Below are 46,523 nucleotides of genomic sequence, written 5' to 3'. Positions count from 1 at the left end.
CGATGAACTGAAGCAACTTGCTGCCGAAAACTGCGTAACTCATTGTTTACCAAGGAGTTTTCCGTTTCGACTGCGCCGGAAGTGGGGCGAATTATAGGCTTCCAGAATCTGCGGTCAAGCGTTAATTACGTTTTTTCTGCAGAAGGTGCTTTTTTCGTAATAAGCCTAGGGATTCGGCGCATTACCGCAGGTATACGCAATGCCAGCAGCAGCGCACCTATAGATGCATAGATTGCCCACTCCTTCAGGTCAGCCCGCACGATCCACAACATATGCAGCAGCCCAAGCCCAAGAATCACGTAGACCAAGCGATGCAGCTTCTTCCAACGATTTCCCAGTCGACGCTGGCTATAGCGATTAGACGTCACCGCCAACATCAACAATGACAAGAAACCCAACGTACCCACAATAATGTAAGGCCGCTTACGTAGCTCAACTCCAAGCTGCGACCAATCAAGGCCCAGAACAAATACACAATAGGCCGCCAGATGCAGCACCACATAAGCAAAGCACCACAACCCAAGCTGCCGGCGCACCGCTATCCACCCCGCCCAGCCGCTCAACTTTTGCAGCGGCGTCATCCCCAGCGTGATCAGCAGCAGGATCAACGTGCCCAACCCCAGCCGATCAACCAGCACCTTTCCCGGATCTGGACCCAAGGCAAAACTCCACGCTTCATATAGCCATATCAACGGCCACACTGCCGCCGCTATAAAAACGCCGATACGCCAGACGGGATAACGCATCAGTAGTTCTTCCGCAGATCGAGGCCAGCATATAAAGAAGCAACCTCTTCCGAGTAGCCATTGAACATCTGCGTCTCACGCACATTCGGACTGAATAGACCACTTGGCAGACGACGCTCCCGTGCCTGGGTCCAACGTGGATGATCCACGGTAGGGTTCACATTCGCATAAAACCCATACTCGTCCGCGGCAATGCTCTGCCAAGTGGTTTTCGGCTGCTCACTCACAAGGCTGATCCGCACGATGGACTTCACACTCTTGAAACCGTACTTCCAAGGCACGACCAGACGTAACGGTGCACCATTCTGATTGGGCAACTCGCGCCCATACATGCCAACGGCAAGAATCGCCAAAGGATTCATCGCCTCATCCAGGCGCAACCCCTCTACATAAGGCCAGTCGATCAAGCCAAAACTCGAACGCTGACCAGGCATACTCTTGGGGTCCTGGAGGGTTTCAAAACGAATGTACTTAGCCTTGGAGGTCGGCTCAACTTGCTTGAGCAAGGCAGAGATCGGAAAGCCCATCCACGGTATGACCATCGACCACGCCTCGACACAGCGCAGCCGGTAGATCCGCTCTTCCAACTGATAGGGCTTCATGAAGTCTTCCAGGGCATAACGCCCCGGCTTGGCAACCTCACCATCAATCACAACACTCCAGGGTTCGGTCTTGAGCGAACCCGCATTCTTCGCAGGATCGCCCTTGTCAGTGCCAAACTCATAAAAGTTGTTGTAGTGGGTTGCGTCCTTGAACGGGGTGATAGCTTCACCTGCGACCGTCACCGCCTGCCATTTCGTGCCTGGCAGCTTGTCAGCAAACCAGCCCGGCGCCTTCCCCGGCTCAACATCGGCATAACGCGCAGCCTCATCCGCACTGGCCCAGCGTGGCAAGCTACTGGCGGCGATACCGGCAAGCGCACCACCGAGCAAGCTGCGGCGAGAGAGGTAGAAAGATTCAGGGGTGACGTCCGACTCGTGGCAATCGGACGCTTTAGGCAATTTGATTAACATGGCAACTCCGCAGCATTGGAGGACTGATGCACCAATAGACTGCGGAGTATGGGGGAAATTACATTAAGGCAATGTTTTGTCCCGACGCATATGCAGCAAGTACTGAACCGGCCCGGAAGCAGCGTAGACCAGGAAGGCCAACAGCAGAATCCGCGGCGGATCGCTGAAGACCACGGCAAATACCAGCACCACTGCCAGGATCGCCACAAAAGGTACGCGCCCCTTGAGGTCAAGCTCCTTGAAGCTGTTGTACTTGATATTGCTGACCATCAGCATACCGGCCGCTGCCACCATCAACGCCACCAGGAACGACATCTTCGAACCCTGGATGCCGTAGTCACTGAATGCCCAGACGATACCCGCCACGACACCCGCTGCTGCCGGACTGGCCAGCCCGATGAAGTAGCGCTTGTCGGCAGTACCTACCTGGGTATTGAAGCGCGCCAGACGCAACGCGGCGCCCGCAACATAGATGAAGGCCACCATCCAGCCAACCTTGCCCATGTCACCCAGCGCCCAGGCAAATGCCAACAATGCCGGAGCCACCCCAAACGCGACCATGTCCGACAGCGAGTCGTACTCGGCACCGAAGGCACTTTGGGTGTTGGTCATACGTGCAACACGACCATCCAGACCGTCGAGCACCATGGCCACGAAAATGGCGATCGCCGCAAAACCGAAGTACTTGCTGGCATTCGCGGCATCACCTGCCGCCAGCGCACTCTGGGCGCTCATGGAATTGATGATGGAATAGAAACCGGCAAACAGGTTCGCCGTGGTAAACAGATTGGGCAGCAGATAGATGCCACGGTGCCGGACCTTACGGCCTTCCGCGTCATGCCCCTCTTCGACATGCTCATCGATCGGTAGCAGGCTTTCGGCGTCAGGAGCCTGGTTAGGCTCGTCGGGACGTTCGCTCATGGACTTTACCTTGCAACGGTGTGAAAAAAATTCGACCAATACTTGCGGCGAGTGTTCGCCCGCAAACGATGCAGCTTTATACCAGAACCCGCCCCCAAACGAAAAAACGCGGCCTAAGCCGCGTTTTCTCTTGATGCGTACGACTTAGTTTTTGGCTTTGTCGACGATCTTGTTGGCACCGATCCACGGCATCATGGAGCGCAGTTGCTCGCCGATGACTTCGATACCGTGAGCGGCGTTGTTACGACGCTTGGCGGTCATCGAAGGGTAGCCGGTAGCGCCTTCGGTGATGAACATTTTGGCGTATTCGCCGTCCTGAATACGTTTCAGGGCGTTGCGCATAGCCTGACGGGACTCGGCGTTGATAACTTCCGGGCCTGTCACGTACTCGCCGTACTCAGCGTTGTTGGAGATCGAGTAGTTCATGTTGGCGATACCGCCTTCGTACATGAGGTCAACGATCAGCTTCAGTTCGTGCAGGCATTCGAAGTAGGCCATTTCCGGCGCATAGCCAGCTTCAACCAGGGTTTCGAAACCGGCTTTCACCAGCTCAACGGTACCGCCGCACAGAACGGCTTGTTCGCCGAACAGGTCGGTTTCGGTCTCGTCCTTGAAGGTGGTTTCGATGATGCCGGTGCGACCGCCACCCACGCCAGCAGCGTAGGACAGTGCAACGTTCTTGGCATTGCCCGAGGCGTCCTGGTAGATCGCGATCAGGTCAGGGATACCGCCGCCTTTGACGAACTCGGAACGCACGGTGTGGCCCGGTGCTTTCGGCGCGATCATGATCACGTCCAGGTCAGCGCGTGGCACAACCTGGTTGTAGTGAATCGCGAAACCGTGGGAGAAGGCCAGGGTGGCGCCCTTCTTGATGTTCGGTTCGATTTCGTTCTTGTACAGCGCGGACTGGAACTCGTCCGGGGTCAGGATCATGACCAGGTCGGCAGCAGCAACAGCGGAAGCAACATCAGTCACTTTCAGGCCGTGGGCTTCTGCCTTGGCAACAGTGGCCGAGCCTTTACGCAGGCCGACAGTCACGTCAACGCCGGAGTCTTTCAGGTTGCAAGCTTGCGCGTGCCCCTGGGAGCCGTAGCCGATGATGGCGACTTTCTTGCCCTGGATGATCGACAGGTCACAATCTTTTTCGTAATAAACTTTCATGAGGTTCCTCTATATATCCAGGCCGTAAGGCCATTCACTAATTTGGGTTAGATGCTGAGTACTTTGTCGCCACGGGCAATCCCGGTGACACCACTGCGTACCGTTTCCAGAATCGAGGCCGTCCCGATCGACTGGATGAAGCTGTCCAGCTTGTCGCTTGTACCGGTCAGTTGCACGGTATAAACGCTGGCGCTTACATCCACGATCTGCCCGCGATAGATGTCGGTGGTGCGTTTGATCTCGGCACGTTGGGCACCGGTGGCCTTGACCTTGACCAGCATCAGCTCGCGCTCGATGTGGGCACTTTCCGACAGGTCGACCAGCTTGACCACTTCGATCAGCTTGTTGAGGTTCTTGGTGATCTGCTCGATCACCTCATCGTGGCCCACGGTAGTCAACGTCAGGCGCGACAGTGTCGGGTCTTCGGTCGGGGCCACGGTCAGGCTTTCGATGTTGTAGTTGCGTTGCGAAAACAGGCCGACAACACGAGACAGAGCGCCGGGTTCGTTCTCCAGAAGCAGGGAGATAATGTGCCGCATGATTAAGTACGCTCCGTCTTGTTCAGCCACATGTCGCGCATCGAGCCGTCTTTGATCTGCATCGGGTAGACGTGCTCGCTGGTATCCACCTTGATATCGATGAACACCAGACGGTCCTTCATGGCGAACGCCTCTTCCATCTTCGGCTTGAGATCTTTCAGATCGGTGATGCGAATGCCGACATGGCCATAGGCTTCAACCAACTTGATGAAATCCGGCAACGATTCCATGTAGGAATGGGAGTGACGGCTACCGTAGCTCATGTCCTGCCACTGACGAACCATGCCCAGTACGCCGTTGTTCAAGCAGACGATCTTCACCGGAAGACCGTACTGCAGGCACGTCGACAGCTCCTGGATGTTCATCTGAATGCTGCCTTCACCGGTGACGCACGCCACGTCGGTGTCCGGGAAGCTCAGTTTCACCCCCATGGCCGCCGGGAAGCCGAAGCCCATCGTGCCCAGGCCACCGGAGTTGATCCAGCGGTTAGGCTTGTCGAACTTGTAGTACTGCGCCGCGAACATCTGGTGCTGGCCCACGTCGGAGGTCACAAAGGCATCGCCCTTGGTCACTTCGCACAGGGTTTCAATCACGGTTTGTGGCTTGATGATGCTGCCGTCGCCCTTGTCATAAGGGAACAGGCCGCGATCGCCACGCCATTCATCGATCTGCTTCCACCAACTGGCAACCGAGTCTTTGTTTGGCGTCTCGCCGATGTCCTTGAGCGCAGCGACCATTTCGGTCAATACGCTTTCCACAGGCCCCACAATCGGCACGTCGGCCTTGATGGTCTTGGAGATGGATGCCGGATCGATGTCGATGTGGATGATCTTGGCATTCGGGCAAAACTTGCTCGCACCGTTGATCACGCGGTCATCAAAACGTGCACCCACAGCCAGAATCACGTCAGCATGGTGCATGGCCAGGTTGGCGGTGTAGCTGCCGTGCATGCCGAGCATGCCGACGAACTGACGGTCCGTACCCGGGAAGGCGCCGAGGCCCATCAGGGTATTGGTGACCGGCAGGTTGAGCAGCTTGGCCAATTCGGTCAACGGTGCGGAACCGCCACCCAGGATCACGCCGCCACCCGAGTACAGCACTGGACGCTTGGCCGCCAGGAGCATTTCTGCCGCCTTGCGGATTTGCCCCGAGTGCCCACGAACGGCAGGGCTGTAGGAGCGCAGCTTGGCTTTTTTCGGGAAGACGTATTCGAATTTTTCAGCCGGGTTGGTCATGTCTTTCGGGATATCGACCACGACAGGCCCTGGGCGACCGGACTGCGCGAGGTAGAAGGCCTTTTTCATGACTTCCGGAATTTCCGAGGCGTGCTTGATCATGAAGCTGTGTTTCACGATCGGCCGGGAGATACCGATCATGTCGGTTTCCTGGAACGCGTCGGTGCCGACCATGGTGCTAGGCACCTGGCCAGAGATGATCACCATCGGGATGGAGTCCATATAGGCAGTCGCAATGCCAGTAATGGCATTCGTTGCGCCTGGGCCGGACGTTACCAGTACCACGCCGGCTTTACCGGTGGCACGGGCATAACCGTCAGCCATATGGGTCGCGGCCTGTTCGTGGCGAACCAGGATGTGGGTAACAGCCGGTTCCTTGAACAGTGCGTCGTAAACATGCAGCAGAGCACCACCTGGGTACCCGTAGATATAGTCGACGCCTTCGTCACGCAAAAAGCGGACGAGCATCTCACCGCCAGATAAAAGCTCCACGTTGTTCACCTCTAAAACGCCAGAATACCGTCCGTTGAAAACCGACGGGTCTTAATAGGTTTACTTCTCAACAGAGCATGAGCGACGGTGGTCGCCGACTACGTCAGCACTGACTGAGCAAGTATTGGGATCGTCCCAAGTGTTGCGGGCTTTTCCCACCCAGCGCGAGGTAACGCGTTGCGGGTGTAACAGGTCGGCGCGGATGTGCGCCTCATGATCTGCTGAGCGGGCCTGCTTCTGGCAGTCCCGATACAGCGGACTTTGGATTCTTCTGTTTCAGGCCGTTCAAGTCAAGCAATAATTGCGCTTTTTTCCAACTAAGCGCATGAGAACGCAGAAGAAAGGGCTTTGAGGAGGGATAAAACTCGCCTGAATGTCGTCAAGCGGTAGAAATATGCGCAAGACTGCCGGAAAACCCGGCAGTCAGGCAATTAACGAGCGTCGACGATCAATTGATCGAACTTTTTCAGCGCATTACGCAAGCCAACGCTTTCTCGCGGCCGATCGGCATAGACCATCTCGGCCATTTCCAGGATCCCCGATGCGCTGGGCAACGGCAGGTCCTGTTCGAGGATCTGCTTCATGCGCACCAGGAAGATCCATTGCAGCCACTGGTGAAAGTCCAGGGTATCCACCGAAAACGGCTCAACGCTGCTAAGCGCCTCGACGCCGGGGGAGACCTCATCCCACCAGCCCTGAATGCGCAATTCGCGCTCGATCAGCAATAACTGCTCGGCAATCGCAGGAAACCGTACATCCATCAGAGGCTGACCTTGGCTTTTTGACGGGCCTGGGCGGCACCCGCGGCATCACCTTGTGCGGCACGCGCATCTCCGATCAACGCCCACAGGCTGGCTTGCAGATCAGGACGACCGCTGGCCATCGTGAGGCCACGGCGGGCGAACTGCTCGGCTTGCGGCGCATCGCCCTGGGCCATTCGCACCTGCGCCAGGCGATACAGCACTTGTGGTTCACGCGGTGCAACGCGTTGCGCACGCTCAAGGCTCGATGACGCACCGTTCAGGTCGCCACCGGCCTGTTGTTGCTGAGCCGTCGTCAGCAAGGCCAACACCGGGCCATCCAACTGTTCGTCAGCCGACAAGCCGCCCGAGTTGGAGGAGGATGGAATGCCACTTGGCGTCGACGGCATGTTGTAGGTGCCCTGGTTGATCGGCGCAGCCTGAATCGGCGTGGAGTCGATCGGCCCAGAGGTGCTTGGACCAGGCGTCCATGGCTCAGCGCTGATCGGGGCCGACGTAGCCGCGCCGCCGCCCGGCACCATCACCACCACGCCCGAATCCTGCGGCACGGCCTGAGGCTTGGCCTGCGCGGGACGATTGGTCACGGTCTGGCGGAAACCGCCATTGGCCGAGATCCGGTCGTTATTGGAGACGGCTGTGCTCGAATCCACCACGGGGATGGAGCCGCGCTGCACGCTGGAGCAACCGCTGAGCAAAGCCAATGTTGTAATAGCTGGAATCAACCACTTGTTCACTTGAAACCCTCTTTGCTTAATTCATCCAGCCCTTGACCCAATCCATCACCGATTCCGCGTCCGCAGGGGCACCGCCACCGCACGCAGCACCGGGTGGTGGTTCGCTGCCGCGAATATACGGCATCTGGACTGCGCCCGGACAATTGGCATCGGAGCCCTGGCCGGTATGTGGATCAATCCAGGCCTGCACGATGTTATCCGGCTGCGGCATGTTCAATGGCAACGGATCGGCCTTGCGCATAAAACTGGTCCAGACCTGCAACGCACCGGTAGCACCGGTGAACGGCGTCTTGCCATTGTCGTCACGACCCAACCACACCACGGCCAGTACATCCTGACCGAAACCTGCAAACCAACTGTCGCGCGAATCGTTACTGGTACCGGTCTTGCCCGCCAGCGTCAGATTGGACGGCAGCACCTTGTAGACCGAGCTACCGGTACCTTCACGCATCACGCGCTGCATGGCGTTCTGGATCAGGTAGATCGAGCCCGCATCGAAACGCTGCTGGATCTGGAACGGGTAGCGCTTGAGCGGCTCGCCCTCGGCCGTCAGCACACTGCGGATCCCGCGCATCGGGGTGTTGAAGCCACCGTTGGCGAGGGTCTGGTACATGGTCGCGACTTCCATCGGCGTCATGGCACCAGCACCCAGCAGGATCGATGGGAACGCGGGGAATTCGCGGGTTATACCCAGTCGCGCCAGCGTCTTGAGCACATTCGGCACGCCCACTTCCAGGCCAAGCCGAGAGGTGGAGATGTTGTAGGAATGCGCCAAGCCCTGATACAGGAACACCGTGCCGTGAGAGCGGCGATCGAAGTTCTGTGGTGTCCACACCTGGCCGTCGCCGCCTTTGACGGATAGCGGATCGTCCGACAGCCAACTGGTCAGGGTGTACTTGCTCGGTTTTTCCAACGCGGTAAGGTAGACCGCAGGCTTGACCAGCGAACCGATCGGCCGCACAGCATCCAGCGCGCGATTGAATCCGGCAAAACTCGCCTGACGACTGCCGATCATGGCTTGAACTTCACCGGTTTCCGGGTTCGTGACCACCATGGCGGCTTCTACTTCATCGGAACCTTTACGCCCCGTCAGACGCTTGAAAGTGTCGCTGACAGACGCTTCGGCCTTCATCTGCAGAATCGGATCAAAACTGGTGAAGATTCGCAGGCCTTCTTCGGTCAAGTCTTCGTCGCGGTAGTCTTCACGCAGTTGGCGTTTAACCAGATCGATAAAGCCGGGGAATGAACTGTCCGCCAACTTGCCGCGGGTTGTCACACCCAGTGGCATTTTCTTCGCTGCGGCTACTTGTTCAGCCGTGGCCACGCCTTGCTGTTCAAGCACATCCAGCACCAGGTTACGGCGCTCCAGCGCACGCTCCGGATTGCGACGCGGGTTGTAGTAGGAAGGCCCTTTGACCATGCCCACCAACAACGCCACTTGATGCAGCTTCAACTCGGACAGCGGCTGACCGAAGAAGAACTGGCTGGCCAGACCGAAGCCGTGCACCGCGCGCTGGCCGTCCTGGCCGACGAAGACTTCGTTGAGGTACGCCTCAAGGATTTCCTGCTTGCTGTAGTGCAGCTCAAGCAGCATCGCCATCATCGCTTCGGTGAGCTTACGGGTCAGGCTGCGCTCGTTGGTGAGGTAGAAGTTCTTCACCAACTGCTGGGTCAGCGTACTGCCGCCCTGGGTCATCCTGCCGCCGGACGTATTTACCCAAACCGCACGGGCAATCGACTTCGGCGACACACCCCAGTGGCTATAAAAGTCGCGATCCTCTACCGCAACCAGGGTTTCCAGCAGGTAAGGCGGCACCTGATCAAGCTTGATCAGGATGCGATCTTCAAGGTTCTTCGGGTAAATCCCGCCGATCATCAACGGTTCAAGGCGGACCACCGGCAATTTCGAGCCGTTGAGGGAGGACAGCTCGGCCACGTAGTCACCGGAGAAGCGCACGCGCACCGGCTGGGCTTTTTCCAGGCCTTCATAGAACTGGAAGCCACGGGTATTCAGGTCGACCGTGTTACCGCTGACGGCGGCCGCACCCGGGCCATTGCTCACGGGTTCGCGGCGGTAGCCGAGGGCGTCAAGTTCGGTGAGGAAGTCATCCTTGCTCAGCTTCTGTCCGCTGAACAGTTCCAGCGGGCGTGCATACACCTTGGCCGGGATGGTCCAGCGCTTGCCGGAGAACTTCTCCTGGACCACTGCGTCGAGGTACACCGCGAAGCCGGCGAGCACCACAAGGCCTACAAGGCCGAGCTTGAGCGCCCAGCCAAGCCACGGACGCAGGCCGCGGGAAGGAGGTTTTTTACGGGAACGGGGAGATCGGGATCGAGTCATGGCGGCGGATTATACGCACTTTATTGATGATCAACATGAGCCGGACAGCGGTTTGCACGACCGTCCGTAGCAGCCATAATGCGCGCCATGATTTCCCCCAGACTCTGAAGGATCGCCCGTGAGCCAGTCACTGATCGCCGCCCTGCAAAACCCGGCTTTGTACCCTCATCCGGTCGAAGCGTTCCAAGTCATCGAGACCCATATTTCGTGGGTCGTATTGACCGGCCCTTTCGCTTACAAATTGAAGAAACCGATGAACTTCGGCTTTCTGGACTTCACCGACCTGGAAAAGCGCGGGCACTTCTGCAATGAAGAGCTGCGCCTGAACCAGCGCCTGACGGACGATTTGTATCTGGATGTGCTGCCGATTACCGGCACCGCCGAAGCCCCCCAATTGGGCGGCGACGGCCCGGTGATCGAATATGCACTGAAGATGCGCCAGTTCCCGCAAAGCCAACTGCTCAGCACCCTGCAGGCCAATGGCGAATTGACTGCCGCGCACATCGATGAAATGGCCAAGCAGATCGCACACTTCCATCTCACCGCGCCGAAAGTGCCACAAACCCACCCAGCCGGCACTCCCGACGAAGTGATGGCACCGGTACGGCAGAACTTCGACCAGATCCGTCCGTTTTTGAGCGACAAGGCCGACCTGATTCAACTGGAAGCCCTGCAAGCCTGGGCCGAAAGCAGTTTCGACCGCCTCAAGCCGCTGCTGGCACAGCGCAAGCTCGATGGCTTCACCCGCGAGTGCCACGGTGACATCCACCTCGGTAATGCCACCTTGATTGATGGTCAGGTGGTGATTTTCGACTGCATCGAGTTCAACGAGCCGTTTCGCTTCACCGACGTGTACGCCGACACCGGCTTCCTGGCCATGGACCTGGAAGACCGAGGCCTCAAGTCCCTGGCCCGCCGTTTCATCAGCCAGTACCTGGAGCTGACCGGCGACTATCAGGGCCTTGAAGTGCTGAACTTCTATAAAGCCTACCGCGCCCTGGTGCGTGCCAAGGTGTCGTTATTCAGCATGCCGAGCGAAGCAAGCCCGGTACAACGTGCCACAACACTGCGCCAGTACCGCAACTACGCCAACCTGGCAGAAAGCTACAGCACCATTCCGTCACGTTTTCTGGCGATTACCCACGGTGTCTCGGCTGTGGGCAAAAGCCACGTATCCATGCGTCTGGTAGAGGCGCTCGGTGCCGTACGCGTGCGCTCGGATGTGGAGCGCAAGCGCCTGTTCGGCGAGCAGCACGTGGAGAACACGCCACAGGCCGGCATTTATGCGTCCGATGCCAGTGCCAAAACCTACGCTCGCTTGAACGACATCGCCGATACCGTGCTGCGCGCCGGCTTCCCGGTGGTGCTGGATGCCACCTTCCTGAAACGCGAACAACGTGAAACCGCCGCCAAGGTTGCCGAAGCTACCGGTGCGCCCTTCCTGATTCTGGATTGCAACGCACCCCAGGCCGTTATCAGCAGCTGGCTGGCGCAACGTCAGACAGACAAAAACGATCCATCCGACGCGACCCTGGCCGTTATCGAAGCCCAGCAGGCAAACCGTGACCCACTTACAGCTGAAGAGCTGTTGCTGAGCAAACGCGTGGAGACCAATCAAAGCGGGACCCTCGACGCGGTAGTTGCACAGATTCGCCAGCGCTTGCCAGGCCTGTAAGAAAAATTTCTTGGTCGTGTCGCCTACTTGGGCGCACGACCGAGCAATAGTGGCACTATAATGGCGTCATAAATTCAACAGGAGTTCGCCGTCATGACTCAGCCCAAGCTTCTTGATACCCCGCTCTACTCGCTCCTGCATAAAGACGATATTCGCGGCTTCAACCAGGAGCGTCCGAAAGACGGCGCTATCGACATGCGCGGTGGTGACTTCCGTGGGCTGGACTTGCGTGAATTGAACGCCACTGGCGTCGACTTTACCGACGCATACTTCCGCTCCGCCGACTTGCGCGGCCTGGATTTACGCGACTGCTCGCTGGAAGGCGCCAGCCTGGCCCATGCGCAGATTTCGGGCACCTACTTCCCACCTGAATTGACCGCTGACGAGATCCTCATGTCGGTCAATTTCGGCACGCGCCTGCGCTACCGCACTAAGTAACACGCGCCCCAAGCCCAGCTACGCGCAACGCGTAGCGGGCTGCTCATGCCTGCCCGCTGTCAAAATCCCCGCGCCATTCTTATAAGCGTTTGGGCCGTTTCGGACCAAAGAACCACGCTTTTCCTACTGAACGCTACACTCCTGTTCAGGCTTGCCTGGTCACGAATACCCACCGCACCCTTCGGCCGTCGCAAGGAGGCTTGATGAACGATGAGCTGCAACACCTGAAAAACCTTGGCAAGACGTCAGCGCAGTGGCTGCATGCGGTGGGCATCCACAGCGCGTCCGACTTGCGGCGCCTGGGCGCAGTCGATGCGTATCGCGCAGTAAGAACTCGTGGGTTCCGCGCATCGAAGGTTTTGCTGTATGCGATCGAGGGGGCGCTGATGGACGTGCACTGGAACGATATTCCCGTTGAGCGCAAGGAAGCGTTGAACCGCCAACTGGATGCCATTTCAACGCGGCAAAAGAATTAGATCGACCAGAAGACCCAATGTTTACGGAGGTTTCGAACGACCGTTTGAGAAAAACGGAAGATCGACCCAAAACTAGTATTGACTCTCAAATGAGAATCGTTATGATTATCACAACTGGTCGCGAGATCAGCCGATAACTGAAAGACCATTGGTTCGGACTCTCAGATTATCTCCTCATCAGGCTAATCACGGTTATTTGACCCGGCTCTTGCCGGGTCTTTTTTTGCGTGCAAGAAAGCAGACTTCAGCGCGCAATGATCAGCGGATGCCCACGCTCCGGGTGTGGCTGTACCAACACATCCAGACCAAATACAGCCTTGAGCGGCTCAGGCCGCAGCACCTTCACCGGCGTGTCCAAAGCGTGGGGGCGCCCCTCCTCCAGCAGCAGAATACGATCACAGTAACGCGCCGCCAAGTTCAGGTCGTGGAGGATCACCAACACGGCCGCGCCCCGATCGGCAAAGGTACGGATGGCCTGCAATGTCGTGTGCTGATGCAGGGGATCAAGCATCGACGTCGGCTCATCCAGCAGCAACGTCTGCCCCGCTTCACCCGGCCATAGCTGCGCCAGCACCCGGGCCAGGTGCACGCGCTGGCGCTCGCCACCGGACAATGCCAGGTAACTGCGGCCACTCAAGTGTGCGACGTCCGCGGCCTGCAAGGCTGCGCTGATGATTTCGTCATCGCGCACACGTCCAGTCTGGTGGGGCAGACGGCCCATGCCGACGACCTCTTCGACGCGAAAGGCGAAATCCAGGGTCGAGCTCTGTGGCAACACCGCCAGACGCTGGGCGCGCTGCGACCCGGTCCAGTCTTTCAACGCCTGCTGGCCCAGCCATACCCTGCCTTGATCGGGGTGTAACTCACCGCACAATGCCCCCAGCAAAGTACTCTTGCCGGCGCCATTGGGACCCAGCACGCCGAGCACTTCGCCTGGCAGCAGGTCCAGAGTGACATCCGCCAGCACGGTTTTGCGACCGCGGCGGACCTGCAGGTCTTCAACACGCAGCATCAGGCACGCCCCCGCAGCAACAGGTAAAGAAAAAATGGCGCACCAATGAACGCAGTCACTATGCCAATCGGCAACTCTGCTGGCGCCAAGGCCAGCCGTGCAACCAAGTCGGCAAACAGCAGCAGACTCGCGCCCGCCAAGATTGAAGCCGGCAGTAACACGCGGTGATCAGGCCCTGCCAGCAATCTGACCAGATGCGGCACCACCAGCCCCACAAAACCAATCATGCCCGCTGCAGCCACCGCAGCACCGACACCCAATGCGGTACAGAACACCAACTCGCGTTTGAGCGCTTCAACATCGATACCCAAGTGGCTGGCCTCAGACTCACCCAGCAGCAGCGCATTCAACGCCTTGGCCCGGCGCGGCAACCACAGCGCCACCCCCGCACTCACCAGCAACAACGGCCACAGCCGCGAATAGCTCGCACCGTTGAGGCTGCCCAGGTTCCAGAACGCCAGCGTGCGCAACGTTGCGTCGTCCGCCAAATAAGTGAACAGGCCAACAGCCGAGCCAGCCAGCGCAGTGAGAGCAATGCCGGCGAGCAGCATCGTCGCCACATTCGTCTGGCCGTTGCGCCGCCCCAGTCTATAGACCAGCGCAGTCACTCCCAACCCACCAAGGAATGCACACAGCGACAGCAGGTACGGCCCGAACGCATCCGGCAAGCCACCAAAAAACGAACCTCCGACGATGGCGACGGCCGCTCCGAGCGCCGCACCACTGGACACCCCCACCAACCCAGGATCGGCCAGCGGGTTGCGAAACAACCCTTGCATGGCCACGCCCGACAATGCCAACACGCCACCCACCGCCAAGCCCAGCAAGGTACGCGGCAACCGAATCTGCCCCAGGATAAGCTCGGCCTGCTCCAGCCCCTGCGCCTCAATCGGCACGCCCACCAAACGCAAGGCGGCCTTGAGCGTATCCAGCAATGGCAGACTCACCGGCCCCAGCGCCAAAGAGAGCCAGATCGCCAATACGCACAACAGCGTCAGCCCGATAAACAGGGTTTTGGGCTTGACCAGTGCGGTCATGGGGCCGGTTTAGCCTGGGACGGATAAAACCCGGCGGACAACTTCGCCAGGCTTTGCGGCAGACGCGGCCCGAGCCCGCCCACCAGCAGTGTTGGGTCCAGCTCAAACACCCGCCCGCTCTTGGCCGCCGGCGTCGAAGCGAGGATCGGATTTTCTTTGAAGAGGGCCGCACGGGCTGCATCCCCCGTGAGGGCACGATCAGCGAACACCAGTACATCCGGGCTCAGCCCTGCCAGCGACTCCACCGAAAACGGTTTGTAACCCGTATGGGTGGCCAGGTTGTGGCCGCCCGCCTGCTGCACCATCCAATCCCCCGCCGTGCCCTTGCCGGCAATCAGCGGCTTGCCGCCGGCGTGACCAACCAACAGCAAAACGCCAGGGGCCTTTTGCGAGGCCTGGGCCTTGGCGAGCGAGCTTTTCTGCTGATCAAGCGCCTGCTCATATCCGGTAAATAATTCGTTGGCCTTGGCCTCTTCGCCCAGCAATTTTCCCAGGTGCTGAAGGTTGCCTTTCAAAGTCGCCAGATCCGGCTGCGCCGAAAACATTTCAACCTGAACGCCCGCGCTGCGAATCTGCGCAAGTACCGGCGGCGGCCCCATCTCTTCTGTGCCCACCAGCACTTGAGGGCGCAGGCTGAGAATGCCCTCGGCCGACAATTGCCGCTGATAGCCAATACTGGGTAACGACTTGAGCGACTCAGGATGCTGGCTGGTGGTATCCACGCCAACCAACTTCGGTTCACCGCCCAGAGCCGTCACCCATTCCGACAGCGCCCCACCGGCACTCACCCAGCGTTGTGGCTGTTCCGAGGCGTGCGCCCCAGGGTTGACCAGCAGTCCGACAACAAGCGCAATAGCGCTGGTACTCAGGCGCATAACAGGGTTTCCTTCCGAGGGCGGGGCCTTTCGAGCACTCGTTGATGTGACAGGTAATCCCTGCCGGGCATCGAACTGAGCACCCAGTCAGCTAATGGGCGAAGCCGGCATTTGATAATTGTTTGCATTTGAACGTCAAGGCACTTAAGGATTGAAATGAAGTTTCTCTGCCCCTCCAAGACCCTCGCGCCAGACAGCAGCCTCGGTTTTGAAATCGATGGTTGCAAATTGTTGGCCGTACGCCGGGACGGCATTGCCTACTTCTATATCAACCGCTGCCCCCATCGCGGCATCCCGCTCGAATGGCGGCCCGACCAGTTCCTCGATGACAGTGCCAGCCTGATCCAATGCGCCACCCACGGCGCCCTGTTCCTGATCGAGAGCGGTGAGTGCATTGCCGGCCCCTGCGCCGGTAAAAGCCTCGAAGCCCTGCGCGGTCGCGAAGACGAACAGGGCCTGTGGGTGGACCTCTAGTCGAGCAGCACGTCCAACCGGCGATCCACGCATACCTCCTCGGCCGTCACGCGCACGCCATATGCCAATACTTCCACTCCGGCCGCTTTAGCTTCGCGCAAGGCGGCACCATAGGCGGCATCGATTTCCAGGGCTGGGCGCACGGCGTCAATTCCCGAGAGGTTAACGCAGTACAACTGCACCGCTCGCACACCTTCACGCGCCAGGTAGGCCAACTCCCGCAGATGCTTGGCGCCACGCTGGGTCACCGCGTCAGGGAAAGCAGCAACACGGGTGTCATCGAAACCCAGGGTGACACTTTTGACTTCGACGTAGGCGGCGCCATCGGGGTACTCCAGGCGAAAGTCGATACGGCTTTTCTCCTGCCCGTAAGGCACTTCGCGCTTGAGTGCGGTAAAGCCATTGAGCTCCGTGATCACGCCAGCGCGTAACGCCTCCTCGACCAACTGATTGGCGCGCGCCGTGTTAACGCACGCCAGACGGCCCTGGGGCGTTTCGGCGATTTCCCAAGTGCCGGGCAGCTTACGCTTGGGGTCGGTGGAACGGCTGAACCAGACCTGGCCACCTTCAACCATGCAATTGAGCATCGAACCGGTGTTCGGGCAGTGAATGGTCAACAACTCGCCGGTAACGGTCTCGATATCGGTGAGAAAACGCTTGTAGCGGCGAATCAGTCGGCCTTCTTCGAGGGGAGGATGAAAACGCATCAGCCTTGCCAGCTCCGCAAGCCACGGGCGATGCGCTCCACCGCCTCCTGTAGTCGATCAAGATTTTGCGTGTAGGCAAAGCGCACATGATGGCCGGCTTGATAACGACCAAAATCCAGACCCGGTGTGAATGCGACATGCTCGGTTTCGAGGAAATGCCGGCAAAACGCGAAGGCATCCCCGCCGAACGCACTGATATTGGCGTACAAATAGAACGCCCCCTCCGGCTCGACGGCGATGCCAAAACCCAACTCGCGCAGGGCGGGCAGCAAGAAGTCGCGGCGACGGCCGAATTCGGCGCGGCGCTCTTCGAGGATGCTCAAGGTTTGCGGGGTAAAGCACTCCAGCGCCGCATACTGGGCCATGCTTGGCGCGCTGATATAAAGGTTTTGCGCCAACTTCTCCAACTCACTCACCGCAGCGGGCGGGGCCACCAGCCAACCCAGGCGCCAGCCGGTCATGCCGAAATACTTCGAAAAACTATTCAGCACGAAGGCGTCGTCGTCGACCTCCAGCACGCTGGCCGCGTCGGTGCCGTAGGTAAGGCCGTGATAGATCTCATCGACTACCAGATGGCCGTCGCGCGCCTTGATTGCGCCGGAAAGCCCGGCCAACTCTTCGCGAGTGAGGATCGTGCCGGTGGGATTCGCCGGGGAGGCAACCAATGCACCTACGCTGTCCTGATCCCAGTGCTTGGCCACCAGGTCGGCGGTCAGTTGATAGCGCACTTCAGGCCCTACCGGCACTAGTTGCGCGGCGCCCTCAACCAGTCGCAGGAAATGCCGGTTACACGGATAGCCCGGATCTGCCAACAACCAATGCTTGCCCGGATCCACCAGCAGGCTGCTGGCCAGCAACAACGCGCCGGAGCCTCCGGGAGTGATCAGAATACGCTCGGGATCTACACTCAAGCCGTACCGCTGCTGGTAGAAACCGCTGATGGCTTCACGCAATTGCGGCAGGCCACGGGCTGCGGTGTAGCGCGTCTTGCCATTGGCGAGCGCCGCCTGACCGGCCTGGATGATCGGTTCCGCCGTGGTGAAATCCGGCTCGCCAATCTCCAGATGGATGACATCGTGGCCGGCGGCCTGCAGCTCATTGGCCCGCGCCAGCAACGCCATGACATGAAAAGGTTCGATGGCGCGACTGCGCGCACTGTAGGGCTGGGCCATTAGCCTTCCTTAACGGTGAGGACAAAATCAGGATTCTACCGAACCCGCGCGGTAAAACATGTTCTATTGCCTGCCTGGCCACCCAAGCGGCCACGGCAAGCGCGCACAAAACGACTAAAATCAACATTCGAGCCAAAACATACCCAGTCACGACGGGCCGCTACAGTTTGCAACCCCGACGCGACAGGCTCGACAACCGGGAGTGGCGCACCCCGAATCTATCTGGTAAGTTCGCCCGCTTGCAGCCGCAGGGCCGGCAGGTGTCGGTGACGTTGCAATCCTGCGCAATGGATTAGAAGAGTGAGAGGCGGTCTAGTCATGTCCACCCAAGCAAAGCAACAGCAGACTCAAGGCCTCGGCGGCTTCGAACCCTATGTAGAAAAAAAGGGCGAGGAGTACATGGGCGAGCCCATGCGCGAGCACTTCACCAAGATCCTGAACAAGTGGAAACAGGACTTGATGCAGGAGGTCGACCGTACCGTTGACCACATGAAGGACGAAGCAGCCAATTTCCCTGACCCGGCCGACCGTGCCAGCCAGGAAGAAGAGTTCGCCCTCGAACTGCGCGCACGCGATCGCGAGCGCAAGCTGATCAAGAAGATCGACAAGACGCTGCAGCTGATCAAGGACGAAGAATACGGCTGGTGTGATTCCTGCGGCATCGAAATCGGTATCCGCCGACTCGAAGCCCGTCCTACCGCTGATATGTGCGTGGACTGCAAGAACCTGGCAGAGATCAAGGAAAAACAGGTCGGCAAATAATTCAGCCGGTCTGAACGGATGGGGCGTGCGAACGCCCCATTTTTGTTTCTGGCGTTTACCGAATTTCCAGTAGTATCCGGCCCATGACAGCCTCTACCTATATCGGGCGTTTCGCCCCCACGCCCAGCGGCCATTTACACTTTGGCTCCCTGGTCGCCGCCCTCGCCTCCTATCTTGATGCCCGCGCCAACCAAGGCCGCTGGCTGATGCGCATGGAGGACCTCGACCCACCCCGCGAAGAACCCGGTGCCCAGGCGGCGATCCTGCATGCCCTGGAAAGCTATGGTTTTGAATGGGACGGTGAACTGGTCCGACAAAGCGAGCGGCATGAGGCCTACGCCAAAGTGCTGAACGACATGTTCAACCACGGCCTTGCCTACGCCTGCACCTGCTCGCGCAAACAACTGGAACCCTACAACGGGATCTACCCTGGCCTGTGCCGCAACGCCGGCCACGAGCAGCAAGATGCCGCCATCCGCTTACGTGTTCCTGAGCTTTCATATCACTTTACTGACCGTGTACAGGGCGAATTCCGACAACACCTGGGGCGCGAAGCGGGCGACTTTGTCATCCGTCGCCGCGACGGCCTCTATGCCTACCAACTGGCCGTGGTCCTGGATGACGCCTGGCAAGGTGTTACCGATATCGTGCGGGGTGCCGATTTACTCGACTCCACGCCGCGCCAACTGTATCTGCAAGAACTGCTGGGCCTGCGCCAACCGCGCTACCTGCATGTGCCGTTGATCGTTCAGCCGGACGGTAACAAACTGGGCAAATCCTACCGCTCGCCGCCGTTGACGCCCGACCAGGCCACGCCCTTGCTAGTAAGAGCGCTGCGCGCCCTCGGCCAGCAACCCGGCAGCGAACTGCTTCACGCCAGCCCGCGGGAACTGGTGGATTGGGGCATACGGCACTGGGATCCCACGCGGATCCCGCGCACACTCACCCTGGCCGAAGCGCAATTGAGCTGAAGGCGCTTGCAGCTTGCCGGGCATCCGTTACCATCGCCGCAGTTTTTTAATCAGAGGCCAACATGTACATCTATCGATTGGTCCTGCTGCTGGTCGTCGGGATCTACCTGTTTTCTCCCGCCATCATGGATTGGTGGATCGACGCCACGGGCGCCTGGTATCGCCCTTATCTGCTGTGGCTGATCCTGATCGTCGTGACCTTCATCCTGCAGAGCCAAAAAGATGCCGATGAGCTTTAGCCTCACCCAGATGCTGCTGATCAGCGCCGCCTACCTGGCCGCACTGTTCGGCGTTGCCTGGATCAGTGAGCGCGGAATGATTCCGCGGGCGATCATTCGCCATCCGTTGACCTACACCTTGTCCCTCGGCGTGTACGCCAGTGCCTGGGCCTTCTATGGCACCGTGGGCCTGGCCTATCAGTACGGCTACGGCTTTCTCTCCAGCTACCTTGGCGTGTCCGGCGCGTTTTTGCTGGCGCCGGTATTGCTGTACCCGATCCTGAAAATCACCCGCACCTATCAGCTGTCGTCCCTGGCCGACCTGTTTGCCTTCCGCTTTCGCAGCACCTGGGCCGGGGCCCTGACCACGGTGTTCATGCTGATCGGTGTGCTGCCCTTGCTGGCCCTGCAAATACAAGCGGTGGCTGACTCCATCAGCATCCTCACCCGTGAGCCGGTGCAGCATCGGGTGGCCCTGGCGTTCTGCGCGCTGATTTCACTGTTCACGATCTTCTTCGGCTCACGCCATATCGCCACCCGCGAAAAACATGAAGGCCTGGTGTTTGCGATTGCCTTCGAGTCAGTGATCAAGCTGATCGCCATCGGCGGCGTCGGCCTCTATGCGCTGTATGGCGTGTTCGACGGCCCGCAACAGCTGGAACTGTGGCTGCTGCAAAACCAGACCGCCCTCGCCGCCCTCCACACTCCGCTGCAGGAAGGTCCATGGCGAACGCTGCTGCTGGTGTTTTTCGCCTCGGCGATCGTGATGCCGCACATGTACCACATGACCTTTACCGAAAACCTCAACCCGCGCTCGCTGGTCAGCGCCAGTTGGGGGTTGCCGCTGTTCCTGCTGCTGATGAGCCTGGCAGTGCCGTTGATCCTGTGGGCCGGCCTCAAGTTGGGCGCCACCACCAACCCCGAATATTTCACCCTTGGCATCGGCATTGCCGCCAATAGCCCGGCATTGGCGCTGCTCGCTTATGTCGGCGGCTTGTCGGCGGCCAGCGGGTTGATCATCGTCACGACCCTGGCCCTGTCCGGCATGGCACTCAATCACTTGGTGCTGCCGCTTTATCAGCCACCGGCCGAAGGTAATATCTACCGCTGGCTGAAGTGGACGCGCCGCGCGCTGATCGTCGCGATCATCATGGCCGGTTACTGTTTTTACCTGTTACTCGGCGCCGGGCAAGACCTGGCCAACCTGGGTATCGTCGCGTTTGTCGCCACCTTGCAGTTCCTGCCGGGCGTGCTGTCGGTGCTGTATTGGCCGACGGCCAATCGCCGAGGTTTTATCGCGGGCCTGCTCGCCGGGATCCTGGTGTGGATCGTCACCATGCTGTTGCCGCTGGTCGGCAACCTGCAGGGTTTCTACATCCCGCTGCTGAACATGATTTACGTGCTGGACGACACCAGTTGGCACATGGCCGCGATTGCTTCATTGGCCGCCAACGTCCTGATGTTCACCCTGATCTCGCTGTTCACCAACGCCAGCCCCGAAGAAACCAGCGCCGCCGAAGCATGCGCGGTGGATAACGTACGTCGCCCGCAACGGCGCGAACTGCATGCGGCCTCGCCCCAGGAGTTCGCCACTCAACTGGCCAAGCCCCTGGGCGCCAAAGCCGCGCAAAAAGAAGTTGAACAGGCGCTGCGCGATCTCTACCTGCCATTCGACGAGCGGCGCCCGTATGCGCTACGCCGGTTACGCGACCGCATCGAAGCCAACCTGTCCGGCCTGATGGGCCCCAGCGTGTCCCAGGACATGGTAGAGACCTTTTTGCCCTACAAGGCCGGCGGCGAAAACTACGTTACCGAAGACATCCATTTCATCGAGAGCCGGCTGGAGGATTACCACTCACGCCTCACGGGCCTTGCCGCCGAGCTCGATGCCTTGCGCCGCTACCATCGCCAGACGCTGCAAGAGTTGCCCATGGGCGTGTGCTCCCTGGCCAAGGATCAGGAGATCCTGATGTGGAACAAAGCCATGGAAGAACTCACCGGTATCGCCGCCCAGCGCGTCGTCGGCTCGCGCCTGAATACACTCGGCGATCCATGGAAAGAGTTGCTCCAGGGTTTTATCAACCTGCCCGACGAACACTTGCACAAGCAACATCTGGCCCTGGATGGCCAGACCCGCTGGCTCAACCTGCACAAAGCCGCCATCGACGAACCCCTCGCCCCCGGTAACAGCGGCCTGGTGCTGTTGGTGGAAGACCTGACCGAAACCCAGATGCTCGAAGACAAACTGGTGCACTCCGAGCGCCTGGCCAGTATTGGGCGCCTGGCGGCGGGTGTGGCCCACGAGATTGGCAACCCGATCACCGGTATTGCCTGCCTCGCGCAAAACCTGCGCGAAGAGCGCGAAGAAGACGGCGAAATTACCGAGATCAGCGGGCAAATCCTCGAACAGACCAAACGCGTTTCACGCATCGTGCAGTCGCTGATGAGCTTTGCCCATGCCGGCGCCCATCAGAATCAGGACGAAGCCGTCTGTCTGGCCGAAGTGGCGCAGGATGCCATTGGGCTGCTCGCCTTGAACCGACGCAATTTCGAAGTACAGTTTTTCAACCTGTGCGACCCCGATCATTGGGTCGATGGCGACTCACAACGCCTGGCCCAAGTACTGATCAACCTGCTGTCCAACTCCCGCGACGCAACGCCGGCTGGTGGTGCAGTACGCGTCAAGACCGAGGCTTTCGAACACACGGTCGATCTGATCGTCGAAGATGAAGGTAGCGGCATTCCACAGAACATCATGGACCGATTGTTCGAACCCTTCTTCACCACCAAGGATCCAGGTGAAGGTACCGGTCTGGGCCTTGCACTGGTCTATTCCATCGTTGAAGAGCATTATGGACAAATCACCATCGACAGCCCGGCTGACACCGAAAGCCAACGCGGTACCCGTATTCGGGTGACCTTGCCGCGTCATGTCGAAGCGACGTCCGCTGTGAACTGAGACCGTCGAGAGAATTGAATCAATGCCGCACATTTTGATCGTCGAAGACGAAACCATTATCCGCTCTGCCTTGCGTCGCCTGCTTGAACGTAACCAGTACCAAGTCAGCGAAGCCGGCTCGGTGCAGGAAGCCCAAGAGCGTTTCAGCATTCCCACGTTCGACCTGATTGTCAGTGACCTGCGCCTGCCTGGCGCGCCGGGCACCGAACTGATCAAGCTTGGCCAGGGCACGCCGGTGCTGATCATGACCAGCTACGCCAGCCTGCGCTCGGCAGTGGACTCCATGAAGATGGGCGCGGTGGATTACATCGCCAAACCCTTCGACCACGATGAAATGCTCCAGGCCGTGGCGCGCATCCTGCGTGACCGTCAGTCGGCCAGCAGCGCGCCGGCCGAACAACGGCCCGCCGGCAAGGCTGCCGAAAAACCGGGTGTCGACAACAGCAACGGCGAGATTGGCATCATCGGCTCCTGCCCACCGATGCAGGACCTGTACAGCAAGATCCGCAAGGTGGCGCCTACCGACTCCAATGTATTGATCCAGGGCGAGTCAGGCACCGGTAAGGAATTGGTGGCCCGCGCCCTGCACAACCTGTCCAAGCGCGCCAAGGCGCCGATGATCTCGGTGAACTGCGCGGCGATCCCCGAATCCCTGATCGAATCCGAACTGTTTGGCCACGAAAAAGGCGCGTTCACTGGCGCCAGCGCCGGACGTGCGGGCCTGGTGGAAGCGGCGGACGGCGGCACGCTGTTCCTTGATGAAATCGGCGAGCTGCCACTGGAAGCACAAGCGCGCTTGCTGCGCGTGCTGCAGGAAGGTGAAATTCGTCGGGTGGGTTCGGTGCAATCCCAGAAGGTCGATGTGCGCCTGATCGCGGCGACCCACCGGGACCTCAAGAGCCTCGCCAAGATCGGCCAGTTCCGTGAAGACTTGTACTACCGCCTGCACGTGATCGCACTCAAGCTGCCGGCTCTGCGTGAACGCGGCGCCGACGTCAACGAGATCGCCAGCGCGTTCCTGCTGCGCCAGAGTGCGCGCATCAACCGTACCGACCTGAAGTTTGCACCGGACGCCGAGCAGGCCATTCGACATTACTCGTGGCCGGGTAACGTACGTGAGTTGGAGAATGCGGTAGAACGCGCGGTGATTCTGTCGGAGAGCCCGGAAATTTCCGCCGAGCTGCTGGGTATCGATATCGAGCTCAGTGACTTGGAAGACGACGACTTCATGGGTCTGGCCCCGCAACAGGGCGCCAGCAATACCAGCCATGAGCCGACAGAGGATTTGTCACTGGAGGATTACTTCCAGCACTTCGTCCTTGAGCATCAGGACCACATGACCGAGACCGAATTGGCACGCAAACTGGGCGTGAGCCGCAAATGCCTGTGGGAACGGCGCCAGCGCCTGGGTATTCCACGCCGCAAGACCGGTGTGGCCAGCGAAAGCTGAGGGGTTCGCCCCTACAGGTAACACCCACTAATGTGAAAAAACTGTTACCGCTGATTTTTTGCGTAACAAAAGCCGGGGCTTACGGTAACGGAGCCCCGGCTTTTTTTGGTCCGTCAAAAACCCGAAAACCCCTCAACCCCCTGCTTTTATTGGGCCTCGCAAAAGTTGGCACGCACCCTGCTATATGCTTAGTACAAAAACAATAACAAGCTTTGTACAAGAAAATAAAAATAAGACGAATCGACTCACGCATAACAAAAACAACACGGCGGAGGCGCAGCTAACTGATTCTTTTGGAGAGGCGTTGCATTTGGGGCTTGCCCCGCAACCAGGCCGAGAACAACAAAAACTGCCCTAAGGCAGAGCCTGAACTGGTTGGATCGTAGATCAGCAACACAGCGACCAAAGCAATCCGTTTGCTCTTGACTCCCGATTGGGAGTGTCATGAAGGTGAAGCTTCATGGCGAGGGCGATCAACAAAAACAAAAAGCCCGAAACCAATAATAAAAATAGAGCACGCAACTACTTCTGGGGGAGCTTCGGCTCCCCTTGTAGTTTCTGGAATTTGACGTTTCAAAGGCTTATGGCGCAATGCCTGTAGCTTGTTCCTACACCATCCCCTGACTAAATGCTAGAATCCCCGCCCATCATGCGGTCATTCTTCGTTATGGCCGAACATTCCTTCAAACAGTGCATCCCATGCTGAAGAAGTTGTTCCAGTCATTCCGTTCTCCCTTGCGTCGTACGCAACACATTCGCAGCACGCCTGAAGTGCTTAACAGCAATCAGCATTCATTGCAGCGCGCTCAGTTCAGCCGTTATGCGGTGAACATCGTCGAACGTTTGCAGAACGCCGGCTACCAGGCTTATCTGGTGGGCGGCTGCGTACGCGACATGCTGCTCAATATCACGCCCAAGGACTTCGACGTCGCCACCAGCGCCACGCCTGAGCAGGTCCGCGCCGAGTTTCGCAATGCGCGGATCATCGGTCGGCGTTTCAAGTTGGTGCATATCCACTTCGGTCGCGAAATCATCGAAGTCGCGACCTTCCGCGCCGGTCACCCGCAAAACGATGACGAGGAAGACACCAATCAGTCTTCGCGCAACGAGAGCGGGCGCATTCTGCGCGACAACGTCTACGGCACCCTGGAAGAAGACGCGCAACGCCGTGACTTCACCATCAACGCCCTGTATTACGATCCGGTCAGCGAGCGCATCCTCGATTACGCCAATGGCGTACACGATATCCGTAACAACCTGATCCGCTTGATCGGCGACCCGACACAGCGCTACCAGGAAGACCCGGTGCGCATGCTGCGGGCCGTGCGTTTTGCCGCCAAGCTCAACTTCGGCATCGAGAAACACACTGCCGCGCCGATTCGCGACCTGGCACCGATGCTGCGGGAAATCCCGTCCGCGCGCCTGTTCGAAGAAGTGCTCAAGCTGTTCTTGTCGGGCTACGCCGCCGACACCTTTGAGATGCTCGTGGACCTGCAGTTGTTCGACCCACTGTTCCCGGCCAGCGCCGAGGCACTGGAACACAACCCGACTTATACCCACACGCTGATCAGCGAAGCCTTGATCAACACCGACCTGCGCATCAAGCAGAACAAACCGGTCACCCCGGCGTTCCTGTTTGCTGCCCTGTTGTGGCCAGCCCTGCCAAAACGCGTACTGCGTTTACAGGACCGTGGCATGCCGCCGATTCCAGCGATGCAGGAAGCCGCCCACGAGTTGATTGCCGAACAGTGCCAGCGTATCGCCATTCCGAAACGCTTCACCATGCCGATCCGCGAAATCTGGGACATGCAGGAACGCTTGCCCCGCCGTAGCGGCAAGCGCGCCGACCTGCTGCTGGACAACCCGCGCTTCCGGGCGGGCTATGACTTCCTGCTGCTGCGCGAAAGTGCCGGCGAGCAGACCGATGGCCTGGGCGAATGGTGGACCGACTACCAGGACGCCAACGACAGCCAGCGCCGCGACATGATTCGCGACCTCGGCAGCAAGGGTGATGGTGTCGGCGAAGGACCTAAAAAGCGTCGTCGCAGCGGCAGCAAGCGCAAACGCAGCGCTGATGCCTCGGGCGCCGCAGGCGAATAAACGTGGAACGTATCTACATCGGCATGGGCAGCAACCTCGCTGCCCCGGAGCAACAATTGCGCAGCGCTATCGAAGCGCTGGCGCAGTTGCCCGGCACCCACGTCTCAGGCGTCTCTGCCTTCTATCAAAGTGATTCCCTGCTCCCAGGCCAGCCGCGCTACACCAATGCGGTCGCCGCCTTGGACAGCAGCCTCGCGCCCCTGGACCTGCTGGATGCGCTGCAAGCCATCGAGAACGACCAGGGCCGCGAACGCCTTGAGCGCTGGGGGCCGCGCACGCTTGACCTGGATATCCTGCTGTTTGGCGATCAACTGATCGATGAACCGCGCCTCAAGGTCCCGCACTACCAGATGCACCTGCGCGCATTTGTGCTGTATCCACTGGCCGAGCTAGCGCCCGCATCGCTGCAACTGCCCAACGGTCAAACGCTCAACGACTTGCTGACCGCCTGCCCGTTTGTCGGCCTGGAACGCTTGCCCCAAAACTGACTCGATCAATGTGGGAGCTGGCTTGCCTGCGATAGCATCACCTCGGTTTCACTGAAAGACCGAGGCGCCTGCATCGCAGGCAAGCCAGCTCCCACATTTTGATCACCTACACCCTCAAAATCGCTTTCCCATTTGCTGAATCGCGTCAGTAACAGCGGTAACACCGTCATCGTAACAATGCGGTAACACATCCAATTGACTTCCCGTGTCCTCCTCACGACTATAGGCGTCCCGCTGCCGCCAACCCGGCGCTGAAGGGCGCAATCCAGGCCTTATAAGCACTGCTCTCAAGACGGTGCGCCTGTATAAAACGAAGACTCACGCGCGTAACTCGCTGTTTCCAAGCGCCTGAACGAGGACCCTTTTCATGCCAGACATTACCCTGACCACCTTGCAGAGCCTCAAGCTCAAAGGTGAAAAAATCACCATGCTGACCTGCTACGACGCTACCTTCGCCCACGCCAGCTGCCAGGCCGGGGTTGAGGTGTTGCTGGTAGGCGACTCCCTGGGCATGGTTCTTCAAGGGAATGACAGCACCCTCCCCGTGACCACCGATGAACTGGCCTACCACACGGCCAGCGTCAAGCGCGGTAACAACGGCGCCTTCATCATCGCCGACCTGCCGTTCATGGACTACGCCACGGTCGAACAGACCTTCCTCAACGCTGGCAAACTGATGCGCGCCGGTGCGCACATGGTCAAAGTGGAAGGTGCCGTGTGGCTCGCCGAGTCGATTCGCCTGCTGGCTGAACGCGGCGTGCCGGTGTGCGCACATATGGGCCTTACGCCACAGTCGGTGAACATCCTCGGCGGCTACAAGGTACAAGGCCGCAACGAAGCCCAGGCGCGCCAGATGCGTGCCGATGCCATTGCCCTGGAGCAAGCGGGCGTTGCGATGATCCTGCTTGAATGCGTGCCCAGCGAACTCGCCGCCGAAATCACCCAGGCCGTCAAAGTGCCAGTGATCGGCATTGGCGCGGGCTCGGCCACCGACGGGCAGGTGCTGGTGCTCCACGACATGCTCGGCCTGTCGATTACCGGCCGCGTGCCAAAGTTCGTGAAGAACTTCATGACCGGCCAGGACAGCATCCACGCGGCATTGAGCGCTTACGTCAGCGAAGTCAAAGGCGTGACCTTCCCAGGCGCCGAACACGGATTCTCTGCATGAACACCGTAAGAACCGTACGCGAACTACGATCCGCCGTCGCCCACGCCCGCATGGCCGGTAAACGCATTGGCTTCGTGCCCACCATGGGCAACCTGCACAGCGGCCACGCCACCCTGGTGACCAAGGCTGTGCAGCAAGCGGACTTTGTCGTCGCCAGCATCTTCGTCAACCCGCTGCAATTTGGCGCAGGCGAAGACCTGGACAAGTATCCCCGCACCCTCGCCGCCGACCAGGAAAAGCTCCTGCAAGCGGGCTGCAACCTGCTGTTCGCACCGACCGTCGAAGAGATGTACCCCGGTGGCATGACCGGCCAGACCCGCGTCAGCGTGCCGCAACTGTCCGAAGGCTTGTGCGGCGCCAGCCGTCCTGGGCATTTCGAAGGCGTGGCGACCGTGGTCAGCAAACTGTTCAACATGGTCCAGCCGGACATCGCGGTATTTGGTCAAAAGGATTACCAGCAACTGGCCGTGATTCGCGCCATGGTCCATGACCTGAACATGCCTATCCAGATCATCGGCGAGCCCACCGTGCGCGCCGAAGACGGCCTGGCGCTGTCCTCGCGCAACGGTTTCCTCAATGCAGAGGAACGTGGGATCGCGCCGGTGCTGTATCGCAGCCTCAGCCAGATTGCCGCCGCCATCAAGAACGGTGACCACGATTTTGCCGCGCTGCGCGCCGAACAGGTCAAGCAGATCGAAGCGGCCGGGTTGCGCCTGGATTACCTCGAAGTGCGCCAGGGCGTGCATCTGCGCCCGGCAACCCCCGAGGACAAGGACATCGTCATCCTGGTGGCGGCCTTCCTGGGCACGACCCGCCTGATCGACAACCTGCATCTGAACCTCATTTAAACCCCGCAATACACCCCGCCGATTGCCCTGCTCGCCGTGCCGGTATAAAAAAGTACCGGCCACAGCGCAGACAAAGCCAAGACATATCGACACGCTAGGTTTAATGTAATCGCCCGGCGCTATAGTTAGCGCTGTCTGGAACCCATTCCTTGAGATAAGACTGGATGTTCCGGGCTTTGAAGTGTCCTAAAGGCAGTCCCTGTAATAAAAGGAAACCCGCAGCGATGGCGTACTACCGCACCCCTCATGACGTTACCGCTCTGCCCGCCTGGCAAGCGCTCAATCAACATCGCCAAGCCATGCAGGATTTCAGCATGCGCGAAGCGTTCAATGCCGATCCCCAGCGATTTTCCCAATTCACCTTGAGCAGCTGCGGACTTTTCCTCGATTACTCGAAAAACCTGATCACCAGCGAGACCCGCGACCTGCTCGTCGGCCTGGCCAAGGAAGTCGGCCTCAAGGACGCGATCGACTCGCTGTACGCTGGCGAGCCGGTCAACTCGTCCGAAGGCCGCCCTGCCCTGCACACCGCCCTGCGCCGCCCGGTGGGCGACAAGCTGTCGGTCAACGGCGTGAACATCATGCCGGACGTGCACAAGGTGCTGAACCAGATCACTGACCTGGTCGGCCGCATCCATGACGGCCTGTGGCGTGGCTACACCGAGAAGCCCATCACCGACGTGGTGAACATCGGCATCGGTGGCTCGTTCCTCGGCCCGGAACTTGTCTCCGAAGCGCTGTTGTCCTACGCCCACAAAGGCGTGCGCTGCCATTACCTGGCGAACATCGACGGCAGCGAGTTCCACGAGCTGACCATGAAGCTGCGCGCCGAGACCACGCTGTTTATCGTCTCGTCGAAATCCTTCAACACCCTCGAAACCCTGAAAAACGCCCAGGCCGCCCGCGCCTGGTACCTGGCCCAGGGTGGCTCGGAAGCCGAGCTGTACCGCCACTTCATTGCCGTGTCGAGCAACAACGCGGCAGCCGTGGCCTTCGGTATCCGCGAAGAAAACATCTTCCCGATGTGGGACTGGGTCGGCGGCCGGTACTCGCTGTGGTCGGCCATCGGCTTGCCTATTGCCCTGGCCATCGGCATGTCCAACTTCAAGGAACTGCTGTCCGGTGCCTACACCATGGACCAGCATTTCCAGAACGCGCCGTTCGAGCAGAACATGCCGGTGCTGCTGGGCCTGCTGGGCGTGTGGTACGGCAACTTCTGGGGTGCGCAGAGCCATGCGATCCTGCCGTACGATCACTACCTGCGTAACATCACCAAACATTTGCAACAGCTGGATATGGAATCCAACGGCAAGAGCGTGCGCCAGGATGGCAAACCGGTGTCCACCGATACTGGCCCGGTGATCTGGGGTGGCGTGGGTTGCAACGGTCAGCATGCTTACCACCAGTTGCTGCACCAAGGGACTCAACTGATCCCGGCCGACTTCATCGTGCCGATCGTCAGCTTCAACCCGGTGTCCGACCACCATCAGTGGCTGTACGCCAACTGTCTGTCCCAGAGCCAGGCCCTGATGCTCGGCAAAACCCGCAGCGAAGCCGAATCCGAGCTGCGCGACAAGGGCATCCCGGAAGACGAAGTGCAGAAGCTGGCCCCTCACAAGGTGATCCCGGGCAACCGTCCGAGCAATACCCTGGTGGTGGAGCGCATCAGCCCGCGTCGCCTCGGCGCGCTGGTTGCCATGTATGAGCACAAAGTGTTCGTGCAGAGCGTGATCTGGGGTATCAACGCCTTTGACCAATGGGGCGTGGAGCTGGGTAAAGAGCTGGGCAAGGGCGTCTACAACCGCCTGACCGGCGCCGAAGAAACCTTGGCCGAAGACGCTTCGACCCAGGGCCTGATCAACTACTTCCGCGGCCGTCACCGCGGCTGATCCAGGTATCGCAGGGCCAACGTCCGTTTGGACGTTGGCCTTGAACCCTCCTCACACAGGGTGCATCTTTATAGCTTGTCGCAAAAACAAGAATAAGGATCGCTCATGTTCGATATCAGCACGTTTCCCACCGCCGATGCCGTCCGTCGGGCTGCGCAACTCAGTCAAGAGGACTACCAGCGCCTCTATCGTCAATCCATTGAGCAACCCGATACGTTCTGGGCCGAACAGGCCAAGGGCTTTCTCGACTGGACCACCCCCTGGCACACCGTTCAACACTCGGACATCCGCACGGGCGCGGCCCAATGGTTTGCCGGCGGCCAACTGAACGTCAGCTATAACTGCATCGACCGTCACCTGGCACAACGCGCCGATCAGCCGGCCTTCATCTGGGAGGGCGATGATCCGAAAAAATCCTCCACCATCACCTACCGCCAACTGCACCAGAACGTCTGCCGCCTGGCCAACGTGCTGAAAAGCCGTGGGGTGAATAAAGGCGACCGCGTGTGCATCTACATGCCGATGATCCCGGAAGCGGCCTACGCCATGCTGGCCTGCACGCGTATTGGCGCCGTGCACTCAGTCGTGTTTGGTGGCTTTTCGCCGGATGCGCTGCGCGACCGTATTCTCGACGCCGACTGTCGGACCGTGATCACCGCCGATGAAGGCGTGCGCGGCGGCAAGCCCGTTGCCTTGAAACAGAATGTCGACAAGGCCCTGGCCAGTTGTCCGAATGTCAGCACCGTCGTGGTGGTGCAACGCACCCGTGCCGCCGTGAACTGGAGCGAAGACCGCGACCTCAACTACCAGCAGGCCGTGGACGCGGCCAGCGACGATTGCCCGCCAGAGCCGATGGACGCCGAAGACCCGCTGTTCATCCTGTACACCTCCGGCAGCACCGGGAAACCCAAGGGCGTGCTGCACACCACCGGCGGCTACCTGCTGCAGGCGGCCATGACCTTCAAATACGTGCTCGATTACCGAGACGGCGAGGTGTTCTGGTGCACCGCCGATGTGGGCTGGGTCACCGGCCATAGCTACATCGTGTATGGCCCGCTGGCCAATGGCGCCACCTCGCTGATGTTCGAGGGCGTGCCGAGCTACCCGGATAGCTCGCGGTTCTGGCAGGTCATCGATAAACACCAGGTGAATATTTTCTACACCGCCCCAACGGCCTTGCGCGCCTTGATGCGCGAGGGCCACGGCCCACTGGAAAACACCTCCCGCGCCAGCCTGCGTTTACTGGGCAGCGTGGGCGAGCCGATCAATCCAGAGGCTTGGGACTGGTACTTCAACGCCGTGGGCGAACAACGCTGCCCGATTGTGGATACCTGGTGGCAGACCGAGACCGGCGGCATCATGCTCAGCCCGTTGGTCAGCGCCCAGCGGATCAAGCCGGGCTGCGCCACCCAGCCGATGTTTGGCGTGCAACCGGTGTTGCTGGATGAGCAGGGCAAGGTGATCACGGGCGCCGGCAGCGGCGTGCTCGCGATCAAGTCAAGCTGGCCGGGGCAGATCCGCAGTGTCTACGGCGACCCACAGCGGATGATCGACACCTATTTCAAGCCCTACCCCGGCTACTACTTCACCGGCGACGGCGCACGTCGCGATGAAGACGGCGATTATTGGATCACCGGGCGTATCGACGATGTGATCAACGTGTCCGGGCACCGTATCGGCACCGCCGAGGTGGAAAGTGCGCTGGTGCTCCACGACCAAGTGGCCGAGGCTGCGGTGGTGGGCTACCCCCACGATGTCAAAGGCCAGGGCATCTACGCCTTCGTCACCCCCATGAATGGTGTGGAACCCAGCGATGCGCTGAAAAAACACCTGCTGGAGCTGGTCAGCAAGGAAATCGGCAGCTTTGCCAAGCCGGAACTGATCCAATGGGCACCGGCCTTGCCGAAAACCCGCTCCGGCAAGATCATGCGCAGGATTTTGCGCAAGATCGCCTGCAACGAACTGGACAGCCTCGGCGATACCTCGACCCTCGCCGACCCCAGCGTCGTGGACGGCCTGATCGACAAACGCCTGAACCGCTAGGAACTCCTGACTCGCCATGGAATTTATCCGCAGCCGTATCGAAACCCAACTGATGAGCCTCACCGGCTTGTCACTGGGCCAACTGGACCTGGAAAACCCCAAGGGCGATCCCGGCCTGTTCGGGCCGGACTCGGTCAGTTGGCAGGTTCATGGCGATTTCAGCAGCATGCTCATCGGCGGTATCAGTGCGTTGATGCTGCAAGCCCTGCATCCTCTGGCCCTGGCCGGCGTGTGGGACCATTCGAACTTTCGCCAGGACATGCTCGGGCGCCTGCGGCGCACTTCGCAGTTCATTTCCGGCACTACCTTCGGTTCGCGCAAAGATGCCGACTGGCTGATCGAAAAAGTGCGCACCATTCATTTGCAGGTGGTCGGCCATGCCCCGGATGGGCGGCCTTATGCGGCAAGCGACCCGGACCTGCTGACCTGGGTGCATGTAGCGGAGGTGAGTAACTTTCTCGCCGCCCATTTGCGCTATCGCAACCCGACGCTTTCGGGGCGCGACCAGGATCGTTACTACAGCGAAATCGCCTTGATAGCGGAGCGCTTGGGCGCACGGAATGTACCGCGATCACGGCAGGAAATTTCCGATTATCTGGAGCGCATCCGCCCACAATTGCTGTGTGACGAACGCAGCCGCGAAGTACTGCGCCTGCTGCTGAACGCGCCTTCGCCCAGCACGTTGGCCAAGCCGTTTGGCGCCTTGATGATGCAGGCCGGAATCGACCTGCTGCCGGACTGGGCCAGCGCCATGCTCGGTCAGCGGCAGAACCCGATGCAACGCCAGATGATCCGCGCCGGGGTCAAGCGCAGTGCGCCGCTGCTGCGCTGGGCGATGCGCAATGGTTCGGTACAACGGGCACACCGACGGATGGGGTTGATGTAGGCAAGGCCCTATAGCTGTTAAACTTCGCGCCCTCATTTACAGCCAGGCGCGCTCCATGTCTCCCTTGAATCAGGCGCTGCGCGCCGCCCTCGATCATCGCCAAGACCTGATCAACGAGCTGCACGCCCAAGGCACCGATTGCTATCGCCTGTTCCACGGCAGCCAGGAAGGTGCCGGTGGCCTGACCATCGACCGCTACGGCCCGCAGTTGCTGGTGCAGAGCTTCCATCAGTCGCTGGAAACAGCAGACCTGCTGGACCTGCATCAACTGATCAACCAGTACCTGGGCCTGGAGTTGCTGCTGGTCTACAACGACCGCTCCCGTGGCAACTCGCGGATCGACCGCGAAGACACGGTCTATCGCGCCGAACCCGCAGCACTGGAAGACCTGGTCGGCCACGAATGGGGCCTCAATTACCGTGTGCGTGGCCGCCATGCCGGGCAGGATCCTTTGCTGTTCCTCGACCTGCGCAATACACGCGGCTGGATCAAAGAGCACAGCGCCGGCAAAAGCGTGCTGAACCTGTTCGCCTACACCTGCGGCGTGGGCCTGAGCGCCGCGGCCGGTGGCGCGAGTGAGGTGTGCAACCTGGACTTCGCTGAAGGCAACCTGGCGGTCGGGCGTGAAAACGGCCTGCTCAACCCAAAACTGCCGAGCATGGCGTTTGTGCAGTCCGACTACTTCCCGGCGATTCGCCAGCTGGCCGGGCTGCCGATTACCCAACGGCGCGGGCAGAAACTGCCGAGCTACCCGCGTCTTGAACAGCGTCAATATGACTTGGTGCTGCTCGATCCTCCGGCCTGGGCCAAGAGCGCCTTCGGCACCGTCGACCTGTTGCGCGACTACCAGAGCCTGCTCAAGCCCGCACTGCTCGCGACGGCGGATAACGGCGTGCTGATTTGCTGCAACAACCTGGCAAAAGTCAGCATGGAGGATTGGCGCGAACAGGTCCTGCGCTGTGCGGAAAAAGCCGGGCGCCCCGTGCGCGACTGGCAAATCATGACACCGGGGGCGGACTTTCCTTCACAGGATCAGCAGCCACCCCTGAAAACACTGATACTCCAGCTGTAGGACACGTCCCAAAGCACCGGCTCTTCGGAACCGAAAACCCGTGCCATACTCCAAGGCACTCCTGTTCGATATAGATGGCGCCGCCCCATGTCCAAAGGATTGATTCGCGCCACTGGCGCCTTGTTGACCGCCCTTGCCCTGTACAGCTTGCTGGGCTTTTTGATTCTGCCGGGCATCGCCCTTCGCATTGCCAACCAACAACTGGCCAATTACGCCACGGTGCCGGCGCGGATCGAGCGCATCGAGCTCAATCCGTTCAGCCTGGAAGTCACCGCATGGGGCCTGAAGATTGGTGAACCCGGCAAGGAACTGGTAGGTTTTGAGCGCCTTTACGCCAACCTGCAGATCGACAGCCTGTGGACCCGCGCACTGCATCTGGCCGATGTGCAATTGGATCAGCCCAAGACCGAGCTGCTGTTCGACAAGTCCGGCCAATTGAACCTGGCGCAGTTGTTCAAATTACCTGCGAGCGAACCGTCCCCCGCCGATCCCGACGCCAAGCCGTTCCCACTGCGTATCGACAGCATCAAGCTGGCCGGCGGTTATGTGCACTTCCAGGATCTACGCCCCAGCGAGCCGATCGAATTTCTCTACGACAAACTCGACTTTGAGCTCAAAAACCTCAGCACCTTGCCTGAAGACAATGCCGACATGACCTTGGTCGCGGCAGGCCCTGAGGGCGGGCAGATCGATTGGAAAGGCAACTTCAGCCTGGTGCCGATCACGTCCGAAGGTACGCTGAAGGTCACTGACGGCAAGATGAAAGCCTGGTGGCCGTATGTGCGTGACGCGCTGCCCCTGGTCCTCGAAGACGGTGTGCTCAACTTCAGTACCGACTATAAATTCAGCCTGGCCAAAGAAACCGAGCTGAACCTGACAAACACAGCCGCCAGCATCGCGCCGTTCGCCATCAAGGCGCCGGATGGCCGCCCGCTGGTGCGCCTGGAGCGCCTGGACGTCAGCGAGACCACGGTGGACCTGGCCAAGCAACAAGTGGTGGTCGGCAAGATCCGCAGCAACAAACTGGAAACCTGGGCCGCCCGTGAAGCCGATGGGCAACTGGACTGGCAGAAACTGTTCGCCAGCCAACCGAACAAGCCAGCCAAGGCGCCGGAGCCCGCCACGGCGCCCGCCACCGCCGATTCGCCAAAGCCTGCACCCGCTGCGCCAAGCAAACCTTGGCAGGTGCTGCTCAAGGACGTGCAACTGCGCAACTATCAAGTGCACTTGGCCGACCGACAGGTCAAACCAGCCGTAGCGCTGGAGCTGGGCCCGTTGAATGTCGATGTACAGAATTTCGACAGCCTCAACCAGAGCCCATTCACCCTCAAGGTCGACAGCGGCCTGGGCAAGCAAGGCAAGATCCAGGCAACCGGCGAAGTCAACCTCAACCCGGTCAGCGCCAAGTTGAAGGTCACCACCAAGGACATCGACCTGCGGGTCGCCCAGTCCTATATCAGCCCGTTTATCCGTCTTGAACTGCGTAGTGGCATGCTCGGCAGTGACCTCGACGTGAACCTGAAAAGCACCGAGCCCCTGGCGCTGCAGATTACCGGGCGGGCGCAGGTTGACCAGTTGCACACCTTGGACACCCTGAAGACCCGTGACTTCCTCAAATGGCAGCGTCTGGTCGTCGAGGGTCTGAACTATCAGCACGGCAACAGCCTGTCGATCGACAAGGTCAACCTGTTGCAACCCTATGCGCGGTTCATGATCAACGATGACCGCACCACCAACGTCGACGACCTGCTGATCCCGCAGCCAGCCGACACGGGTGCCAAATCGGCGGCCAAGCCTGCTGCGAGCAACGATAAACCCCTGGGCATTCGTATCGGGCAGATTGCTATCAACGACGGCTCGGCCAATTTTGCCGACTTCAGTCTTACACCCAACTTCGCCACCGCCATTCAACAGCTCAACGGACAGATCGGCACGATTGACAGCCGTCAGGCCAAACCGGCCAGCGTCGATATCAAGGGCAAGGTGGACCGCTACGCGCCGGTGACGATCAAAGGCAGCGTAAACCCGTTTGACCCCATGTCAGCGCTGGACATCGCCACCAGTTTCAAACGCGTTGAGCTGACCACATTGACGCCTTATTCAGGCAAGTTCGCCGGCTTCCGTATCCGCAAGGGCCGCCTGAACCTCGACTTGCACTACGTGATCACCAAAGGCCAGTTGAAGGCCGAGAACAAAGTGGTGGTCGAGCAACTGCAACTGGGTGAGAAGGTCGACAGCGCCGATGCCGTGGACTTGCCGATTCGTCTGGCAATCGCCTTGCTCAAGGACACCGACGGCAAGATCTCGATCGAGCTGCCGGTTACTGGCGACCTGAACAACCCGCAATTCAGCGTGATGCCGATTGTGTGGCAGACCCTGCGTAACCTGGTGGTCCGTGCAGCGACAGCGCCGTTCAAGTTTATCGGCGGGTTGGTCACCGGGGGCGGCTCGGAGGACTTGGGCAATGTGTCCTTCGCCCCGGGTTCCAGCGAGTTGAGCAAAGACGCCGAGAGCGCGCTGAACACACTGGCCAAGGCACTCAAGGAACGCCCAGCCCTACGCCTGGAAATTGAAGGCACAGCGGCTGCCAGCAGCGACGGCCCTTTCCTGGCCGCCGAACGCCTGGAACGCGAATACCAGTACAACTACTACAAAATCCTCCAGCGCCGCGGCGATAAAGTCCCGGCTCAGGCGTCGTTGCTGGTCGTTCCGGAAAGCGAAAAAGCACCGTTGCTCGAAGGCATCTACCGTACCCGCGTGAAACAACAGCCACCTGCGGAGTGGAAAGACCTGAGCCGCGATGACCGGTCAGCCAAGCTGCGTGACGGCGTGATCAAGTTCTGGAGCAATAGCGACGTGCTGCTGCGTCAACTCGGCCAGGATCGTGCCAGCACCATCAAGGATTACCTGGTGGACAAGGGCCAGTTGGAAGACGACCGCGTGTACTTTATTGATGCCAACCTGGGCCAGGCGGAGAAAGATGGCCGTGTGGTAACGCTCATGCACCTGGATGCCGAATAACCTGGCCCAATAGAACAGGCCCCGACACAAGTGCCGGGGCCTGAGTTGACCACATCCGTGTGGTCGGTCGCATGAACCTTAGAGGTGCATTGAGTGGATATCTAGCTCACTCGTGGCCGCCGCTTAAGTCAAACGAACTGTCCAGCGTTACTCTGCTTTCAGGCCATCGGCCGAGACAGCTTTAACGCCTTTGATTTTCTTGGTAATCGCCACAGCAGTGGTTTTCTGCGCTTCGCTAACGGCTACGGTCGACGACAGGGAAACAACGCCTTTATTGGTTTCGACCTTGATGTCGGTGCCAGGAATACCCTTTTCGGTAACCAGGTCAGCTTTTACCTTGGTGGTGATCCAAGTGTCGCTGGTGGTTTCCTTGGCGTCATGGGCTGCGCCTTTGGTTTTGTCGATGCCATCTGCTTTGGTAGCACCGCCAGCCATCAGGCCATCAGCGGAAACAGCAGTGACGCCTTTGATCTTTTTGGTGATCGCGACAGCAGTAGCTTTCTGTGCGTCGGAGATAGCGACTGTCGAGGACAGGGAAACCACGCCTTTGTTGGTTTCAACCTTGATGTCCGAACCAGGAATGCCCTTTTCGGTCAGCAGGTCGGATTTGACTTTGGTGGTGATCCAAGTATCCGAAACGCTTTCCTTGGCCTTGGTAGCTTCGCCAGCCGCCAACGTCATAGGGGCTTGGGAAGTCTGAGCAAAGGCTACGTTAGCACCCATGGCCAGAGTCAGAGCGGTAGCAGTAGCGAGAGCGAACTTCTTCATACGAGTAACTCCTGTTTTATTAAAAGTCTGCAGTACGTGAACCTTGATGCTGCAGCGTTAACAGGGATATTGCAGGCAGTGTGCCAAGTCGAAGCCTTCAATTAAACCCTTATAAAACAACGACTTATGAATATTGAATATTTCCGGAATCGTGCAACTTGCATGAAGGCCGTCGTGCCTGCATGCAAGTTGCGGCTTTTGCATTGGGCTAAACGGCTGATTTCGCTTCACTTTCCCGCGCCCATGAAAAAAGGACCCCGAAGGGTCCTTTTGTTCAGCTTAAACCTGCGGGTAATTAAACGCCCGAAGCCTTGGCTGCTGCTACGTCCTTGATGGACAGCTTGATACGGCCGCGGTTGTCCACGTCCAGTACCAGCACTTCCACTTCCTGGCCTTCTTTCAGAATGTCGGTCACTTTCTCAACACGAGCGTCGCTCAGCATGGAGATGTGAACCAGACCGTCTTTGCCCGGCAGGATGTTGACGAATGCGCCGAAGTCGACGATGCGCTCAACCTTACCCACGTAGATCTTGCCGATCTCGGCTTCAGCGGTGATGCCCAGGACGCGCTGACGTGCAGCTTCAGCCGCTTCCTTGGTTTCGCCGAAGATCTTGATCGAGCCGTCGTCTTCGATGTCGATCGAAGCCTTGGTTTCTTCGCAGATCGCACGGATGGTCGCGCCACCTTTACCGATAACATCACGGATTTTGTCGGTGTCGATTTTCATCGCGATCATGGTCGGAGCATTTTCCGACAGCTCGGTGCGCGACTGGCCAATGATCTGGTTCATCTGGCCGAGAATGTTCAGGCGCGCTTCCAGGGCTTGGCCCAGAGCGATCTCCATGATTTCTTCGGTGATGCCTTTGATCTTGATGTCCATCTGCAGCGCGGTAACACCTTTAGCGGTACCGGCTACTTTGAAGTCCATGTCGCCCAGGTGGTCTTCGTCGCCCAGGATGTCGGTCAGGATGGCGAACTTCTCGCCTTCTTTAACCAGACCCATGGCGATACCGGCAACTGGTGCCTTCATCGGTACACCGGCGTCCATCAGGGCCAGGGAAGCACCGCAAACGGAAGCCATGGAGCTGGAACCGTTGGATTCAGTGATTTCCGACACAACACGGATGGTGTACGGGAACACGTCAGCAGCAGGCAACATTGCGGAAATCGAGCGACGGGCCAGACGGCCGTGACCGATTTCGCGACGACCAGCACCACCCATACGACCACACTCGCCCACCGAGAACGGAGGGAAGTTGTAGTGCAGCATGAACGGGTCTTTTTTCTCGCCTTCCAGGGTGTCCAGCAGCTGTGCGTCACGGGCGGTACCCAGGGTCGCAACTACCAGAGCCTGAGTTTCACCACGGGTGAACAGTGCCGAACCGTGGGTCTTCGGCAGAACGCCGACTTCGATGTTCAGCGGACGTACGGTGCGGGTGTCACGACCGTCGATACGTGGCTTGCCGTTAACGATGTTTTCGCGAACGGTGCGGTATTCGATTTCACCGAATGCAGCTTTGACTTCGCTGGAAGAAGGCTGGCCTTCTTCACCGGACAGCTTGGCTACAACCTGATCCTTCAGCTCGCCCAGGCGAGCGTAACGGTCGGCCTTGACGGTGATGGTGTAGGCGTCGGAGATGGCAGCGCCGAACTCGGAGCGGATAGCGCCCAGCAGTTCGGTAGCTTCGGCTTGTGGAGCCCAGGCCCAAGTAGGCTTGGCAGCTTCGGCAGCCAGTTCTTTAACTGCGTTGATCACAACCTGGAATTCGTCGTGAGCAAACAGTACGGCGCCCAGCATCTGGTCTTCGGTCAGCTCTTTGGCTTCCGATTCAACCATCAATACGGCTTCCGAGGTACCGGCAACGACCATATCCAGGCTCGATGCTTTCTGCTGCTCGTAAGTCGGGTTCAGCAGGTAGCCGGTGCTTTCGTGGAAAGCAACGCGGGCAGCGCCGATCGGGCCATCGAAAGGAATACCGGAGATCGCCAGGGCAGCCGACGTACCGATCATTGCAGCAACGTCCGGATCGGTTTTCTTGCTGGTGGAAACGACGGTGCAGACAACCTGCACTTCGTTCATGAAGCCTTCAGGGAACAGCGGACGGATCGGACGGTCGATCAGTCGGGAAGTCAGGGTTTCTTTCTCGGAAGGACGACCTTCACGCTTGAAGAAACCGCCAGGGATCTTACCGGCAGCGTAAGTCTTTTCCTGGTAATGAACAGAAAGAGGGAAGAAGCCCTTGCTCGGATCAGCGGTCTTGGCGCCAACAACGGTCACCAATACGGTAACGTCGTCATCAACGGTAACCAGCACTGCGCCGGAGGCTTGACGGGCGATACGGCCTGTCTCAAGGGTAACGGTCGACTGACCGAACTGGAATTTTTTGATAACCGGGTTCACGGTGTCCTACCTTCTTTGTGGCTCTTGGGGAACTTGTTTTCTTGCGAAATTCTTGGGCAATGTCGGGAATCGGCCCGACCCTTGTCCAGGGGGTAAAACGTGTATCCAGATAAAACTTGAGGCTGGGAGCCTACCATGAGCCAACGGGAATCCCGATGACACACGGCAGACAACCAACCTCTAGCGCAATCGCTTATTAGCGACGCAGACCCAGGCGACCGATCAGAGCCTGATAACGACCCAGATCCTTGCCTTTCAGGTAATCCAGCAGCTTACGACGCTGGTTTACCATGCGGATCAGACCACGACGGGAGTGGTGATCTTTACCGTTGGCCTTGAAGTGACCTTGCAGCTTGTTGATGTTGTGGGTCAGCAGTGCAACTTGCACTTCTGGCGAACCAGTGTCACCAACAGCTTGCTGATAGTCAGCAACGATTTGTGCTTTTTCTTGAACGTCGAGAGCCATGAGGCAATCCTTTTTTCAGGAAACCACCCAAAGGGCAGTTTCAACAGGCCAGGGACAAATCCCTGTATCTAAAAATGAGTGTTGACCGTGCCTGTTAACAGCCACACTCGTCCGGTCATTCTGACCGAATCAGTCTACGCGGCGCGATGCGCCCGTCTTCGCTCACTTCACCTATACCGATAAAGCGACCGTTATGATCCTGTACCCGCACCATGCCGAACTTCGGAGCATCCGGGGCACGTACCGGCTGGCCGTTGAGCCAGTAGAACGCGCTGTGCTCCGAGAAGTGCAGCAACGGCCAATCCAGCAAACCGCTGTCCGATGGCATCAGGAAGCGATCAACCGCTTCATTGCCGCCTTCGGCGTGTACCGCTTCCAACTCTTCCAGCGTGACCGTCTGAGCGAGGCTGAAAGGTCCGGCCTGGGTGCGTCGCAGTTCTGCAACGTACGCGCCGCAACCGAGCTGTTCACCAATATCTTCCACCAGGGTACGGATATAGGTGCCTTTGCTGCAGTCCACGGCCAGGCGTGCGGTTTCACCTTCACAGGCGAGCAATTCCAAGCGCGCAATAGTAACAGAACGCGGTTCACGCTCCACTACTTCGCCCGCACGTGCCAGCTTGTAAAGTGGCTGCCCGTCACGCTTGAGAGCCGAGTACATCGGCGGTATCTGACTGATTTGCCCACGAAAAGCGGGTAAAGCGGCTTCGATATCAGCACGACCAACGGTCACCTCGCGAACCTGCAAAACATCACCTTCGGCATCCGCCGTGGTGGTGGTCTTGCCCAGTTGCATCAGGGTTTCGTAACCCTTGTCGGAATCCAGCAGGTATTGCGAGAACTTGGTCGCTTCGCCAAAGCACAACGGCAGTACGCCGGTAGCCAGGGGATCCAGGCTACCGGTATGCCCGGCTTTCTCGGCATTGAGCAGCCAGCGGACCTTCTGCAACGCGGCATTGGAGGTAAAGCCAATGGGCTTGTCGAGCAGAATGATGCCGCTGACGTTGCGACGGATACGTTTGACCTGAGCCACCGCTTACTCCTTGGCGTCTTCAGGTGTGGACGGATGCTGGCTGTCTTCAGCCACGGCGCGCTCGATCAACGCCGACAGGTGCGCACCACGCACGACGCTTTCGTCGTAGTGGAAGTGCAACTGCGGAACACTGCGCAACTTCATTTCGCGGGCCAACTGCATGCGCAGGAAACCGGCGGCAGAGTTGAGCACCTTGATGCTTTGTGCGATTTCTTCGCTGTTGTCCTGCCCCATCACAGTGATGAAGATCTTGGCGTGACCCACGTCACGGCTCACTTCAACGGCGGTGATAGTGACTAGGCCAACGCGCGGGTCTTTGACTTCGCGACGGATCAGTTGGGCCAGCTCGCGCTGCATCTGATCGCCGATACGTTGGGTACGGCTGTATTCTTTTGCCATGTCTTGTTACCTGTTACTGCCACACGGTGAAACCCGTGGGGTCTGAAAGCGGCAAACGCCCGGCCTGACAAAAGCCAGACCGGGCGTTGCGTTTAGAGTCCGTACGCTGCGCGGGGCATTTTCATGCCCACACGCGACGTGGCTCCGGAAGTGCGCGAGTTAGAGGCTGCGAGCAACCTGAACCTTCTCGTAGACTTCGATCTTGTCGCCAGGCTTGACGTCGTTGTAGCTCTTGACGCCGATACCGCATTCCATGCCGGCACGTACTTCGGAAGCGTCATCCTTGAAGCGGCGCAGGGATTCCAGCTCGCCTTCGAAGATAACGATGTCTTCACGCAGTACACGGATCGGACGGTTACGGTACACAGTACCTTCGATAACCATGCAACCGGCGATCGCACCGAATTTCGGCGAGCGGAACACGTCACGCACCTCGGCGATACCCAGGATATTTTCCCGAACGTCGCTGCCAAGCATGCCGGTGAGGGCTTTCTTGACGTCTTCGATGATGTCGTAGATGACGTTGTAGTAACGCATGTCCAGGCCTTCCTGCTCGACGATCTTCCGTGCGCCAGCATCGGCACGCACGTTGAAGCCGAACAATACAGCGTTGGAAGCCAGTGCCAGGTTAGCGTCGGATTCGGTGATACCACCGACACCGCCACCCACAACACGCACTTGCACTTCGTCGTTACCCAGGCCATTCAAGGCGCCGTTCAACGCTTCGAGGGAACCACGAACGTCAGATTTGAGGACGATATTCAGCGTCTTCTTCTCTGCCTGGCCCATGTTCTCGAAGATGTTTTCCAGCTTGCCGGCGTGAGCGCGAGCCAGTTTGACTTCGCGGAACTTGCCTTGACGGAACAGAGCCACTTCACGGGCTTTCTTCTCGTCCGACAGCACGCTCATCTCGTCGCCAGCGTCCGGGGTACCGTCCAGGCCGAGGATCTCGACAGGGATGGAAGGACCGGCTTCCTTGATTGGCTTGCCGTTCTCGTCGAGCATGGCACGTACACGGCCATAGTTCGAACCGACCAGGACCATGTCGCCTTGGCGCAGGGTACCGTCTTGAACCAGAACGGTTGCAACCGGGCCACGGCCTTTGTCGAGACGCGATTCAACCACAACGCCACGACCTGGGGCCGATGGGGTTGCTTTCAGTTCGAGTACTTCAGCTTGCAGCAGGACCGCTTCGAGCAGTTCGTCCACGCCAGTACCGACTTTCGCCGAAACCGAAACGAACGGCGTATCACCGCCCCACTCTTCAGACGTCACGCCGTGAACCGACAGTTCGCTACGGATGCGATCAAGATCGGCGCCCGGCTTGTCGATTTTGTTCACGGCAACAACCAGTGGAACACCAGCGGCCTTGGCGTGCTGGACAGCTTCAATGGTCTGCGGCATCACGCCGTCGTCCGCTGCAACTACCAGGATCACGATGTCAGTCGCCTTGGCACCACGGGCACGCATTGCGGTAAACGCGGCGTGACCAGGGGTGTCGAGGAAGGTGACCATGCCGCGCTCGGTTTCAACGTGGTATGCACCGATGTGCTGGGTGATGCCGCCGGCTTCGCCAGCAGCTACCTTGGCACGACGGATATAGTCGAGCAGCGACGTCTTACCATGGTCAACGTGGCCCATTACGGTCACAACTGGCGCACGGGAGAACGTCTCACCTTCAAACTTCAGGGACTCTGCCAGGGAATCTTCCAGGGCGGTGTCGCTGACCAGGGTCACTTTGTGGCCCAGTTCTTCGGCTACCAGCTGAGCAGTTTCCTGATCAAGCACCTGGTTGATGGTCGCTGGAGTACCCAGTTTGAACATGAACTTGATGATTTCAGCAGCCTTGACCGACATCTGGTTGGCGAGATCGCCAACAGTGATGGTCTCGCCGATCTGCACATCACGCACGACAGGGCCGGTTGGGCTCTGGAAACCGTGGGCGTTGCGCTTCTTCAGCTTGGCCTTGCCGCGACCACCACGACGGAAGCCATCGCTTTCTTCGTCGGTAGTACGTGGGGCAACGCGTGGCGCAGGCGCTTTCTCTTTGACCGAAGCGCGATGCGGAGCGTTTTTGCGCTCGCCATCGCCACCGCCACCGCGACGATTGTTATCGTCGGCACGTGGTTTGTCCGGACGACGAGGTTCCTCGCGCTTGCGGGCATCGGCAGCAGGTGCTGGTGCTGCGGCAACCGGAGCGGCCTCACGCACAGCTTCTGCAGGAGCAGCGACCGCATCAGTCGAAGCAGTTTGCGCAGCAGCAGGCTGACGGCGCGCTTCTTCTTCGGCGCGACGCTTGGATTCTTCTTCAGCCTTCTGACGAGCAGCATTTTCTACTGCGCGACGTTCATCCAGTTCGCGTTTGCGCTCGGCTTCGATTTCTTCCGGGCTGCGCTGTACGAAGACTTTTTTCTTGCGTACTTCAACGCTGATGCTCTTGCTACCAGCAACACGCAGGGTGCTGGTAGTTTTGCGCTGCAATGTAATCTTGCGCGGTTCTTCCACTTTCGCCTTGTGGCTGCTCTTCAAGTGAGTCAGCAAAGACTGCTTCTCACTATCGCTCACACCTTCATCGGCGGCGGTGTGCGGCAGACCTGCCTCACGCATCTGCTGCAACAGGCGCTCTACCGGTGTTTTGACCTCATCGGCCAGTTGTTTCACCGTGACTTGCGTCATGCACTTCTCTCCTCAGGCCGCGCCTAATTACTCGAACCAATGGGCTCGGGCGGCCATGATCAACTTGCCGGCACGATCATCGTCAATGCCGTCGATGTCGAGCAGGTCGTCAATAGACTGCTCGGCCAGGTCTTCGCGGGTAATTACGCCGCGCACCGCCAGTTCCATCGCCAAATCCTTGTCCATACCCTCAAGCGAGAGCAGGTCTTCGGCCGGATGGGCGTCTGCCAGCTTTTCCTCAGTAGCGATGGCTTTAGTCAACAAACGATCCTTGGCCCGAGCGCGAAGCTCGTTGACGGTGTCTTCGTCAAAGCCGTCGATGTTGAGCATTTCTTCCAACGGTACGTAGGCAATCTCTTCCAGGCTGGTAAAGCCTTCATCTACCAGCACCTGTGCCAGGTCTTCGTCGACTTCCAACTCGTCGATGAAGTTGCGCAGGATGTCACCGGTTTCAGCTTGCTGCTTAGCCTGGATGTCCGATTCGGTCATCACGTTCAGGGTCCAACCGGTCAGTTGGCTGGCCAGACGCACGTTCTGACCACCACGACCAATGGCCTGAGCCAGATTGTCTGCGCCAACGGCGATGTCCATTGCATGGGCATCTTCGTCAACGATAATTGCCGCCACTTCAGCAGGCGACATTGCGTTGATCACAAACTGCGCCGGGTTATCGTCCCACAGGACGATGTCCACACGCTCACCGCCCAATTCGCCCGACACTGCCTGGACGCGCGAACCGCGCATACCAATGCAAGCACCCTGCGGGTCGATGCGTTTGTCCTTGGAGCGGACCGCGATCTTGGCGCGCGAGCCCGGGTCGCGGGACGCAGCCATGACTTCAATCAGGCCTTCGGCGATTTCCGGCACTTCGATACGGAACAGCTCGATCAGCATTTCCGGCGCGGTACGCGACAGGATCAACTGAGGGCCGCGGTTCTCGGTGCGGATTTCCTTGAGCAGTGCACGCAGGCGCACGCCAACACGGAAGGTTTCGCGAGAGATGATGTCTTCGCGGGCCAGCAACGCTTCGGCGTTGTTGCCCAAGTCGACGATCACATTGTCGCGGGTCACTTTTTTCACGGTGCCGGAGATGATT

General features: G+C 59.2%; 39 protein-coding genes (1 of these 39 only partly in view). 18 read left to right on the top strand and 21 right to left on the bottom strand.

Annotation, left to right across the window (positions count from 1 at the left end):
* Positions 1-125 precede the first annotated feature (125 nt).
* From msrQ to mrcB, 9 genes are all read right to left on the bottom strand, one after another.
* On the bottom strand, positions 126-746 hold the full coding sequence (gene msrQ, locus EJD88_RS10360) for a protein-methionine-sulfoxide reductase heme-binding subunit MsrQ (RefSeq protein ID WP_099584825.1): 621 nt from the start codon (positions 744-746) through the stop codon (positions 126-128).
* Entirely contained in the window at positions 746-1,759 is a 1,014-nt protein-coding gene (gene msrP, locus EJD88_RS10355; RefSeq protein ID WP_099584824.1) for a protein-methionine-sulfoxide reductase catalytic subunit MsrP, read from the bottom strand. Before msrP ends, msrQ begins: the two co-directional genes overlap by 1 nt.
* 63 nt (positions 1,760-1,822) lie before the next feature.
* Positions 1,823-2,680 carry a CDP-diacylglycerol--serine O-phosphatidyltransferase gene (gene pssA / locus EJD88_RS10350; protein ID WP_099584823.1) on the bottom strand — a complete coding sequence of 286 codons (858 nt, stop codon included), beginning with the start codon at positions 2,678-2,680 and terminating at the stop codon, positions 1,823-1,825.
* Positions 2,681-2,824: 144 nt separating this feature from the next.
* The gene (gene ilvC, locus EJD88_RS10345; protein WP_099584822.1) at positions 2,825-3,841 is read right to left on the bottom strand and encodes a ketol-acid reductoisomerase; all 1,017 of its coding nucleotides are present in this window, start codon (positions 3,839-3,841) and stop codon (positions 2,825-2,827) included.
* A 47-nt stretch (positions 3,842-3,888) separates the two neighbouring features.
* Complete coding sequence (ilvN, locus tag EJD88_RS10340; RefSeq protein ID WP_003176102.1) at positions 3,889-4,380, bottom strand: acetolactate synthase small subunit; 492 nt, start codon at positions 4,378-4,380, stop codon at positions 3,889-3,891.
* Between the two features lie 2 nt (positions 4,381-4,382).
* Positions 4,383-6,107 carry an acetolactate synthase 3 large subunit gene (locus tag EJD88_RS10335; RefSeq protein ID WP_158877897.1) on the bottom strand — a complete coding sequence of 575 codons (1,725 nt, stop codon included), beginning with the start codon at positions 6,105-6,107 and terminating at the stop codon, positions 4,383-4,385.
* A 431-nt stretch (positions 6,108-6,538) separates the two neighbouring features.
* Positions 6,539-6,868, bottom strand: a complete 330-nt coding sequence (locus EJD88_RS10330; protein WP_099584821.1) for a YqcC family protein — start codon at positions 6,866-6,868, stop codon at positions 6,539-6,541.
* Positions 6,868-7,602, bottom strand: coding sequence for a tetratricopeptide repeat protein (locus tag EJD88_RS10325; protein WP_099584820.1), 735 nt, complete (start codon positions 7,600-7,602; stop codon positions 6,868-6,870). The genes EJD88_RS10330 and EJD88_RS10325 overlap by 1 nt, the downstream gene beginning before the upstream one ends.
* Positions 7,603-7,618: 16 nt before the next feature.
* The gene (gene mrcB, locus EJD88_RS10320) at positions 7,619-9,943 is read right to left on the bottom strand and encodes a penicillin-binding protein 1B (protein WP_099584819.1); all 2,325 of its coding nucleotides are present in this window, start codon (positions 9,941-9,943) and stop codon (positions 7,619-7,621) included.
* A 118-nt stretch (positions 9,944-10,061) separates the two neighbouring features.
* On the opposite strand from mrcB, the gene EJD88_RS10315 reads away from it, so the two are divergent.
* From EJD88_RS10315 to EJD88_RS10305, 3 genes are all read left to right on the top strand, one after another.
* Positions 10,062-11,618, top strand: coding sequence for a bifunctional aminoglycoside phosphotransferase/ATP-binding protein (locus tag EJD88_RS10315; RefSeq protein WP_158877896.1), 1,557 nt, complete (start codon positions 10,062-10,064; stop codon positions 11,616-11,618).
* Between the two features lie 93 nt (positions 11,619-11,711).
* Complete coding sequence (locus tag EJD88_RS10310) at positions 11,712-12,056, top strand: pentapeptide repeat-containing protein (protein WP_099584817.1); 345 nt, start codon at positions 11,712-11,714, stop codon at positions 12,054-12,056.
* A gap of 203 nt (positions 12,057-12,259) precedes the next feature.
* Complete coding sequence (locus EJD88_RS10305; RefSeq protein ID WP_032884753.1) at positions 12,260-12,532, top strand: TfoX/Sxy family protein; 273 nt, start codon at positions 12,260-12,262, stop codon at positions 12,530-12,532.
* 244 nt (positions 12,533-12,776) lie between these two features.
* On the opposite strand, the gene EJD88_RS10300 is transcribed toward EJD88_RS10305, so the two are convergent.
* From EJD88_RS10300 to EJD88_RS10290, 3 genes are read right to left on the bottom strand one after another with little or no spacing between them, the layout of a single operon-like run.
* A complete protein-coding gene (locus EJD88_RS10300) occupies positions 12,777-13,544 on the bottom strand; it encodes a heme ABC transporter ATP-binding protein (protein ID WP_099584816.1) in 768 nt (255 codons plus the stop codon).
* Complete coding sequence (locus EJD88_RS10295; RefSeq protein WP_099584815.1) at positions 13,544-14,581, bottom strand: iron ABC transporter permease; 1,038 nt, start codon at positions 14,579-14,581, stop codon at positions 13,544-13,546. The genes EJD88_RS10300 and EJD88_RS10295 overlap by 1 nt, the downstream gene beginning before the upstream one ends.
* Positions 14,578-15,456 (bottom strand): hemin ABC transporter substrate-binding protein, encoded by an 879-nt coding sequence (locus EJD88_RS10290; protein WP_158877895.1) that lies wholly within the window; start codon positions 15,454-15,456, stop codon positions 14,578-14,580. The genes EJD88_RS10295 and EJD88_RS10290 overlap by 4 nt, the downstream gene beginning before the upstream one ends.
* Before the next feature lie 156 nt (positions 15,457-15,612).
* Between EJD88_RS10290 and EJD88_RS10285 the strand changes: the two genes are divergently transcribed.
* Positions 15,613-15,930, top strand: coding sequence for a Rieske 2Fe-2S domain-containing protein (locus EJD88_RS10285; protein ID WP_099584813.1), 318 nt, complete (start codon positions 15,613-15,615; stop codon positions 15,928-15,930).
* Here the strand turns inward: EJD88_RS10285 and sfsA are convergent.
* Complete coding sequence (gene sfsA / locus EJD88_RS10280; RefSeq protein ID WP_099584812.1) at positions 15,927-16,637, bottom strand: DNA/RNA nuclease SfsA; 711 nt, start codon at positions 16,635-16,637, stop codon at positions 15,927-15,929. The two genes, EJD88_RS10285 and sfsA, sit on opposite strands and share 4 nt — an antisense overlap.
* Positions 16,637-17,809, bottom strand: a complete 1,173-nt coding sequence (locus EJD88_RS10275) for a pyridoxal phosphate-dependent aminotransferase (protein WP_158877894.1) — start codon at positions 17,807-17,809, stop codon at positions 16,637-16,639. Before EJD88_RS10275 ends, sfsA begins: the two co-directional genes overlap by 1 nt.
* A 318-nt stretch (positions 17,810-18,127) precedes the next feature.
* On the opposite strand from EJD88_RS10275, the gene dksA reads away from it, so the two are divergent.
* From dksA to EJD88_RS10205, 14 genes are all read left to right on the top strand, one after another.
* Entirely contained in the window at positions 18,128-18,571 is a 444-nt protein-coding gene (gene dksA, locus EJD88_RS10270) for an RNA polymerase-binding protein DksA (RefSeq protein WP_099584810.1), read from the top strand.
* An 83-nt stretch (positions 18,572-18,654) separates the two neighbouring features.
* The gene (gene gluQRS / locus EJD88_RS10265) at positions 18,655-19,542 is read left to right on the top strand and encodes a tRNA glutamyl-Q(34) synthetase GluQRS (RefSeq protein WP_158877893.1); all 888 of its coding nucleotides are present in this window, start codon (positions 18,655-18,657) and stop codon (positions 19,540-19,542) included.
* Between the two features lie 62 nt (positions 19,543-19,604).
* The gene (locus tag EJD88_RS10260; protein ID WP_003176118.1) at positions 19,605-19,781 is read left to right on the top strand and encodes a hypothetical protein; all 177 of its coding nucleotides are present in this window, start codon (positions 19,605-19,607) and stop codon (positions 19,779-19,781) included.
* Positions 19,765-22,719: a sensor histidine kinase gene (locus tag EJD88_RS10255; RefSeq protein ID WP_160385051.1), complete on the top strand. Its 2,955-nt coding sequence runs from the start codon at positions 19,765-19,767 to the stop codon at positions 22,717-22,719. The genes EJD88_RS10260 and EJD88_RS10255 overlap by 17 nt, the downstream gene beginning before the upstream one ends.
* Positions 22,720-22,741: 22 nt before the next feature.
* Entirely contained in the window at positions 22,742-24,169 is a 1,428-nt protein-coding gene (locus tag EJD88_RS10250; protein WP_099584807.1) for a sigma-54 dependent transcriptional regulator, read from the top strand.
* A 699-nt stretch (positions 24,170-24,868) separates the two neighbouring features.
* The gene (locus EJD88_RS10245) at positions 24,869-26,269 is read left to right on the top strand and encodes a polynucleotide adenylyltransferase PcnB (protein WP_099584806.1); all 1,401 of its coding nucleotides are present in this window, start codon (positions 24,869-24,871) and stop codon (positions 26,267-26,269) included.
* Between the two features lie 2 nt (positions 26,270-26,271).
* Positions 26,272-26,757 carry a 2-amino-4-hydroxy-6-hydroxymethyldihydropteridine diphosphokinase gene (folK, locus tag EJD88_RS10240; protein ID WP_112196756.1) on the top strand — a complete coding sequence of 162 codons (486 nt, stop codon included), beginning with the start codon at positions 26,272-26,274 and terminating at the stop codon, positions 26,755-26,757.
* 367 nt (positions 26,758-27,124) lie between these two features.
* Complete coding sequence (gene panB / locus EJD88_RS10235; RefSeq protein ID WP_099584803.1) at positions 27,125-27,925, top strand: 3-methyl-2-oxobutanoate hydroxymethyltransferase; 801 nt, start codon at positions 27,125-27,127, stop codon at positions 27,923-27,925.
* A complete protein-coding gene (gene panC / locus EJD88_RS10230) occupies positions 27,922-28,773 on the top strand; it encodes a pantoate--beta-alanine ligase (RefSeq protein ID WP_158877892.1) in 852 nt (283 codons plus the stop codon). Before panB ends, panC begins: the two co-directional genes overlap by 4 nt.
* 224 nt (positions 28,774-28,997) lie before the next feature.
* Positions 28,998-30,662: a glucose-6-phosphate isomerase gene (gene pgi, locus EJD88_RS10225; protein ID WP_099584801.1), complete on the top strand. Its 1,665-nt coding sequence runs from the start codon at positions 28,998-29,000 to the stop codon at positions 30,660-30,662.
* Between the two features lie 105 nt (positions 30,663-30,767).
* Positions 30,768-32,705 carry an acetate--CoA ligase gene (gene acs / locus EJD88_RS10220; protein ID WP_158877891.1) on the top strand — a complete coding sequence of 646 codons (1,938 nt, stop codon included), beginning with the start codon at positions 30,768-30,770 and terminating at the stop codon, positions 32,703-32,705.
* A 16-nt stretch (positions 32,706-32,721) separates the two neighbouring features.
* On the top strand, positions 32,722-33,591 hold the full coding sequence (locus EJD88_RS10215) for an oxygenase MpaB family protein (RefSeq protein ID WP_099584799.1): 870 nt from the start codon (positions 32,722-32,724) through the stop codon (positions 33,589-33,591).
* 55 nt (positions 33,592-33,646) lie between these two features.
* Complete coding sequence (locus EJD88_RS10210) at positions 33,647-34,663, top strand: class I SAM-dependent rRNA methyltransferase (RefSeq protein ID WP_158877890.1); 1,017 nt, start codon at positions 33,647-33,649, stop codon at positions 34,661-34,663.
* Between the two features lie 87 nt (positions 34,664-34,750).
* Positions 34,751-37,684 (top strand): DUF748 domain-containing protein, encoded by a 2,934-nt coding sequence (locus EJD88_RS10205; protein ID WP_158877889.1) that lies wholly within the window; start codon positions 34,751-34,753, stop codon positions 37,682-37,684.
* A 147-nt stretch (positions 37,685-37,831) separates the two neighbouring features.
* Here the strand turns inward: EJD88_RS10205 and EJD88_RS10200 are convergent, their stop codons facing one another.
* The 7 genes from EJD88_RS10200 to nusA form a co-directional block, all read right to left on the bottom strand.
* Complete coding sequence (locus EJD88_RS10200; RefSeq protein WP_099584796.1) at positions 37,832-38,452, bottom strand: BON domain-containing protein; 621 nt, start codon at positions 38,450-38,452, stop codon at positions 37,832-37,834.
* Positions 38,453-38,747: 295 nt separating this feature from the next.
* Positions 38,748-40,853, bottom strand: coding sequence for a polyribonucleotide nucleotidyltransferase (gene pnp, locus EJD88_RS10195; RefSeq protein ID WP_099584795.1), 2,106 nt, complete (start codon positions 40,851-40,853; stop codon positions 38,748-38,750).
* A 196-nt stretch (positions 40,854-41,049) separates the two neighbouring features.
* Positions 41,050-41,319 carry a 30S ribosomal protein S15 gene (rpsO, locus tag EJD88_RS10190; RefSeq protein WP_003176135.1) on the bottom strand — a complete coding sequence of 90 codons (270 nt, stop codon included), beginning with the start codon at positions 41,317-41,319 and terminating at the stop codon, positions 41,050-41,052.
* A 115-nt stretch (positions 41,320-41,434) separates the two neighbouring features.
* The gene (truB, locus tag EJD88_RS10185) at positions 41,435-42,352 is read right to left on the bottom strand and encodes a tRNA pseudouridine(55) synthase TruB (RefSeq protein ID WP_099584794.1); all 918 of its coding nucleotides are present in this window, start codon (positions 42,350-42,352) and stop codon (positions 41,435-41,437) included.
* 3 nt (positions 42,353-42,355) lie between these two features.
* Positions 42,356-42,751 (bottom strand): 30S ribosome-binding factor RbfA, encoded by a 396-nt coding sequence (rbfA, locus tag EJD88_RS10180; protein WP_003176137.1) that lies wholly within the window; start codon positions 42,749-42,751, stop codon positions 42,356-42,358.
* Between the two features lie 159 nt (positions 42,752-42,910).
* On the bottom strand, positions 42,911-45,427 hold the full coding sequence (gene infB / locus EJD88_RS10175) for a translation initiation factor IF-2 (protein ID WP_099584793.1): 2,517 nt from the start codon (positions 45,425-45,427) through the stop codon (positions 42,911-42,913).
* Positions 45,428-45,454: 27 nt separating this feature from the next.
* A protein-coding gene (nusA, locus tag EJD88_RS10170) for a transcription termination factor NusA (protein ID WP_003212187.1) crosses the window boundary here: on the bottom strand, positions 45,455-46,523 show its 3' portion. It continues 413 nt past the right edge of the window; only the last 1,069 of its 1,482 coding nucleotides appear in the window; the start codon falls outside the window, past its right edge; the stop codon is at positions 45,455-45,457.

The organism is Pseudomonas sp. PB105 (assembly GCF_009764655.1).
Lineage (GTDB): Bacteria > Pseudomonadota > Gammaproteobacteria > Pseudomonadales > Pseudomonadaceae > Aquipseudomonas > Aquipseudomonas cyclaminis.
The sequence above is the reverse complement of the archived record's forward strand: the minus strand, read 5'-3'. Positions and strand labels throughout refer to the sequence as shown.

Coding starts and splice junctions, on each gene's coding strand:
- msrQ (WP_099584825.1), bottom strand. CDS start 746: ATGCGTTATCCCGTCTGGCGTATCGGCGTTTTTATAGCGGCGGCAGTG.
- msrP (WP_099584824.1), bottom strand. CDS start 1,759: ATGTTAATCAAATTGCCTAAAGCGTCCGATTGCCACGAGTCGGACGTC.
- pssA (WP_099584823.1), bottom strand. CDS start 2,680: ATGAGCGAACGTCCCGACGAGCCTAACCAGGCTCCTGACGCCGAAAGC.
- ilvC (WP_099584822.1), bottom strand. CDS start 3,841: ATGAAAGTTTATTACGAAAAAGATTGTGACCTGTCGATCATCCAGGGC.
- ilvN (WP_003176102.1), bottom strand. CDS start 4,380: ATGCGGCACATTATCTCCCTGCTTCTGGAGAACGAACCCGGCGCTCTG.
- EJD88_RS10330 (WP_099584821.1), bottom strand. CDS start 6,868: ATGGATGTACGGTTTCCTGCGATTGCCGAGCAGTTATTGCTGATCGAG.
- mrcB (WP_099584819.1), bottom strand. CDS start 9,943: ATGACTCGATCCCGATCTCCCCGTTCCCGTAAAAAACCTCCTTCCCGC.
- EJD88_RS10310 (WP_099584817.1), top strand. CDS start 11,712: ATGACTCAGCCCAAGCTTCTTGATACCCCGCTCTACTCGCTCCTGCAT.
- EJD88_RS10305 (WP_032884753.1), top strand. CDS start 12,260: ATGAACGATGAGCTGCAACACCTGAAAAACCTTGGCAAGACGTCAGCG.
- EJD88_RS10300 (WP_099584816.1), bottom strand. CDS start 13,544: ATGCTGCGTGTTGAAGACCTGCAGGTCCGCCGCGGTCGCAAAACCGTG.
- EJD88_RS10295 (WP_099584815.1), bottom strand. CDS start 14,581: ATGACCGCACTGGTCAAGCCCAAAACCCTGTTTATCGGGCTGACGCTG.
- EJD88_RS10290 (WP_158877895.1), bottom strand. CDS start 15,456: ATGCGCCTGAGTACCAGCGCTATTGCGCTTGTTGTCGGACTGCTGGTC.
- EJD88_RS10285 (WP_099584813.1), top strand. CDS start 15,613: ATGAAGTTTCTCTGCCCCTCCAAGACCCTCGCGCCAGACAGCAGCCTC.
- sfsA (WP_099584812.1), bottom strand. CDS start 16,637: ATGCGTTTTCATCCTCCCCTCGAAGAAGGCCGACTGATTCGCCGCTAC.
- EJD88_RS10275 (WP_158877894.1), bottom strand. CDS start 17,809: ATGGCCCAGCCCTACAGTGCGCGCAGTCGCGCCATCGAACCTTTTCAT.
- dksA (WP_099584810.1), top strand. CDS start 18,128: ATGTCCACCCAAGCAAAGCAACAGCAGACTCAAGGCCTCGGCGGCTTC.
- gluQRS (WP_158877893.1), top strand. CDS start 18,655: ATGACAGCCTCTACCTATATCGGGCGTTTCGCCCCCACGCCCAGCGGC.
- EJD88_RS10260 (WP_003176118.1), top strand. CDS start 19,605: ATGTACATCTATCGATTGGTCCTGCTGCTGGTCGTCGGGATCTACCTG.
- EJD88_RS10255 (WP_160385051.1), top strand. CDS start 19,765: ATGCCGATGAGCTTTAGCCTCACCCAGATGCTGCTGATCAGCGCCGCC.
- EJD88_RS10250 (WP_099584807.1), top strand. CDS start 22,742: ATGCCGCACATTTTGATCGTCGAAGACGAAACCATTATCCGCTCTGCC.
- EJD88_RS10245 (WP_099584806.1), top strand. CDS start 24,869: ATGCTGAAGAAGTTGTTCCAGTCATTCCGTTCTCCCTTGCGTCGTACG.
- panB (WP_099584803.1), top strand. CDS start 27,125: ATGCCAGACATTACCCTGACCACCTTGCAGAGCCTCAAGCTCAAAGGT.
- panC (WP_158877892.1), top strand. CDS start 27,922: ATGAACACCGTAAGAACCGTACGCGAACTACGATCCGCCGTCGCCCAC.
- pgi (WP_099584801.1), top strand. CDS start 28,998: ATGGCGTACTACCGCACCCCTCATGACGTTACCGCTCTGCCCGCCTGG.
- acs (WP_158877891.1), top strand. CDS start 30,768: ATGTTCGATATCAGCACGTTTCCCACCGCCGATGCCGTCCGTCGGGCT.
- EJD88_RS10215 (WP_099584799.1), top strand. CDS start 32,722: ATGGAATTTATCCGCAGCCGTATCGAAACCCAACTGATGAGCCTCACC.
- EJD88_RS10210 (WP_158877890.1), top strand. CDS start 33,647: ATGTCTCCCTTGAATCAGGCGCTGCGCGCCGCCCTCGATCATCGCCAA.
- EJD88_RS10205 (WP_158877889.1), top strand. CDS start 34,751: ATGTCCAAAGGATTGATTCGCGCCACTGGCGCCTTGTTGACCGCCCTT.
- EJD88_RS10200 (WP_099584796.1), bottom strand. CDS start 38,452: ATGAAGAAGTTCGCTCTCGCTACTGCTACCGCTCTGACTCTGGCCATG.
- rpsO (WP_003176135.1), bottom strand. CDS start 41,319: ATGGCTCTCGACGTTCAAGAAAAAGCACAAATCGTTGCTGACTATCAG.
- rbfA (WP_003176137.1), bottom strand. CDS start 42,751: ATGGCAAAAGAATACAGCCGTACCCAACGTATCGGCGATCAGATGCAG.
- infB (WP_099584793.1), bottom strand. CDS start 45,427: ATGACGCAAGTCACGGTGAAACAACTGGCCGATGAGGTCAAAACACCG.